The organism is Geodermatophilus sp. SYSU D01045, assembly GCF_054050295.1.
In genome coordinates, this window is record NZ_JBJGZB010000010.1 from 1 (window position 1) to 57,017 (window position 57,017).

The 57,017-nt window shown below is 77.1% G+C and carries 52 protein-coding genes (1 of these 52 running past the window's edge); 15 read left to right on the forward strand and 37 right to left on the reverse strand.

Annotated elements, in window-relative coordinates; all coding sequences use genetic code 11:
- Positions 1-115: 115 nt before the first annotated feature.
- The 11 genes from ACI798_RS09790 to ACI798_RS09840 all read right to left on the reverse strand — a co-directional run bounded on the left by ACI798_RS09790 (position 116) and on the right by ACI798_RS09840 (position 15,645).
- Entirely contained in the window at positions 116-3,535 is a 3,420-nt protein-coding gene (locus tag ACI798_RS09790) for an ATP-dependent helicase (protein WP_457047821.1), read from the reverse strand.
- Between the two features lie 16 nt (positions 3,536-3,551).
- Entirely contained in the window at positions 3,552-6,740 is a 3,189-nt protein-coding gene (locus ACI798_RS09795) for an ATP-dependent helicase (protein ID WP_457047822.1), read from the reverse strand.
- Positions 6,741-6,786: 46 nt separating this feature from the next.
- Positions 6,787-7,323 (reverse strand): dihydrofolate reductase family protein, encoded by a 537-nt coding sequence (locus tag ACI798_RS09800; protein ID WP_457047823.1) that lies wholly within the window; start codon positions 7,321-7,323, stop codon positions 6,787-6,789.
- A gap of 18 nt (positions 7,324-7,341) precedes the next feature.
- Positions 7,342-7,653: an MGMT family protein gene (locus tag ACI798_RS09805; RefSeq protein WP_456940986.1), complete on the reverse strand. Its 312-nt coding sequence runs from the start codon at positions 7,651-7,653 to the stop codon at positions 7,342-7,344.
- Positions 7,650-8,570, reverse strand: coding sequence for a hypothetical protein (locus ACI798_RS09810; protein ID WP_457047824.1), 921 nt, complete (start codon positions 8,568-8,570; stop codon positions 7,650-7,652). Before ACI798_RS09810 ends, ACI798_RS09805 begins: the two co-directional genes overlap by 4 nt.
- A 76-nt stretch (positions 8,571-8,646) precedes the next feature.
- Complete coding sequence (locus ACI798_RS09815; RefSeq protein WP_456940983.1) at positions 8,647-9,237, reverse strand: TIGR03086 family metal-binding protein; 591 nt, start codon at positions 9,235-9,237, stop codon at positions 8,647-8,649.
- A 134-nt stretch (positions 9,238-9,371) separates the two neighbouring features.
- Positions 9,372-10,532: an adenylyltransferase/sulfurtransferase MoeZ gene (gene moeZ / locus ACI798_RS09820; protein ID WP_456940982.1), complete on the reverse strand. Its 1,161-nt coding sequence runs from the start codon at positions 10,530-10,532 to the stop codon at positions 9,372-9,374.
- 158 nt (positions 10,533-10,690) lie between these two features.
- Entirely contained in the window at positions 10,691-12,334 is a 1,644-nt protein-coding gene (locus tag ACI798_RS09825) for a hypothetical protein (protein ID WP_457047825.1), read from the reverse strand.
- Complete coding sequence (locus tag ACI798_RS09830; protein ID WP_456940980.1) at positions 12,331-13,236, reverse strand: ATP-binding cassette domain-containing protein; 906 nt, start codon at positions 13,234-13,236, stop codon at positions 12,331-12,333. Before ACI798_RS09830 ends, ACI798_RS09825 begins: the two co-directional genes overlap by 4 nt.
- Before the next feature lie 110 nt (positions 13,237-13,346).
- The gene (locus tag ACI798_RS09835) at positions 13,347-14,147 is read right to left on the reverse strand and encodes a DUF3152 domain-containing protein (protein ID WP_457047826.1); all 801 of its coding nucleotides are present in this window, start codon (positions 14,145-14,147) and stop codon (positions 13,347-13,349) included.
- 397 nt (positions 14,148-14,544) lie between these two features.
- Entirely contained in the window at positions 14,545-15,645 is a 1,101-nt protein-coding gene (locus ACI798_RS09840; protein ID WP_456940978.1) for an alpha/beta fold hydrolase, read from the reverse strand.
- A gap of 69 nt (positions 15,646-15,714) precedes the next feature.
- Here ACI798_RS09840 and ACI798_RS09845 point away from each other — a divergent pair, with 69 nt between their 5' ends.
- Both ACI798_RS09845 and ACI798_RS09850 read left to right on the forward strand, forming a co-directional pair.
- Positions 15,715-16,356 carry a TetR/AcrR family transcriptional regulator gene (locus ACI798_RS09845; protein ID WP_387991603.1) on the forward strand — a complete coding sequence of 214 codons (642 nt, stop codon included), beginning with the start codon at positions 15,715-15,717 and terminating at the stop codon, positions 16,354-16,356.
- A 111-nt stretch (positions 16,357-16,467) separates the two neighbouring features.
- Complete coding sequence (locus tag ACI798_RS09850) at positions 16,468-16,704, forward strand: DUF3107 domain-containing protein (RefSeq protein ID WP_387991600.1); 237 nt, start codon at positions 16,468-16,470, stop codon at positions 16,702-16,704.
- A 60-nt stretch (positions 16,705-16,764) separates the two neighbouring features.
- On the opposite strand, the gene ACI798_RS09855 is transcribed toward ACI798_RS09850, so the two are convergent.
- Positions 16,765-17,415, reverse strand: a complete 651-nt coding sequence (locus ACI798_RS09855; RefSeq protein WP_387991597.1) for a ferritin-like fold-containing protein — start codon at positions 17,413-17,415, stop codon at positions 16,765-16,767.
- A 556-nt stretch (positions 17,416-17,971) separates the two neighbouring features.
- On the opposite strand from ACI798_RS09855, the gene ACI798_RS09860 reads away from it, so the two are divergent.
- The 4 genes from ACI798_RS09860 to ACI798_RS09875 are packed head-to-tail and all read left to right on the forward strand — an operon-like array spanning position 17,972 to position 22,450.
- On the forward strand, positions 17,972-19,444 hold the full coding sequence (locus ACI798_RS09860) for a DEAD/DEAH box helicase (protein ID WP_457047890.1): 1,473 nt from the start codon (positions 17,972-17,974) through the stop codon (positions 19,442-19,444).
- 8 nt (positions 19,445-19,452) lie between these two features.
- On the forward strand, positions 19,453-20,622 hold the full coding sequence (locus ACI798_RS09865; RefSeq protein ID WP_457047827.1) for an outer membrane protein assembly factor BamB family protein: 1,170 nt from the start codon (positions 19,453-19,455) through the stop codon (positions 20,620-20,622).
- 47 nt (positions 20,623-20,669) lie between these two features.
- Entirely contained in the window at positions 20,670-21,584 is a 915-nt protein-coding gene (locus ACI798_RS09870) for an alpha/beta fold hydrolase (RefSeq protein ID WP_456940976.1), read from the forward strand.
- Entirely contained in the window at positions 21,581-22,450 is an 870-nt protein-coding gene (locus ACI798_RS09875; protein ID WP_456940975.1) for an oxygenase MpaB family protein, read from the forward strand. The genes ACI798_RS09870 and ACI798_RS09875 overlap by 4 nt, the downstream gene beginning before the upstream one ends.
- Here the strand turns inward: ACI798_RS09875 and ACI798_RS09880 are convergent.
- From ACI798_RS09880 to ACI798_RS09900, 5 genes are all read right to left on the reverse strand, one after another.
- Entirely contained in the window at positions 22,447-23,325 is an 879-nt protein-coding gene (locus ACI798_RS09880; protein ID WP_457047828.1) for a RecB family exonuclease, read from the reverse strand. The two genes, ACI798_RS09875 and ACI798_RS09880, sit on opposite strands and share 4 nt — an antisense overlap.
- Before the next feature lie 27 nt (positions 23,326-23,352).
- A complete protein-coding gene (locus ACI798_RS09885) occupies positions 23,353-24,210 on the reverse strand; it encodes a PHP domain-containing protein (RefSeq protein WP_457047829.1) in 858 nt (285 codons plus the stop codon).
- 35 nt (positions 24,211-24,245) lie between these two features.
- Complete coding sequence (locus ACI798_RS09890; RefSeq protein WP_456940972.1) at positions 24,246-24,872, reverse strand: PH domain-containing protein; 627 nt, start codon at positions 24,870-24,872, stop codon at positions 24,246-24,248.
- Between the two features lie 7 nt (positions 24,873-24,879).
- Entirely contained in the window at positions 24,880-25,044 is a 165-nt protein-coding gene (locus tag ACI798_RS09895; protein WP_456929373.1) for a hypothetical protein, read from the reverse strand.
- 123 nt (positions 25,045-25,167) lie between these two features.
- Complete coding sequence (locus ACI798_RS09900; RefSeq protein ID WP_456940971.1) at positions 25,168-25,791, reverse strand: DUF6758 family protein; 624 nt, start codon at positions 25,789-25,791, stop codon at positions 25,168-25,170.
- Between the two features lie 105 nt (positions 25,792-25,896).
- Here ACI798_RS09900 and ACI798_RS09905 point away from each other — a divergent pair, with 105 nt between their 5' ends.
- Positions 25,897-26,325, forward strand: a complete 429-nt coding sequence (locus ACI798_RS09905) for an NUDIX hydrolase (protein ID WP_456940970.1) — start codon at positions 25,897-25,899, stop codon at positions 26,323-26,325.
- Positions 26,326-26,349: 24 nt separating this feature from the next.
- On the opposite strand, the gene ACI798_RS09910 is transcribed toward ACI798_RS09905, so the two are convergent.
- Positions 26,350-26,859, reverse strand: coding sequence for a MaoC family dehydratase (locus tag ACI798_RS09910; RefSeq protein WP_456940969.1), 510 nt, complete (start codon positions 26,857-26,859; stop codon positions 26,350-26,352).
- Between the two features lie 142 nt (positions 26,860-27,001).
- On the opposite strand from ACI798_RS09910, the gene ACI798_RS09915 reads away from it, so the two are divergent.
- Together ACI798_RS09915 and ACI798_RS09920 are read left to right on the forward strand one after the other, a co-directional pair.
- A complete protein-coding gene (locus ACI798_RS09915; RefSeq protein WP_456940968.1) occupies positions 27,002-27,490 on the forward strand; it encodes a hypothetical protein in 489 nt (162 codons plus the stop codon).
- Positions 27,487-28,401 carry an HTTM domain-containing protein gene (locus ACI798_RS09920; protein ID WP_457047830.1) on the forward strand — a complete coding sequence of 305 codons (915 nt, stop codon included), beginning with the start codon at positions 27,487-27,489 and terminating at the stop codon, positions 28,399-28,401. Before ACI798_RS09915 ends, ACI798_RS09920 begins: the two co-directional genes overlap by 4 nt.
- 7 nt (positions 28,402-28,408) lie before the next feature.
- Here the strand turns inward: ACI798_RS09920 and ACI798_RS09925 are convergent, their stop codons facing one another.
- Complete coding sequence (locus tag ACI798_RS09925) at positions 28,409-28,702, reverse strand: WXG100 family type VII secretion target (RefSeq protein WP_456940966.1); 294 nt, start codon at positions 28,700-28,702, stop codon at positions 28,409-28,411.
- Between the two features lie 154 nt (positions 28,703-28,856).
- On the opposite strand from ACI798_RS09925, the gene ACI798_RS09930 reads away from it, so the two are divergent.
- A complete protein-coding gene (locus tag ACI798_RS09930) occupies positions 28,857-32,978 on the forward strand; it encodes an FtsK/SpoIIIE domain-containing protein (RefSeq protein ID WP_457047831.1) in 4,122 nt (1,373 codons plus the stop codon).
- 8 nt (positions 32,979-32,986) lie between these two features.
- Here ACI798_RS09930 and ACI798_RS09935 read toward each other — a convergent pair whose 3' ends face one another.
- From ACI798_RS09935 to ACI798_RS09950, 4 genes are all read right to left on the reverse strand, one after another.
- Positions 32,987-33,499: a DUF6912 family protein gene (locus tag ACI798_RS09935; protein WP_456940964.1), complete on the reverse strand. Its 513-nt coding sequence runs from the start codon at positions 33,497-33,499 to the stop codon at positions 32,987-32,989.
- 69 nt (positions 33,500-33,568) lie between these two features.
- Positions 33,569-34,951, reverse strand: coding sequence for a WS/DGAT/MGAT family O-acyltransferase (locus ACI798_RS09940; protein WP_457047832.1), 1,383 nt, complete (start codon positions 34,949-34,951; stop codon positions 33,569-33,571).
- 91 nt (positions 34,952-35,042) lie between these two features.
- A complete protein-coding gene (locus ACI798_RS09945; protein ID WP_457047833.1) occupies positions 35,043-36,338 on the reverse strand; it encodes an AAA family ATPase in 1,296 nt (431 codons plus the stop codon).
- A complete protein-coding gene (locus ACI798_RS09950) occupies positions 36,338-37,285 on the reverse strand; it encodes an SAF domain-containing protein (protein ID WP_457047834.1) in 948 nt (315 codons plus the stop codon). Before ACI798_RS09950 ends, ACI798_RS09945 begins: the two co-directional genes overlap by 1 nt.
- 213 nt (positions 37,286-37,498) lie before the next feature.
- On the opposite strand from ACI798_RS09950, the gene ACI798_RS09955 reads away from it, so the two are divergent.
- Positions 37,499-37,807 carry a helix-turn-helix domain-containing protein gene (locus ACI798_RS09955; RefSeq protein WP_456940960.1) on the forward strand — a complete coding sequence of 103 codons (309 nt, stop codon included), beginning with the start codon at positions 37,499-37,501 and terminating at the stop codon, positions 37,805-37,807.
- A gap of 2 nt (positions 37,808-37,809) precedes the next feature.
- Here ACI798_RS09955 and ACI798_RS09960 read toward each other — a convergent pair whose 3' ends face one another.
- Positions 37,810-38,379 (reverse strand): hypothetical protein, encoded by a 570-nt coding sequence (locus ACI798_RS09960; RefSeq protein ID WP_457047835.1) that lies wholly within the window; start codon positions 38,377-38,379, stop codon positions 37,810-37,812.
- Positions 38,380-38,464: 85 nt separating this feature from the next.
- On the opposite strand from ACI798_RS09960, the gene ACI798_RS09965 reads away from it, so the two are divergent.
- Together ACI798_RS09965 and ACI798_RS09970 are read left to right on the forward strand one after the other, a co-directional pair.
- Positions 38,465-39,124, forward strand: coding sequence for a hypothetical protein (locus ACI798_RS09965; RefSeq protein ID WP_457047836.1), 660 nt, complete (start codon positions 38,465-38,467; stop codon positions 39,122-39,124).
- 80 nt (positions 39,125-39,204) lie between these two features.
- Positions 39,205-39,753: an Rv3235 family protein gene (locus tag ACI798_RS09970; RefSeq protein ID WP_457047837.1), complete on the forward strand. Its 549-nt coding sequence runs from the start codon at positions 39,205-39,207 to the stop codon at positions 39,751-39,753.
- Positions 39,754-39,756: 3 nt separating this feature from the next.
- On the opposite strand, the gene ACI798_RS09975 is transcribed toward ACI798_RS09970, so the two are convergent.
- On the reverse strand, positions 39,757-40,263 hold the full coding sequence (locus ACI798_RS09975) for a GtrA family protein (RefSeq protein WP_456940956.1): 507 nt from the start codon (positions 40,261-40,263) through the stop codon (positions 39,757-39,759).
- A 127-nt stretch (positions 40,264-40,390) separates the two neighbouring features.
- Entirely contained in the window at positions 40,391-43,507 is a 3,117-nt protein-coding gene (secA, locus tag ACI798_RS09980) for a preprotein translocase subunit SecA (RefSeq protein ID WP_457047838.1), read from the reverse strand.
- A 59-nt stretch (positions 43,508-43,566) separates the two neighbouring features.
- Here secA and ACI798_RS09985 point away from each other — a divergent pair, with 59 nt between their 5' ends.
- Positions 43,567-43,959 (forward strand): pyridoxamine 5'-phosphate oxidase family protein, encoded by a 393-nt coding sequence (locus ACI798_RS09985; protein WP_457047839.1) that lies wholly within the window; start codon positions 43,567-43,569, stop codon positions 43,957-43,959.
- 75 nt (positions 43,960-44,034) lie between these two features.
- Entirely contained in the window at positions 44,035-44,601 is a 567-nt protein-coding gene (locus tag ACI798_RS09990) for a GNAT family N-acetyltransferase (RefSeq protein ID WP_457047840.1), read from the forward strand.
- Between the two features lie 211 nt (positions 44,602-44,812).
- Here ACI798_RS09990 and hpf read toward each other — a convergent pair whose 3' ends face one another.
- The 11 genes from hpf to ACI798_RS10045 form a co-directional block, all read right to left on the reverse strand.
- The gene (gene hpf / locus ACI798_RS09995) at positions 44,813-45,499 is read right to left on the reverse strand and encodes a ribosome hibernation-promoting factor, HPF/YfiA family (RefSeq protein WP_456940951.1); all 687 of its coding nucleotides are present in this window, start codon (positions 45,497-45,499) and stop codon (positions 44,813-44,815) included.
- A gap of 67 nt (positions 45,500-45,566) precedes the next feature.
- Complete coding sequence (locus ACI798_RS10000; RefSeq protein ID WP_457047841.1) at positions 45,567-46,334, reverse strand: ComF family protein; 768 nt, start codon at positions 46,332-46,334, stop codon at positions 45,567-45,569.
- Positions 46,335-46,506: 172 nt separating this feature from the next.
- A complete protein-coding gene (locus tag ACI798_RS10005) occupies positions 46,507-48,216 on the reverse strand; it encodes an LpqB family beta-propeller domain-containing protein (protein WP_457047842.1) in 1,710 nt (569 codons plus the stop codon).
- A complete protein-coding gene (mtrB, locus tag ACI798_RS10010) occupies positions 48,213-49,946 on the reverse strand; it encodes an MtrAB system histidine kinase MtrB (protein WP_456940948.1) in 1,734 nt (577 codons plus the stop codon). The genes ACI798_RS10005 and mtrB overlap by 4 nt, the downstream gene beginning before the upstream one ends.
- Positions 49,947-49,950: 4 nt before the next feature.
- The gene (mtrA, locus tag ACI798_RS10015) at positions 49,951-50,658 is read right to left on the reverse strand and encodes an MtrAB system response regulator MtrA (protein ID WP_456940947.1); all 708 of its coding nucleotides are present in this window, start codon (positions 50,656-50,658) and stop codon (positions 49,951-49,953) included.
- A 177-nt stretch (positions 50,659-50,835) separates the two neighbouring features.
- Positions 50,836-52,323, reverse strand: a complete 1,488-nt coding sequence (ahcY, locus tag ACI798_RS10020) for an adenosylhomocysteinase (protein WP_456940946.1) — start codon at positions 52,321-52,323, stop codon at positions 50,836-50,838.
- A gap of 126 nt (positions 52,324-52,449) precedes the next feature.
- Positions 52,450-53,316, reverse strand: coding sequence for a GmrSD restriction endonuclease domain-containing protein (locus ACI798_RS10025; protein ID WP_456940945.1), 867 nt, complete (start codon positions 53,314-53,316; stop codon positions 52,450-52,452).
- Between the two features lie 52 nt (positions 53,317-53,368).
- A complete protein-coding gene (manA, locus tag ACI798_RS10030; protein WP_456941007.1) occupies positions 53,369-54,544 on the reverse strand; it encodes a mannose-6-phosphate isomerase, class I in 1,176 nt (391 codons plus the stop codon).
- Between the two features lie 79 nt (positions 54,545-54,623).
- Positions 54,624-55,568, reverse strand: a complete 945-nt coding sequence (locus tag ACI798_RS10035; RefSeq protein WP_456940944.1) for a DUF808 domain-containing protein — start codon at positions 55,566-55,568, stop codon at positions 54,624-54,626.
- Positions 55,569-55,664: 96 nt separating this feature from the next.
- Positions 55,665-56,807 carry an SIS domain-containing protein gene (locus tag ACI798_RS10040; RefSeq protein WP_456940943.1) on the reverse strand — a complete coding sequence of 381 codons (1,143 nt, stop codon included), beginning with the start codon at positions 56,805-56,807 and terminating at the stop codon, positions 55,665-55,667.
- Positions 56,804-57,017, reverse strand: the 3' portion of a protein-coding gene (locus ACI798_RS10045; RefSeq protein ID WP_456940942.1) for a Trm112 family protein. Its footprint extends 5 nt past the window's final position; 214 of the gene's 219 nt are visible here — the last part of the coding sequence; the start codon falls outside the window, past its right edge; it ends in the stop codon at positions 56,804-56,806. The genes ACI798_RS10040 and ACI798_RS10045 overlap by 4 nt, the downstream gene beginning before the upstream one ends.

Here is a 57,017-nt window from a genome sequence, read left to right on the forward strand (position 1 = left end):
CCGCCCCCCCTCCCGCACGGCGCGGGCCCCCCCCCCCCGCCGGGGGGTGCGGCCGCCCCCCGCGGGGTGAGGGCGGGCCCCCGGGCGGCCCCGCGACGGCGAGGTCGCGGCGGCGTCAGCCGAGGTCGTCGTCGGGCGGCGGGGGCAGGTCGTCGTCGGGCTCGGGCGGCGGGGGCAGCTCGTCGTCGTCCGGCTCGGGCGGCAGGTCCTCGTGGCCGGCCTCGCCGGTGACGAGGGCGATCAGGCCGGCCTCGTCGAGCAGGTCGACCGGGCGCACGGTGACGCCCGCGGCGACGTGGTGGAAGCCCGCGCTCACCTTCTCCACCGGGACGCCGGTCAGCCGCGACCAGCCCAGCCGGTAGGCGGCCAGCTGCACCGCGGCCGCCGAGAGCTCCGCGCCCGACGGCGGCGGGCCGGTCTTCCAGTCGACGACCTCGAAGCCGCCGTCGCCGTCGGCGAAGACGGCGTCGATCCGGCCGCGCAGGGTGAGCGGGCCCAGCGGCGTCTCGAACGGCACCTCGACCTCGACCGGCTGCCGGTCGGCCCACGGGCTGGCGAGGAACGCCGCCTGCAGCGCGCCCAGCGCGCCGTCCGGTGCCGCCGCCTCGTCGCCCGAGCCGGGCAGCTCGTCGAGGTCGAGCAGCCGGGAGACGCCGAAGCGCTCCTCCAGCCAGGCGTGGAAGGCCGTCCCGCGGCGGGCCAGCGGCGCGGGCGCGGAGGGCATCGGCCGGCGCAGCCGGCGGGCCAGCTCGGCCGGGTCGCGGCGCAGCGCGACCAGCTCCGACACCGACAGGTGGCTGGGCAGCGGCACCTCGACGGTCGGGCGCGCGGTGCGGCGGCGCTCGCGCAGCAGCAGGTCGGCCTCGCGCACCCACTGCTCGACCTGCGGGTCGCCGGTGCCGAGCGCGGCCGCCGGGTCCAGCGGGTGCGGGGCGGCGCCCGCGACCAGCTCCGCGGCGGCGGTCAGTGCGCGGCGGCGCGGCGGGGACAGCGGGTCGGCCGGCCACACCCCGACCGGCCACTCCTCCAGCGCCGGGTTGGTCGCGCCCTCCTCCGGCCGCTCGGCCCAGGCGACGACGATGCCCGCCCCGGCGGTGCACGCCCGGCGGACGGTGTCGAGCAGCACCGACGGCCCGTTCGGCTTCACGCCCTCCCGCCACCAGCTGCCCGAGCACAGCAGCAGGTGCTTGGCGCGGGTGACCGCGACGTAGCCCAGCCGGATCTCCTCGGCCTCGCCGAAGGCCTTCCACTCCTCGACGTAGTCCTCGAGCGCCGCGCGCACCGCCGCCTGGTCGCCGGAGCCGGGCACCGGCAGCCGCAGCTGCGGCAGCTCGGCGCGGTCGGTGGTGCGCAGGTCGACCGGGATCGCGCCGGGGTCCTTGACCCAGGAGTCGCTGGTGTCGGTGCGCGAGGGGAACTGGTCGGCGGTCATGCCGGGCACGGCGACGACGTCCCACTCCAGGCCCTTGGCCGAGTGCACGGTGAGCAGCTGCACCGACTCGGGGTCGACCGCCACCTCGCCGGGCTCCAGGCCGCGCTCGCGCTCCTCGGCGTCGCGCAGGTACCCGAGGAACGCCGGCAGCGAGGGCAGCTCGGCCAGCTCGGTGAACTCGGCGGCGACGGCGTGCAGCGCGTCCAGGTGCGCCCGCGCCGCCCCGGGGCTCACGCCGGGCGTGCTGGCCAGCTCGGTCTCCAGGCTGAGGGTCCGGGCGACCTCGTCGACCAGGTCCGGCAGCGACTCCCCCAGCCGCCCGCGCAGGTGCGCGAGCTCCCCGCCGAGCCGCCGCAGCCGGCGGTAGGCCGCGCGCGAGTACGCGCCGGGGTCGCCGAGGTCGTCGAGCGCCTCGACGATGCTTCCCCGCTCGGAGCGCCGGACCGTCTCGTCGTCGTCCCGGTCCGGCCTGCGCGCGTGCACCAGCGTGCGGGCGCGGGCCTCCAGCGCCGCCAGGTCGCGCGGGCCGATCCGCCACCGGGCGCCGGTGAGCAGCCGGCCCAGGGCGTCGCCCGCGGAGGGGTCGACCAGCACGGTGAGGGTGGCGACGACGTCGGACACCTCGGGCACCTCGAGCAGCCCACCGAGCCCGACGACGGTCACCGGCAGCCCGCGGGCGCGCAGCGCGGCGGCGATGCCGGGCAGCTGCTTGCGGGTGCGGACGAGCACCGCCGTCGTCGGCGGGCGGCCGTCGGGCCGGGGCGGCAGCGCCGGGTCCTCGCCGCGCCAGCAGGCGGCCAGCCGGTCGGCGAGCGCCTCGGTCTCCTCGGCCACCGTCGTGTGCAGCCCGGCCAGCACGGTGCCGGGCCCGGCGCCCGGCCGGGCGGTGAGGTCCGGCAGCGCCACGACCGGCGCCGGCAGCAGCCCGGCGACGGCGTTGGCGACGTCGAGCACCGCGCCGTCGTTGCGCCAGCTCGTGGCCAGCGTGAGCCGCTCCGCCTTCCTGCCGCGGGCGCCCGGGAAGGTGCGGTCGAAGCGCTCGATCGTACCGGACGAGGCGCCGCGCCAGCCGTAGATCGACTGGCGGGGGTCGCCGACGGCGAGCACCGCGTGCCCGGTGGCCCGCCCGAACAGCGCCTCGAGCATCCGCAGCTGGCCGACGCTGGTGTCCTGGTACTCGTCGAGCAGCACGATCCGCCAGCGCGACCGCTCGCGGCGGCCCACCTCGGGCGCGGAGACGGCGATCCGCGCGGCCAGTGCGACCTGGTCGGAGTGGTCGATCGCACCGGCGGCGCGCTTGCGCCCCTCGAACGCCTCGACCAGCGGCAGCAGCGCCACCCGGGCGCGCTGCCGGGCGAGCATCTCGACGACCGGCTTGTAGGGGCCGCGCTTGCCCTTCGCGTCGGGGTAGCCGGCCACCTGCGCCTCCAGGCGCGCGGTCCAGGTCCGCAGCGCCGCGGGGCTGACGTCGTGCTCGCCGAGCTCGGCGGCCAGCGCCAGCACGTCCTCGGTGGTGGTCAGCGGGCTCAGCGGGACGTCGTCCATGTCGCCGGTCCAGCCGGACACGACGGCGGCCGCCTGCCCCCAGCACATGGCCGGGCCGAGCACGCCGGCGCCGGGCTCGACGCCGATGCGCAGCCCGTGCTCGGAGACCAGCGAGGCGGCGTACCCGTGGTAGGTCGAGACCGTCGGCATCGAGACCGCGAGCCGCTCCTTGAGCTGCGGGTCGGTCTGGGGGTGGCGGGCGAGGGCGCCCAGCCGCAGCCGGATCCGCTCGTTGAGCTCGCTGGCCGCCTTGCGGGTGAAGGTGAGCCCGAGGATCTCCTCCGGTGCGACCAGCTCGTTGGCGACCAGCCAGCACACGCGGGCGGCCATCGTCTCGGTCTTGCCCGACCCGGCCCCGGCGACGACGACCAGCGGCCGGTCGGCGGCCGCGGACACCACCCCGGCCTGCTCGGGCGAGGGCGCGTACGACAGCCCGCAGCGGGCGGCCACCTCGGCCGGGTCGAGCAGCCGCTTCGGCGCGACCGGCTCGGCGACCGCCGGGCCCAGGAGGTCGTCGAAGGAGAGCTGCTCGTCGGGCGTGGGCGCGCGCCGGCTCACCGGCGTCCCCGCCGCGTCACGCGGTGACCTGCCGGCCGCGCTCGTGCAGCGGGCAGCTGCGCCGCGCCGGGCACCGCCCGCAGTGGCTGCCGGTGCGCACCTCGAAGGTGGCCGCGCCCATGCCCTCGCCGACCTCGGCGACCAGCTGCCCCGCCCACGTCTCCCCCAGCGGCACGTCCGGCGGCAGCGCGTCCTGCGCCTGCTCCTTCGCCCTCGTGCCGGTACCCACCTGCAGCAGCGAGGCCCCGCCGGGCGCGGTGCCGTGGTCGCCGAACGCGCCGGCGGCCACCGCGACCTGGTAGGCGGCCAGCTGCCCGTGGGTGTCGACCTCCTTGGCGTGCGTGCGGCCGGTCTTGAGGTCGACGACGACCAGCCGGCCCGCCGCGTCGCGCTCCAGCCGGTCCACCTGGCCGCGGATGCGCGCCCGGCCGACGGTGACGTCGAAGTCGGCCTCGGCGGCCAGCAGCTCGCGGCGGTTGGCGGCGTGCCAGCCGAGGAAGCGCTCGAGCATGTCGCGGGCCGCGACCCGCTGCCGCTGGTCGGCCCAGCCGGGGCCGAGGTCGAGGGCGTCGAGCTCCTCGGCCAGCGCGGCCCGCGCCTCGGCGGGCGGCAGGCCCTCGGCCACCTTCTGCGCGACCGCGTGCACCGCCGAGCCGACCGTGCGGTGCGACTCCGGGGCGGCCTCGGCGCCGACCGCGCCCAGCACCCACTTCAGCGGGCAGCGCTGGAAGGTCTCGATCGCCGACGGGCGCACCCGCACCACCTCGTCGCCGGGCACCAGCGGGGCGTCGTCGGACAGCGGCGCCAGGCCCCACCAGTCCTCCGGGGACGCGCCGGGCACGCCCTCGGCGGCCAGCCGGCGCAGCACCGCCGCGGCCGCCGAGCGGCGGGCCGGCTCGGTCTGCGGGTCGCTGACCGCGCGGCGCAGCTCGGCCACCAGCGCGGGCAGGGTGAGCGAGCGGGGCAGCGGCGTGAGCGGCCGGCCGTCGTCCGGCGGCGGGACGACGAGGTCGAGGAACCGGGAGGCGGTGGCCCCGGCGTCGGGGCCGTCCAGCGCGCCCTCGACGGCGGTGACCACCAGCCGCTTCCGGGGCCGGGTGGCGGCGACGTAGAACAGCCGCCGCTCCTCGGCCAGCATCTGCGTGCGCCGGTCCACCGACGTGCCGTCGATGCCGGCGACCCGCTCGACCAGCAGCTCGGTGCCGAGCAGCGTGCCGCGGTCGCGCAGGTCGGGCCAGACGCCCTCCTGCACGCCGGCGACGCACACGACGTCCCACTCCAGGCCCTTGGACGCGTGCGCGGTGAGCAGCCGGACGGCGTCGGTGGCGGCGTCGCGCTCGGCGCCGGTGAGGCCGGGCAGCTCCTGGGCCGACAGGTGCTCGACGAACGCGCCGACGGTGGCCGACGGCAGCCGGTCGACGAACCCGGCCGCGGCGTCGAACAGCGCGACGACGGCGTCGAGGTCGCGGTCGGCGGCGGCGCCGGCGGCTCCCCCGGCGGCGCTGGCCCGCGCCCACCGGCCGGCCAGGCCGCTGCGCTGCCACATCGCCCACAGCACGTCCTCGGCCGACCCGTCGCGGGCGAGCGCGACCCGGCCGGCGGCGAGCACCGCGGCCACCCGGCGGGCCGGCCGGGCCACCGCGTCGGGCAGCTCCTCGAGCAGCGGCTCGTCGGCCAGGGCGGTGGCGAGCGGCGTGCCGCGCTCGTCGGCGTCGACGCCGCGCTGGGCCTGCGCGATCCGCACCGCCCGGCGCAGCCGGCGCAGGTCGAGGACGGTGGCGCCGCCGAGCGGGGAGGCCAGCAGCGCCTCGGCGCCGGGCTCGTCGAGGGCCAGCGCGCCGGGCTCGTCGCCGGGCCGGGGCAGCAGCGCGGTCAGCGCCGCCAGCAGCGGCGCGACGGCCGGCTGCGCGGCCAGCGGCAGGTCGTCGGTGGACACCTCGACCGGCACGCCCGCCGACGTCAGCGCGCGGCGCAGCGGGCCGATCGCCAGCACGGTGCGGACGACGACGGCCATGTCCGACCACGGGACGCCGTCGACGAGGTGGGCGCGGCGCAGGGTGTCGGCGACGTAGGCGGCCTCGACGGCGGCCGAGCCGAACACGTGCACCTCGGCGCGGCCCGCGTCGGCGCCGTCGACCGGCTGCAGGCGGCGGTGCTCCCACGGGCCGGGCAGCGCCTCGGCGACGCGGCGGCTGACGTCGAGCAGTGCCGGGCCCGAGCGGCGGCAGACGCCGAGCGAGAGCCGCTGCGCGGGCCGGCCGTCGACGGTGCGGAACCGGTCGGGGAACTCGACGATCCCGCGCGGCTCGGCACCGCGGAAGGCATAGATGGCCTGGTCGGGGTCGCCGACGACGACGAGGTCGCCACCGCCCCCGGCGAGGAGCTCCAGCAGCTCGACCTGCGCGGGGTCGGTGTCCTGGTACTCGTCGACGAACAGCCAGCGGGCCCGCGCGCGCTCCTGGCGCAGCAGCTCGGGGTCGTCCTCCAGCTCGGCGATCGCGGCCCGGACCAGCTCGGCGGGGTCGTAGCCGGAGGCGTCGCCGCCGCCGGCCGTGGAGAAGGCGGTGACCGCCTCGTACTGCTCCTGGAACGCCGCGGCGTGCAGCCACGCCTCCGTGCCGGTCTCCCGGCCCCACGCGGCCAGCAGCTCGGGGTCCACGCCGCGCTCGGTGGCCCGCAGCAGCAGCTCGCGCAGCTCGCCGCGGAAGCCGGCGGTGGCCAGCGCGGGCAGCAGCGACGCCGGCCAGCGCACCGCGCCCTCCCCGGCGAGGTCACCGCGCAGCAGCTCGGCGACGACGGCGTCCTGCTCGGCGGCGGTGAGCAGCCGGGGCGGGGCGTCGCCGCGCAGCAGCGCCGCCCGCCGCAGCACGCCGTACGCGTAGGAGTGGAAGGTGCGGGCCAGCGGCTCGCGGATGGTCCGGGCGACCCGCGCGGTGATGCGGGTGCGCAGCTCGGCGGCGGCCTTGCGGCTGAAGGTCAGGACCAGGACCTGCTCGGGGTCGACGCCGCGGTCGATGCGGGCGGCGACGGCCTCGACGATCGTCGTCGTCTTGCCGGTACCGGGGCCCGCGAGCACCAGCAGCGGGCCGCCGGCGTGGTCGACGACGGCCTGCTGGGTGGGGTCCAGCCGCGGCGGCGCCACCGGTTCCCGGTGCGGCTGCACGAGCCGGTAGACCGGCGCACCCTCGTCCCCCCGCAGTGCCACCCTCCGATGACACCACGACTCACCGACATCGCCGCGGAGCCCTTCGTCACGCGGGCGGGTACCGCACCCGGTACCAGTGCTCGGTCTCGCCGGGGAGTCGGTCCAGCAGCACCTGTGTCCCGCCGGGGTGCTCGAACACCCGGACGCCGTCGCCGAGCAGGACCGGCGCGAAGAACAGCAGCACCTCGTCGAGCAGCCGCGCCTCGATCAGCTGCCGGGCGACGTCGGCGCCCAGGGCGTTGACGTAGTCGTCCCCCGCCGCCTCGCGGGCGAGGTCGACGGCGCGGTGCAGGTCGCCGGTGAAGGTGACGCCGTCGGGCGCCTCGGCGGGCGGCCGGTGGGTGAGGACGACGACCGGCCCGGACCACTGGCCGCCGAAGGCGCCCTCCTGATCGGTGCCCCGGTTCGGGTCGTCGCCGCCGAACGTGCGGGCGCCGACCAGCATCGCGCCGACGCGGGTGACCAGCCGGTCCGCCGTCGGGTTCGGGTCGCCCAGGTGCGGGGTCAGCCAGGACATGTCGCCGCCCGGGCCGGCGATGAAGCCGTCCAGCGACGCGGTCGCGGAGTACAGCAGCCGAGCCACGGGTCCCCTCTCGTGCGTTCAGGGCCAGGCGACGGCGGCCAGGTCCACCCGGCCGTCGCGCACCGGCACGCCCTCCCCGGCCAGGAGCTCCAGCTGGCGCACCCGCACGGGCTCGGCGCAGGTGCCGTCGGCGCGGACCACCCGGTACCAGGGCACGGCCGCCCCGCCGCCCCCGCCGGACAGCGCGCGGGCCACCCGCCGGGGCCCGACGCCGACCAGCCGGCCAATCGCCCCGTAGGTGCTCACCCGGCCCGGCGGGATCGAGTCGACGGCGTCGTACACCGCCTCGTCGACGTCGGCGGGGTCCGGCTCGGCCGGCCCCGGGCTCACAGGCGGTAGTCGCTGTTGGCCTGCCACCAGGCGTAGAGCGCGGCGAGGTCGGCCTGCGTGCCACCCGGCGCCCCGACGATGCCCTCGACGAGCGCCGCGTCGTCGGTCCAGGTGATGACCACCGCGTTGTTCTCGGTGTCGATGGCGCACGCCACCAGGCCGCTGTTGGTCCCGCCGCCCCACGAGCCGATGCCGGTCGTCGCGCTGCAGTCCTGGCCCTCGGGGAGCTGCGACAGCCCCTGCCCCGAGGCGTCGTTCGTGAACACCGAGTCCATCGTCGCCTGGTCGGGGTACCGGAAGAACTCGGCCTGCGTCGGGCCGGGCTGGGTGGTGCTCGCGCCGCACGACGCGTGGGCGATGTCGCCGTCCCCGGCGAGCGGGGCCTCCGTGCAGTCGGTGAAGTCGGCCGGGAGGATCGCCAGCAGGTCACCGCCGGACCCGGCCCCACCCGTCGGCGACGGCGCGCTGGTGGTCGACGACGGCGCACTCGAGGACGGGCGCGGCGACGTGCTGGTCGGCGCGCCGGCCGACGAGGTCGTGGCGCCGGCCGCGGGGGCCGGGTCGTCGTCCCGGAGGACGACGAACAGGACGACCGCGGCGGCGACCACGAGGACCAGGGCGGCGACGAGGCCGATGACCAGTCCGCGCCGGTTGCGTCCCGGTCCCGGGCCCCCGGGCTGCCCATACGGGCCCGGCTGCCCGTACTGACCGGGCTGCCCCTGGCCGTACTGACCGGGCTGCCCGTACTGACCGGGCTGCCCCTGGCCGTACTGACCGGGCTGGCCGTACTGGCCCGGCTGGCCGTACTGGCCCGGCTGACCCTGGCCCGGCTGCCCGTACTGACCGGGCTGGCCCGGCTGGCCCGGCTGGCCCGGCTGGCCCGGCTGGCCGGGGGGACCGTAGGGCGGCTGACTCATGGGGACCTCCTGCAGACGTGCTCCGGAGGATAGGGAGACGTCGCGTCCGGCAGGCCCTCCTGACGCGTCGCGGGGGCTACGCCCGGCGGCCGAAGCGGGCCAGCAGCCGCTGCTGCGGGGCGGCGCCGTCGGGCAGCTCGACCGCCGGGGCGAACAGGCCGGGCACGCCGTCGTCGGGCAGCCGCCCGGCCAGTGCCTCCGCGGCGCGGACCAGCGCCGGGTCCAGGGCCTCGTCGCCGCCGGTGGCGCGGGCGAGGTCCCAGGCGTGCACGGTGAGGTCGGCGGTGAGCTCCTCGACGTACTCGCGCGCCGGCGTCGGGCCGCGGCTGAGGTGGACGGTGCCGGCGGTCAGGTCAGCGGTGGCGACCGCGGCCAGCGCCTCGTCCGCGACGGTCTCCCACGCGGTGAGCGGGTCGTCCCCGAGCAGGGCGTCGGTCCCGGACGGCACGCGCGCGGCGACGTCGTCGAGGGGCTCGCCGGCCAGCAGGCCGGGCACCCAGTACGCCTCACCGACCAGGTGCGCGACGAGGTCGGCCACGGTCCAGCCGGGCAGCGCCTCGAGGTCCCACTGCCCCGGCTCGACCGCGTCGACGCGGTCGGTGAACGTGGCCTGGGCGCGCTGGAAGAGCTCCAGCAGCTCGGTCGGTGACGTCGTCGGCTCGGGCACCGGACCAGTCAACACGGACGCCGAGGGCCCGGCACCCGTGACGGGTGCCGGGCCCTGGCCACGTCCTGGAACGGCCCTCCTGCAGGGTCCCGCCCCGAGCGACAGCGAGGGGTGGGGGGCAGGAGGGTCCTTCGTCAGTACGTGGGCAGCGCCTTGTCGATGCGGGTCGCCCACGCCGTCACGCCGCCCTGGACGTGCACGGCGTCCCGGAAGCCGGCGTTCTTGACCGCGGCGAGCACCTCGGCCGAGCGGACGCCGGTCTTGCAGTGCAGCACGATCGGCTTGTCGTTCGGCAGCTGCGACAGGGCGCGGCCGGAGAGGATCTCGTCCTTGGGGATGAGCGTCGCGCCCGGGATCGAGACGATCTCGTACTCGTTGGGCTCGCGGACGTCGATCAGCTCGAAGTCCTTGCCCGCGTCCATCATGTCCTTGAGCTCGTCGACGGTGATCGTCGAGCCCGCGGCCGCCTCCTGGGCCTCGACCGAGACGACGCCGCAGAAGGCCTCGTAGTCGATGAGGCCGGTGATCGGCTCGGCCTCCGGGTCCTTGCGGACCTTGATGGTGCGGAAGGTCATCTCCAGGGCGTCGTAGACCATGAGCCGGCCGAGCAGCGTCTCGCCGATGCCGGTGATCAGCTTGACCGCCTCGGTGGCCTGGATGGCGCCGATGGTCGCGCAGAGGACGCCGAGCACGCCGCCCTCGGCGCAGGAGGGCACCATGCCGGGCGGCGGCGGCACCGGGTACAGGTCGCGGTAGTTGGGCCCGTGCTCGTTCCAGAAGACCGAGACCTGCCCGTCGAACCGGTAGATCGAGCCCCACACGTAGGGCTTGCCCAGCAGCACGCACGCGTCGTTGACCAGGTAGCGCGTGGCGAAGTTGTCGGTGCCGTCGACGATGAGGTCGTACTGGCCGAAGATGTCGAGGACGTTGTCGCTGTCCAGGCGCGTCTCGTGCAGCCGGACGTCGATCAGCGGGTTGATCTCCTTGATGGAGTCGCGCGCGCTCTCGGCCTTCGACCGGCCGACGTCGGACTGCCCGTGGATGATCTGGCGCTGCAGGTTCGACTCGTCGACGACGTCGAACTCGACGATGCCCAGCGTGCCGACGCCCGCGGCGGCCAGGTACATGAGCACCGGCGAGCCCAGGCCGCCGGCGCCGACGGCGAGCACCTTGGCGTTCTTGAGTCGCTTCTGCCCGTCCATCCCGACGTCCGGGATGATCAAGTGGCGGCTGTAGCGGCGGACCTCGTCGATGGACAGGTCGGCGGCGGGCTCCACCAGGGGTGGCAGGGACACGCTTGCTCCTCGGGGGTCGCGGACTCCGGCCCTGGCCGGTGTTTCGTGCGCACAACAGCGTGACAGGACGCGTTGTTCCCCGGCCCGGAGGTCCCCGGCCCCGGAGGTCCCCAGCCCCGGAGGTCCCCAGCCCCGGAGGTCCCCAGCCCCGGAGGTCCCTAGCCCTGGAGGTCCCGGCGGGCGTAGCGGGCCAGCCCGGCGGCCGCCAGCACCGCCGCGACGGCGAGCATCCCGGCCGCGCCCGCGACGTCGAGCGGCTCGGCGGGCACGGCCGCGAGGTGCGCGAACGGCGAGACGTCCCGGATCCACCCCGGCCAGCGGAAGCTGTCGGCCAGGACCAGGAGCAGGTAGCCGCCGGCCGCCGGCAGCACGCCGACGGCGAGCACCGCCGAGGGCAGCCAGCCGAGCGCGAACAGCGCCGCACCCAGGCACAGCAGGGCCACCGGGACGACGGACAGCGCGCCGGCCAGCGCCTCGCCGGGACCGAGGCCTGCGCCGACCCAGGCGGCGCCCGCCCAGGTCGCCGTCCCCGCGGCCGCGGCGACGACGACGGCGCCGGCCGCGACCGCCGCCGTCTCCCACGCCATCCAGCGGACCCGCCCGACCGGCCGGCTGTAGAGCAGGGTGAGCCGGCCCGCGGTCTCGTCGGCGGCGACGGCGGCGACCCGCGCGGCGGCGTACGCCCCGACGGGCACCGCCAGCAGGGTGAACAGCGAGGCCGCGTAGCCCTGCACCGAGGCCAGCCGGTCGAACCCGGCGGCGGCCGCCATGTCCGCGAAGACCGGGTTCTGCCGCAGGAAGTCGACCATCGCGGTGGCCAGCAGGCCGATGAGCAGGAAGTAGGCGGCGACGCCGAGGGACCAGGTCGCCGTCGCCCGCCGGGTGCGGTGCACCGCGAGCCCGGGCAGCGAGCGCAGCAGCCGGCTGGGGGCGTGCGCCCGGTCGGCCGGGCGCCACCGGCCGGCGCCGACGTCGCGCGCCCCGGACACGACGGTGGCCAGGACGGCGGGCACCGCCACGAGGACCGCGAGCACGAGCAGCGGCGCCCACCGGTCGGAGGCGTAGGGCGCCACACGGCCGAGCAGCCCGAACGGGCTCCCCCACTGCAGCCAGGACAGCGAGGGGACGCCGTCGCCCACCATCCGCGCCAGCAGGCCGGCGAGCACGACGGCGACCGCGAGGCCCGTGGCGGAGCGCCGCTCGGCCAGCAGCTGCCCGGCCAGCACGCCGAGCGCGCCGCCGGCCATGGTGGTGCCGCCCACGAGCGCACCGAACAGCGCCGCCCCGGCCGGCGCCGTCCCGGCGAGCAGCATCCCCGCGACGACGGCGGCGCCGACCACCGCGCCCGCCGCGAGCAGGACCCCGAGCGCGGTCCGGACCAGCGCGGCGAGCCGGAGTCGGCCGGCGAGCAGGAGGTCGGCCCGCCCGGCCTCCTCCTCGCCGCGGGTGAGCCGCGTCCCGGCCAGTGCCGCCCAGATGCCGGCCAGCACGAGCGCGACCGTGCCGGTGCGCCAGACGGTGAAGCCGCCGGCGTCGTCGAGGGCCAGCGGGGGCCCGAAGAGGGTGCGGATCGCGGGGTTGTCGGCCAGCGCGGCCAGCGAGTCCAGGCCGACCGCGCCGCTGAGCGTCGACTCGTACTGCTGTGCGACGAAGGCGGCCAGCCCACCGCACAGCACCGCGACGACCACCGTCCCCCGGCGCACGGACCGGACCGCCAGCCGCCGGACGGCCGTCCCGGGCCGCGCCGCGGCCGCGGGCACCCGCCGGCCGGCGTCCGCGCGCGACGCGGTGCGCGTGGTCACGCCGCCCGCCCGTAGTAGTCGAGGAAGATCTCCTCCAGCGACGGCTCGCGGACGTCGAGGCGCACGACGTCGGCGTCACCGAGGACGCGCAGCACCGGGCCGGGCGGGCCGGTGAGCGCGAGGGTGACCTCCAGCGGCGTCGTCCACCGCACGTCGGCCACCCCGGGCAGCTCGGCGAGCCGCGCGAGGCCGGGCGCGGGACCGCCGAGCTGCACGGTCACCTCCGAGCGGCGCAGCCGGCGCAGCTCCGCCAGGCCCGCGACCTCGACCAGCCGGCCGGCCCGCAGGATGCCGACCCGGGTGCACACCGCCTCGACCTCGGCCAGCTGGTGGGAGCTGAGGAAGACCGTCTGCCCGCGGGCGGAGGCCTCGGCGATGCAGGTGCGGAACTCCCGCTCCATCAGCGGGTCCAGGCCGCTGGTCGGCTCGTCGAGGACCAGCAGCGGGGCCCGCGTGGCGAACGCGGCGACGAGGGCGACCTTCTGCCGGTTGCCCGTGGAGTAGGCGCGGGCGCGCTTGCCGACGTCGAGGGCGAACCGCTCGACCAGCTCGTCGCGGTGGGCGGGGTCGGTGCCCGGGCCCACCCCGGCCAGCAGGTCCAGGCACTCGCGGCCGGTCAGCGACGGCCACAGGGCGACGTCGGCCGGCACGTACGCGAGGTGCCGGTGCGCCTCCTCGACGTCGGCCGCCGGGTGCCCGAACACCTCGGCCCGGCCGGTCGTCGGGCGCAGCAGCCCGAGCAGCATCCGGACGGTGGTGGACTTGCCGGCCCCGTTGGGCCCGAGGAAGCCGAAGACCTCACCCGGCGGGACGGTCAGGGAGAGGTCGACGACCGCGTCGGTGGCGCCGAAGCGCTTGCCGAGGGAGTCGAGCAGCACGGCGGGGACGTCCGGAGTCGTCATGGCGCTCCGATCGGGTCGTCGGGATCACGACTGCCGACCAGACTTCCCGGCGCACCGGCTCCGGAGCGTAGCCCCGCCCCGCGCCCGGCGGGAGGGTCCCGCGCCCCTGGTCAGGGGAAGGGCCACGCGTTCTTGACGCACCCCTCGAGGCCGAGGGTCTGCTGCTGCATCACGGGCGCGACCTGGCCGGGGCCGGAGCAGGCCTGGTGGCCGTTGCCCAGCGCGTGCCCGACCTCGTGGTTGACGACGTACTGGCGATAGGTGGCGACGTCGCCCTGGTAGTGGGGGACGGCGGTCTCCCAGCGGGCAAGGTTGATGACCGCCCGCTCGCCGTAGCGGCAGGAGGTGTAGCCGCCGGTGCCCACGCCGGGGCAGTAGCGCTCCATGCTCCCGGGGCTGACCAGGCTGACCCGGAAGTCGTAGGCGCCGGCGTCGGTGGCGTCCACGCGCTGGAAGGACATCCGGCCGCCGTTCCCCCACGAGCGGGGGTCGCCGAGCGTGGCCTCCACCGCGGCCGCGAAGGCCGCGCCGTCCACGCCGATACCGTCCTCGACCTCGACGACGAAGCGCTGCAGCGGGCCGGTGCCGTAGACCCCCGAGCTGCCGGGCACGACCGCCACGGTGCCCGCACCCTGCTCCACGTACGTGCCGGCCGCCGGCGCCGGGAGGCCGGTCGGGTTGGCGTCGCCCTCCGCGGGCGCGGTGGGCGTGGGGGTGTCCGCCGGGGTCGCGCTCGGCGTCGAGGAGGCCGACGGGGGCGAGGTCGCCGGCGAGGAGGCCACCGACCCGGTGCTGCCGGCGGTCGCGCCCACCCGGGCGGGCGTGCCCGGGCCGACGAGGTCGAGCACCGTCAGCACGGTGGCCACGACGAGCAGCGGGATCGCGTAGGCGCGCCAGCCCCACCGGGTCACGAACCGGCGCACCGGGCCGCGCGGGCGCCGCCGGTTCCGGGCGGCGCGGCGGCCGGCGCCGGGGCGCGCCTCGGGCGCCGCGGGCCTCGGGGGCCGGGGCCGCACCGGCGCGTCACGGCGGTCGGCCGCGGGCGACGGCGGGCGGGAGGGCAGCGGCGGCAGCGGAGGGAGGCCGCGAGCCGGTTCCCTCCCGGTCCGGGCCCCGGAGGACCGGCCGGGCGGAGGACCTGCCACGGTGCCGCCTCCTCGCCGTGTCGGGCCTCGCGGCCGCGGGGCCGCCGGTCGTCCTTCCGGTCACGCAGTGTCGCGGGCGGCGTCACCGCGCGTCCAGGTGAGGTTCTCACGCGTCACACGAGACCCGTGCGACCCGCTGGTGGCGCGTCGCGCACGGCCCGGCTCAGCCCGCGCGGGCCTCCGGCTCGTCGTCGTCCCCGGCCTCCACGGTGCCGTCGCGAGCCCCGGCACCGGTCCCGGCGTCGATGTCCTCGAGCAGGCCGAGCACCGCCCGGGCGGTCTCCTCCGGCGCCTCGAGCATCGCCACGTGGCCGACGGTCTCCAGCACCAGCAGCCGCGCGTCGGGGACGGCCGCCGCCAGCCGCGGGGCCAGTCGCGGGTCGACCAGCCGGTCGCGGTCGCCCCAGACCACCAGCGTCGGCATCCGCAGCGCGCGGGCCAGCCGCCAGGCGTTGGCCCGGCCGACCCGCAGGTAGGAGGTGATCAGGCCGCGCATGCTGCGGGTCAGCGCCCGGTTCGCCCACTCCTGCCGCGCCCGCTCCCGGGTCTCCTCGACGGCGGCGTCGATCCGCCCCGGCGGCACCCGCGCGGGCTCGCCGAAACACATCTGCAGCATGCCGCGCACCGACTGCTCCGGCGTCACGCCGGCCAGCCGCCGCTCGGCGATGGTCGGCACGCCCGGCAGCAGGAGCAGCAGCAGCGCCCGGCCGAAGGCCTGCGGCACGCGGTAGACCGGCATCGCCGGGGAGACCAGCGTCAGGGACGCGACGAGGTCCGGCCGGCGGGCGGCCACCAGCAGGCTGACGAGGCCGCCGAGGCTGTTGCCGAGCAGGTGCACCGGCGCGCCCTGCCCGTCGCCGGGCTGGTCCCGGACGTGCTCGAGGACGTCGACCACCGCGCGCACGTGCCCGCGGACGGAGTACGACCCGCCGGTCGGCGGCTGGGAGCGGCCGAACCCCGGCAGGTCCACCGCCCACCCGGCGCAGCGGACGGCGAGCAGCGCCGCCAGGTCGGTCCAGTTGGTGGACGCGCCGCCGAGGCCGTGGACGTACAGCGCCCGCTCGCGCGGCGCCCCGGGCGGTCCGGCCCAGGGGGTGGTGCGGACGTACACGCTGCCGCCGCTGACCGGCAGCTCCTCGCCGGGCCAGGCGTCCGGCGGGGGGCCGGCGAGGGGCAGGGGCGCCGTCGACAGCCGGGCGGTGGACGACGGGGCGATCGACGGGGGCGCCGGCGGGCGGCGGCGCACACGACGGACCTCGGGCACGCGGCGAACGGTATGCCAGCCGGAGGTGCCGCGTGGAGCGGGTGACCCGCCGGTAACATCCCCGGGACCATGCAGTCCTCCCGACCGGCCCCCGTCCGCCGCACGTCGCGGCTCCCCCGCGGCGCCCGGCGGCTGCAGCTGCTGCAGGCCGCGCAGGAGGTCTTCGTCGCGCACGGCTTCCACGCCGCCGCGATGGACGACATCGCCGACCGCGCCGGCGTCAGCAAGCCCGTCCTCTACCAGCACTTCCCGGGCAAGCGGGAGCTGTACCTGGCGCTGCTCGAGCAGCAGGTCACCGAGCTCACCGACCGGGTGCGCGAGGCGATGGCCGGCACCGAGGACAACCGGCAGCGCGTGCACGGCGCCGTCGGCGCGTACTTCGACTTCATCGACGCCGAGGGCGGCGCGTTCCGGCTGGTCTTCGAGTCCGACCTGCGCAACGACGACGACGTGCGGGCCCTGGTCGACCGCGGCAACCGGGCCTGCGTCGAGGCGATCGCCGAGGTGATCGCCGGCGACACCGGCAGCTCGCCGGAGCAGGCGCACCTGCTGGCCTCGGGGCTGACCGGCCTGGCCGAGACCAGCGCCCGCTGGTGGCTGGCGCAGAAGGGCACGGTGTCCCGCGACGAGGCGGTGTCGCTGATGTCCGCGCTGGCGTGGCGGGGCATCTCGCGCTTCCCGCGGGTCGAGGGCGAGCCGGCCGCGGGCTGATCCGGTCCCGTCCCGGGCCTGTTCGCTGAGGGCACAGGCGCACGCCGGGGCCGGGCACCCCGCGCTGGACTAGCGTGGTCGGCAGCCGTGCAACCCGAGGAGGCATCCCCCGTGGAAGTCAAGATCGGTGTCCAGCACTCCCCCCGGGAGCTGGTCGTCGACAGCCCGAAGACCCCTGACGAGATCGCTGCCGACGTGGCCGCCGCCGTGTCCGGCGGCACGAAGGACGGGCTGTTGACCCTGGAGGACGAGCGGGGCCGCCGCGTCCTCGTCCCGGTCGACCGGATCGCCTACGTCGAGATCGCCCAGGCCGACCAGCGCCGGGTGGGCTTCGTCGCCGGCGCCTGAGACCCCGGTACGTCCCGGAAGGGCGTCCCCGCATCCCGCGGGGGCGCCCTTCCGCCGTCCTCAGGGGTTCAGGCCGAGGGTCTTCATGCGCTCGGTGTGCGCGGCGGTGATGCGGTCCACCAGCCGGACGACGCCGGTCAGGTCGCCGGTGCCGCCGATGATCAGCCGGGCCAGGCCGTCCCGCTCGGCGATGACCGCCTGCGACTGGGAGATCGCCTCCCCCACCAGCCGGCGTCCCCACAGCGCGAGCCGGCCGGCCAGCGTCCGCTGCGCGGCGATCGCGGCCCGGACCTCGCGGACGGCGAAGTCGGCGTGGCCGGTGTCGGCGAGCACCTCGAGGATCAGCGACCGGTCCGGCTCGGGCAGGGAGCCCGCGATCTCGCGGTAGAAGTCCGCGGCCAGGCCGTCGCCGACGTAGGCCTTCACCAGGCCCTCGAGCCAGGTGCGCGGCCGGGTGCCCTCGTGGAAGCCGTCGAGCGCGGCGACGAACGGGCGCATCGCCTCGGTCGGCTCCGCACCCAGCTCGGTCAGCCGCTGCGCCAGCCGGTCGTGGTGGCCCATCTCCGCGGCGGCCATCCGCGCCAGGGCGGCGCGCCCCGCCAGGGTCGGCGCCATCCGCGCGTCCTCGGCCAGCCGGTCGAACGCGGTCAGCTCCGCGTAGGCCAGCACGCCGAGCAGGTCGACGACGGCTCGGGTGTCGACCGTGGTCACGTGCCACCTCCGGGTGGTGTCGGGGCGGGCTGGCCGCGCGGCGACCGAGGCTAGCCGCTGTCCGCGCTAGCATGGGAACAGGCGGGCCGCGAGGCTCGCTGGTATCTGTGCGCTGACGAACGTCGGACGACGCCCTGAGGAGCCCCGACCGGGCACCGGGTGCGTCCCGGTCCTCCCCGGTCCGCTGGCCGCGTCGGCGCTGGAACGCATCCCGCGACACCCGACCGCGGAGCGCCCGGGCGACGACGCCGTCGCCCCCGGCAGCTCCCCCAGCCGACCAGAGGCGAGAGCACTGACCTCCACCGAGAACACCCCCACCGAGACCACCACCCCGAGCACCGAGCTCGAGCACGCCGAGACCGGCGCACCGGCCCCCGAGCAGGTCGAGCAGACCGTCGAGGCCCTCGGCGGCGCTCCCGTCGAGGAGACCGCGCCGCTGTTCAGCGACTTCGACGTCCACCCCGACGTCGTCGCGGCGCTGGCCGAGGCCGGCATCACCCGGACCTTCGCCATCCAGGAGCTCACCCTCCCGCTGGCGCTGGCCGGCAACGACCTCATCGGGCAGGCCCGCACCGGCACCGGCAAGACCCTCGGCTTCGGCGTCCCGCTGCTGCAGCGCGTCGTCCCCGCCGCGGAGGGCGGCGACGGCGTCCCGCAGGCGCTGGTCGTCGTCCCCACCCGCGAGCTGTGCGTCCAGGTCGCCCGCGACCTCGGCACCGCCGGCGCCAGGCGCGGCATCCGCGTGCAGGCCATCTACGGCGGCCGCGCGTTCGAGCCGCAGGTGTCCGCGCTGCAGTCCGGCGTCGAGGTGGTCGTCGGCACCCCCGGCCGGCTGCTGGACCTGGCCGAGCAGGGCCACCTGATCCTCGGCAAGGTCCGCGTCCTGGTCCTCGACGAGGCCGACGAGATGCTCGACCTGGGCTTCCTGCCCGACATCGAGCGGATCCTCGGCATGGTCCCGGCCCAGCGGCAGACGATGCTGTTCTCGGCCACCATGCCCGGACCGATCGTCACCCTGTCCCGGTCGTTCATGACCCAGCCGACCCACATCCGGGCGCACGGCAACGACGAGGGCTCGACCGTCCCGCAGACCACGCAGTTCGTGTACCGGGCGCACAACCTCGACAAGCCCGAGCTGCTCGCCCGCGTGCTGCAGGCCCGCGGCCGCGGCCTGGCGATGGTCTTCTGCCGCACCAAGCGCACCGCCCAGAAGGTCGCCGACGAGCTGGTCGACCGCGGGTTCGCGGCCGCCGCCGTCCACGGCGACCTCGGCCAGGGCGCCCGCGAGCAGGCGCTGCGCGCCTTCCGCAGCGGCAAGGTCGACGTCCTGGTCGCCACCGACGTCGCCGCCCGCGGCATCGACGTCACCGGCGTCAGCCACGTCGTCAACTACCAGTGCCCCGAGGACGAGAAGACCTACGTGCACCGGATCGGCCGGACCGGCCGCGCCGGGCGCGAGGGCGTCGCCGTCACGCTGGTCGACTGGGACGACATCCCGCGCTGGCAGCTGATCAACAAGGCGCTGGACCTGCCGTTCGTGGACCCGCCGGAGACCTACTCCACCTCGCCGTGGGTCTACACCGACCTCGACGTCCCCGAGGGCGCCAAGGGCCGGCTGCCGCGATCCCAGCGGACCCGCGAGGGCCTCGACGCCGAGGTGCTCGAGGACCTCGGCGAGACGGGCAAGAAGACCAGGGGCGCCGGCCGCGGTCCCGCGCGGGAGGAGTCCCGCACCGAGGACGAGCGCCCGGCCCGGACCCGTTCGCGCCGCCGCACCCGCGGCGGCGGTGCCACGGCCGAGGCCATCGCCGCCCCGCCGGCCGACGCCGCGCCGGCCGAGGCCGGGTCCGACGAGGCCCCCGCGGCCCCGGCCGGGGACGCCGCCGACGGGTCCGGCGAGGGTGCGGCCCAGCCGCGCCGTCGCCGTCGCCGCCGCGGCGGCCGGGGTCGCTCCGGCGCCTCCGCCGGCTCCGGCGCCGAGGGCCAGGACGGCGACGGCGACGGCGGCGACTCCGAGTCCGCCGCGTAAGACGCCGCGTGGCGCTGCGTCCCCCGCCGCTGCGGGTGTGGGTCTGGACGGCGGCCACCCTCGCGCTGGCCGTCGTCGCCACCCTGCTGTGGCGGGGGTCGAGCGTCGCCGCGACCGACAGCACCACCGCCGCCGAGCCGCCGGTCCCCTCGGCCGCGCCGGCCGGTGACCTCGCGCCCGCCTGGTCGGTCGACGTCGACGTCCCGCTGCCGGACGCCGTCGTCGAGGGCGGCCGGGTGGTCGTGCCCGTCGCCGACGGCGTCACGGCGCTGGACCCGGCCACCGGCGAGGAGGCCTGGCACTACCGGCGCACCGACGCCGCGCTGTGCGGGCTCTCCGCCGGCGACGGGCTCGTCGTCGCCGTCTTCCGCACCGCGGACCGCTGCGACGAGGCGCTGGCGCTCACCGCGGCCACCGGCGTGCGCGCGTGGACCCGCAACCTGAGCCTGCGCGGCGACGCCACCGTCACCGGCGCCGACCAGGTGGTCCTCGCCAGCAGCGACACCGGCGTCGTCGTCCTCGACCCGGTCGGGGACAACGTCCGCTGGCGGTCGGGCGCGGAGTCCGGCTGCACGCTGCTCGACACCGCCGCGGGCAGCGCCGGCGTCGCGGTGCTGCAGCGCTGCGCCGGCTCGGCCGCCGTCCAGCTGCGGCTGTTCGACGCCTTCTCCGGCGAGGCCCGCTGGACCCGCGACCTGGCCGTCGCGGACGGCGCCGAGGTGCGGCTGGCCGGCGCGGACCGGCTGGTCGACGTCGTCTCCGGCGACGCCCTGCTGGTCCACCGCCCCGACGACGGCACCCAGCTGCAGGAGCTCGCGCTCCCGGCCCCGACCGACGGCGGCGCGGAGGGCGATCCGGTGCTGCAGTCCGGGACCGGCGACGTCGCCCTGGTGTGGGCGCGCAGCACCGTGTGGGCGCTGGACCGGACGAGCGGCGCGACGCTGTGGTCGACGCCGGCCCTCGGCCTGCCCACCGCGTCCGCCGCCGGCAAGGGCGAGGTCGGGCAGGCCGGCGTCTGGGTGCCCGAGCCCGACGGCCTCGTGCTGCGCGACCCGGCCACCGGCGCCGAGCTCTCCCGGGTGGCGCTGCAGGACCCGCCGGCGCCGGGCGGGCGGGCCGCCGTCGCCGGGCCGGTGCTCGTCTACGCCCTCCCCGACCGGGTGCTCGGGTACGCCTAGTCCCCCGCACGGCGGCGCGGCCGCCGCGGGCGGGGTTCACTGGGACCATGGTCCTGCCCGGCACCTCGCACAGCCCCGACCTCGCCATCGCCGCCGACGACCTGCGCCAGCTCGCCGACCACGACGCGACGCCGCGCACCCTCCCCGGGCGGGCCGGGCCGCTGGCCGCGCTGGACACCGGCGGCGACGGGACCAGCGGCACGGTGCTGCTGGTCGCCGGCTACACCGGCAGCAAGGAGGACTTCGCCCCGCTGCTCGCGCCGCTGGCCGCCGGCGGCTACCGGGTGGTGGCGATCGACCAGCGCGGGCAGTACGAGTCCCCCGGCCCCGACGACCCGGCCGCCTACTCGGTCGCCGAGCTCGCCGCCGACGTCGTCGCCGTGGCCGCCCTGCTGCGCGAGGAGACCGGCACCCCGCACCTGCTCGGGCACAGCTTCGGCGGGCTGGTCGCCCGCGGCGCCGTCCTCGCCGACCCCGCCGCCTTCCGCTCGCTGACCCTGCTCGGGTCGGGCCCCTCCCGGCTGGGCGGCCTGCGCGCCGAGCTGCTCGAGCACCTCGGCCCCCTGCTGGACTCCGGCGGCGTCCCGGGCGTGCACGCCACGCTCGAGCAGCTGGCCATGACCGACGAGCGCGCCCAGGCGGTGCCCGCCCCCACCCGCGCGTTCTACGCCCGCCGGTTCCTCCGCAACACCGCGGCCGGGCTGCGCGGCATGGCCGACGCGATGACCGCCGAACCCGACCGGGTGGCCGAGCTGGCCGCCACCGGCGTGCCGGTGCTGGTCGCCTACGGCGTGGCCGACGACGCCTGGCCGACGGACGTGCAGGCGGACATGGCCCGGCGGCTGGGCGCCCGGCACGAGGTCATCGACGGCGCGATCCACTCCCCCGCCGTCGAGAACCCGCGCCGCACGCTCGAGGTGCTCGAGGCGTTCTGGTCCTCGGTGCCGGAGGGGACCCGGTGAGCGGCGCCCGGCCCTCGGCGCGCGACTGGACCGTCGAGGAGGACCTGCTCGGCTTCTTCGGGCCCGACAGCGTCACCTGGCGGGTGCACGCCGACCCGGTCTACAGCGTCGGCGGGCTGCGTGCCCTGCTGCTGCAGGCGCTGCACCCGGTCGCGATGGACGGCGTGGCCCGCAACTCGGTCTTCCGCGCGAACCCGTGGCAGCGGCTGGTGCGGACCGCCGAGTACGTCGACACGCTCACCTTCGGCACCCGCCGCGAGGCGGTCCGCGCCGTGCGGCGGGTGCGCGGCCTGCACCGACGCCTGGGCGGCACGGAGGAGACCACCGGCCGCACCTACCGCGTCGACGACCCCGACCTGCTGCTGTGGGTGCACAACTGCGAGGTCGACTCGCTGCTCGACGTCGCCCGCCGCGTCGGCGTCGTCACCCCCGCGGAGGCCGACCGCTACGTCGCCGAGCAGGTGACCGCCGCCGAGCTCATCGGGATCGACCGCGCCGACGTCCCCGGCTCGGCGGCCGCGCTGGCCGGCTACTTCGAGCGGCTGCGCCCCGAACTCACGTTCACCCCGGCCGCGTGGGAGGCGTGGCGTTTCCTCGTCGTCCCGCCGATGCCGCGGTGGGTGCAGTTCCTCACCCCGGCCCGGCCGGCCTGGGGGTCGCTGGCGTCGCTGGCGGTGGCCACCCTGCCGCCGTGGGCGCGCCGGATGGCTTCGCTGCCCGGGCTGACGCTGACCGACGCCGCGGCGACGGCGGCGCTGCGGGCGTTCCGCACCGGGATGCTCGCGCTGCCCGACCGGGCCCGGCACTCCCCGATCCGCCGCGCCGCGTTCGAGCGGACGGCCGGCGCGGTCGAGGTCGGCGCCTAGATCCCCGCCTGGCCCTCCGCCCGGTCCCCGTCGGCGGGCAGGAAGCTCCACGTCTCCCGCGGCGGCGTCGCCGCCTGCCCGACCGGGCAGCTGGGCCGGAAGTCGCACCAGCCGCACTGCCGGCCGGGGACGGCGGGGAACGCCTCGTCCGGCGGCACGCCGTCCTCCATCCGCTGCGTGGCGACGGCGATGTCCTCCGCGACGTCCTCGGCCCGGCGCACGTGGTTGGCCAGCGACCGCTCGGTGTGCTCGAAGGAGGCGACCGTGCCGCTGGGCAGGTGGTGCAGCTCGACCCGGCTGCACGGCCGGCGCAGCGTGCGCCGCACGCCGAGCACGTAGGCCGCCAGCGCGGGTGACCCGCGCGCCTCGTCGTCGGTGCTGGGCACCCGGCCGGTCTTGTAGTCGACGACGACGAGCTCGTCGCCGCGCTGGTCGATGCGGTCGACCCGCCCGGTGAGCGCCAGCCGCTCGGTGGTGCACGAGACCTGCCGCTCCAGCCCGACCGGCTCGTCGGCGGGGTCCAGCGACTCGACGTAGCCGGTGACCCAGCCGGCCGCGGTGGCGCGCCAGCGGGCGGCCTGCTCGTCGTCGCGGAAGCCGTTGGCCGACCAGACGCCGTAGAGCAGCTGCCGGGCGGCGACGGCGGTGCGGCGGGCCCGCGGCAGGTCCCACCACGAGCGCAGCGCGGCGTGCACGGCGGAGCCGACCGTGTTGTGCGCCCACGGTGGGCCCTTGGGCGGCGTCGGCCGGTCGACGTAGGCGAAGCGGTAGCGGCGCGGGCAGTCGGCGAAGGTGGCCAGCTTGCTCGGCGTCGCGGGGAACAGCCGGCGCGGCATGCCGGGCATCTCGAGCTGTGCGCCGTCGGACTGCCTCACCCGGCCACGCTATCCGGCGACAGGGCCTCAGCCGGCCAGGGGCACGCTGCCGGTGGACGCGGCCACCAGCGCCTCGTACTGCTCCGGGTCGGTGGTGCACGCGCCGAGCGGCGTCGCCTTGTTCGTGCCGTGGTGGTCGCTGGAGCCGGTGACCAGCAGCCCGAGGTCACCGGCCAGGCCGCGCAGGTGCGCGCGCTGGGCCGGGTCGTGGTCGGGGTGGTCGACCTCCAGGCCGACGAGCCCGGCGTCGGCCATGGCGGCGATCGCGGCGTCGTCGACCACCCGGCCGCGCCGGGTGGCCAGGCCGTGGGCGAACACCGGCACCCCGCCGGCCGCCCGGACCAGCCGGATGCCCTCCAGCACGTCGGTGTCGGCCTTGGTCACGTGGTACGGGCCGCCCTGGTGCAGCAGCGTGGTGAAGGCCTGGTCGACCGACGCGACGACGCCCGCCTCGACCAGCGCCCGGGCCACGTGCGGGCGGCCCACCACGGCGCCGCCGCTGGCGTCCAGGACCCGCTGCCACTCCACCGGGTAGCCGGCCGCGGCGAGCGCAGCGACCATCCGCTGGCCGCGGGTCAGCCGCTCCTCGCGCAGCCGCCGCAGCTCCTCGGCCAGCTCCGGGTGGTGCGGGTCGAACAGGTACGCCAGCAGGTGCACGCTGACCGGCCGCCCCTCCGCGGGGAACCAGCGCGCGGACAGTTCCAGGCCCGGGACGACGGTCAGCCCCTCCGGCCGCGCCGCGGCGGCCGCCGCCCAGCCGTCGGTGGTGTCGTGGTCGGTGAGCGCGACGACGTCGAGGCCGGCGGCGCGGGCGGCGGCCACGAGCGCGGCCGGGGTGTCGGTGCCGTCGGAGACCGACGAGTGGGTGTGCAGGTCGATGCGCATCGGCGTCCAGCCTCCCCCAGGCGGGCGCGCGCTGCTCAGGCCCCCGGCGGGCGCGGGATCGGCTGGGTGTCGTGCCGCGGCGGCGGCGCGGCGGGGCGCCGGCCGTCGTCCGGGTTGCCCTCGTCGTCGCCGGCCGCGGCGCCGCCCCCGTCGCTGCCGAACAGCAGCTCGCTCACCTCGCGGTAGAGCAGGTCCGCGCGCGGCAGGAAGGTGATCTGCGACAGCGCCTGCTGCGAGCCGGCCGACTCGAACCGGAACGTGCCGTAGCCGAGCAGCTGGCCGGGGACGGTCTCCTTCCAGGTCAGGTCGGTGATCCGGCGCAGCGGCAGCAGGCTGACCGTGCGCGCGACGATCCCCGAGGTCAGCAGCACCCGGCGGCGGGTGACGATGAAGTGCCGCATCCACCACTCCCCGGCCCGCAGCGCGAACCAGCCGAGCGCACCGAGGACGACGAGCAGCCCGGCGCTCGCGCTGACCCGGTTGTCGGGGTCGAGGGTGAGCACCCACAGCCCGACGAGCAGGACGGCGACCGCCTTCGCGCCCGGCCACAGCAGCACCGCCCAGTGCCGGCGGGTCGCCACGACCGCCTGCTCACCGGGGAGCAGGTACTTGGCGGCGTCCTTGGCCCACCGCGGCGGGCGGCCGCCGGCCGGGCCGCTCACGGCGGGGTCAGACGAGCGAGCCGACGAAGGCCGCGATCGACGACGCCGCGCTGCCGAGCGCCTCCCCCGCGCTGCGCACCACGTCGGCCGAGGCCTCGGGACGCTGGATGACGTAGAAGACGACGAAGGCCACCGCCAGCCAGACGAGCACCTTCTTCAGGTTCACCGCCACCCCCGGGGGTCCGCTCGGACCGGCGGGCACGGCGCCCGCACGGCTGGGCCCGGAGGCCGGCCCCATGGGTAACACAGGCCCCAGCGCCCCCCGGCGGGACACGCCGGGCGGCGGACGGACGGGTCAGTCCCCCGGCAGCAGGTGCTCGCTCGGCGGGCCGAGCGGGAGGTCCGGGTACAGCCGTTCCCGCAGGTCGAGCAGGCGCATCTCCTCGGCGAGCAGCCAGCCGGCGGACATCGGCCACATGACCAGCCACAGCCACACGCCGTAGGCCTCGCCGACGAACGCGGCCCGGTCGTCGGAGGTGGGCACCGCCCACAGCGGCGCGTGCTGCCCGGCGGCCTCGACCGCCGCCGACGACGGGCCGGTGATGACGTCGCCGGGGTCCAGGCCCGGGAGGCCGGCGTAGCCGCAGCCCACGCCCATGCCCGGCTCCTCGGCGACCAGCACCAGCTCCGCCGACCCGCCCAGGGGTGCCGGCCCGGCGCAGCCGACGACGATCGCCCGGGCCCCGGGCTCCCCGCCCCAGGCCAGGCCGGTCACCGACCAGCCCGGGGGCACGGGGTCGGGCACCCACGCGGGCACCCGGGCGTCGGCGGTCACCGCGGCGATGGCGTCGTGGGCGATGAGCGTGGTGTGGTGCAGCGGGGTGACCGCGCCGTGCACGTGGCACCAGGCCACGGCCGAGTCCCCGGGGCGCACCACCAGTGGTTCGCCGCAGCGGGGACAGACCGGGGAGGCGCTCATCGCAAGACACCGTCCTGTCACACGGGGCTGACGTCAAGCGCAGGCGGACGGCACCGTCCGGCCCGGCCGGGTCGCCGGCCGCGGGCCCGGCCGTAGCCTGCGGCGGTGGCTCCCGACTCCCCCGGCGACCGGCTGCCGGTGCAGGCCTGCGTCGGGGGCGTGGTCCTCGACGGGGAGGGCCGGCTGCTGCTGGTCCGCCGGCGCAACGCCCCGGGCCGGGGGCTGTGGTCGGTGCCCGGCGGGCGGGTGGAGCCGGGCGAGACGCTGCCCGCGGCGGTCGCCCGCGAGGTCCGCGAGGAGACCGGGCTGGCGGTCCGGGTCGGGGCGGAGGTCGGCCGGGTGACGATCCCCGGCGACGGCGTCGTCTACGACGTGGTGGACTTCGCCTGCACGCCGGAGGACCCGGCCGCGGCGCCGGTCCCGGGCGACGACGCCGACGCGGTCACCTGGGCCGGCGCCGCCGACCTCGACCGGCTGGCCTGCACGCCGGGGTTGGTCGCGACGCTGCGCGGCTGGGGTGCGCTGCCGTCCTGACCGGTCCGGCAGCGCACCCCTCCCTCAGGAGCGCGGCGCCGGCTCCGGGCGGCCGGGCTGCTCGCCGCCGCGGGCCTCGCCGTAGGACCGCTTGGGCACCATGACCTTGCGCCGGAAGACGCAGACGACGGTGCCGTCCTGCTTGTAGCCGATCGTCTCGACGTGCACGACGCCGCGGTCGTCCTTCGACCTCGACTCCGTCTTGTCCAGGACGGTGGTCTCGCCGTAGATCGTGTCGCCGTGGAAGGTCGGCGCCACGTGCCGCAGCGACTCGATCTCCAGGTTGGCGATGGCCTTGCCCGACACGTCGGGCACGCTCATGCCCAGCAGCAGCGAGTAGACGTAGTTGCCGACGACGACGTTCTTGCCGAAGTCCGTGGTCTCCGCCGCGTAGTGGCTGTCCAGGTGCAGCGGGTGGTGGTTCATCGTGATGAGGCAGAACAGGTGGTCGTCGTACTCGGTGACGGTCTTCCCGGGCCAGTGCTTGTAGACCGCACCGACCTCGAACTCCTCGTAGTACCGACCGAACTGCATGTGCGCTCCTCCGACGTCGTCGTGCGGTGGACGGTGCCGACGTCGTGCGCAGGGCAGGGGCCGTCCCGGGCCGGGCAGGCCAGTTGCCCACCACGCGGCGTCGGTGACCCATCTGGACGGGCGCCGATCCTACGATGCCCGGGTGGTCCAGCCGTCCCGCGCCGGCGACCCCGCGGAGGCGGACGTCGTCAGGCTCTCCAGCGGCGGGCGCCGCGTCCGCCTCGCCGCCTCCCTGGCCGTCCTCGCGCTGCTGCTCGCCGGGACGGTCTGGGGCACCGACGCCTCCTTCCCGTTCGGCCCGTTCAAGATGTACTCGACCCGCGCCGAGGTGAACGCGCCGGTGGTCTCCACCCGCGTGGTCGGCCTGACCGGCGAGGGCGAGGAGGTCCGGCTGTCCGGCGGTGAGGTGGGGCTGCGCCGGGCCGAGTTCGAGGGGCAGCTCCCCCGGCTGGTCGATGACCCGGCGCTGCTGGTGACACTGGCCGAGACCTACGCCCGCCGGCACCCGGACGCCCCCGCCCTCGTCGAGGTGCAGGTGGTGCAGCGGCACTTCGAGCTCTCCGACGGGCAGCCGACCGGCGCGTGGACCGACCGCGTCCTCGTCGACCAGGACCTGGGGGGCGGCGCGTGAGCACCTCACCGGTCTCCTCCCTAGCCTCCGCGGTCCGCGGCCTGCGCGGCTTCTGGACCCGCCCGGTCCCGCTGGCCCGCATCGCGGTGTTCCGCACCATCGCCTACCTGTTCGTGCCGGTCGACGTCTTCCTCACCACCGCGTGGGTGCGCGCCCACGCCGAGGTGCCGACCGTCTGGTACCAGCCCCTGGAGATCGCCCGGGTGCTGCACCTGCCCACGCCGACGTCGACCGTCGTCCACGTCGTCCAGTGGGCACTCGTCCTCACCGCGCTCGCCGCCGCCACCGGCCGCGCCCCCCGTCTGCTCGGCACGGCCGTGTTCCTGCTGTACCTCGAGTGGATGGTCATCGCGATGAGCTACGGCAAGGTCGACCACGACCGCATCGCCTACCTCGTCGCGCTCGCCGTGCTGCCCACCATCGGCCGGGTCCGCTGGCGCGACCGCCGCCGGTCCGAGGCCGCCGGCTGGGCGATGGCCGCGGTGATGGTGACGGTGATGCTCACCTATTTCCTCGCGGCCTGGGCGAAGATGCGCTTCGGCGGCTGGGACTGGGCGACGGGCTCGACCATCACCCGGGCGGTGATCCGCCGCGGCACCGCCCTGTCGGACTGGACGCTCGACGTCCCCGGCCTGCTCGTGGCCGTCCAGTGGGCGATGCTCGTCCTCGAGTTCGCCGCCCCGCTGATGCTGCTCGTCCGGTCCGACCGGGCCCGCGCCGCGCTCGTGGTGTTCCTGCTCGGCTTCCACCTGATGGTGTTCGGCGGGCTGCGGATCATCTTCCTGCCGCACTGCGTGGCGATCCTGTCGATCCTGCCGTGGGAGCGGGCGCCCGAGGTGCTCGCCGCGGTGCGCCGGCGGCTGCAGCCCGGGCGCGCCGCCGCGCTGTCCGCCGCGGCGCCACCCGGCTGACCCGGGCTCAGATCAGCGCGCCGATGCGGGCGGCCACGTCCGCCTCGTGCTGCTGGTAGGACGCGGCGACCGCGGTGAGCAGCCCGCCCATGCCGGTGAGCGCGTCGCTCACCCCCTGGGCCGAGACCCGCCACTGCTCGTAGAGCGCGCTGAACTGCACCGCGGCCTGGCTGTCGGTCCAGCCGTCGAGCACCGAGCTCGTGACCGTGCTCGACAGCGTCGCGTGCCGCGCGGCGGTCTCGGCCGCCTCGGCCTGGCACCGCCCGGCCATCGTCTGCAGCGTCCCGATGTCGACCCTCATGGCTCCTCCTGTCCGTCCCGGGTCCCTCCCGGGTGGCTGCGGACGCTAGGCCGGACCGGTCCCTAGGGCGCCGGGACCGTCCACAGCCCCGGGCCCGTCCACAACCCGGGACCGTGGGCCCCGCGGCGGGCCGGTGGCCGGGAGCGTCGCGCCCGTGTCCGCTCCTCTCCCCGCCGGCGCCGAGGCCCGCTGCTGGACGCTGGTCCGTGCCGAGGGCGCCGTCCACGTCGAGGTCCGCGCCCCCGACGACGCCCGGCTCGACACCGTGCTGGGCCCGCTGGCCGCTGCCCTCGGCGTCGCGGCGACGGGCCTGTGGTCCGGCACCACCCGGCTGTCCGGGGAGCTCCTCCTGACCGACGACCGCCTGCTCCACGGCGCGGTCCTGGGCCTGGGCCGCCCGGTCCCCCGGTCCGGCGAGCCGCCCGCCAGCCCCCTGGAGCTGCACGTGGTCGGCGGGCCGGCCGCGGGCACCGCCGTCCCGCTGGCCACCGGCCGGCACGTGCTCGGCCGCGGCGCCGGAGCCACGCTGTCCCTGCCCGATCCCGGGGTCTCCCGCCGGCACGTCGCGCTCGAGGTCGGCGCCGGCGGCATCACCGTGACCGATCTCGGCTCGACCAACGGCAGCCGGCTCGACGACGCCGACCTGGACGGCGCTGCGCGCCCGTGGCGTCCCGGCGCGGTGCTGCGGCTGGGGGCGAGCTCGGTGACCGTCACCGGCCCGCGGGACGGGCGCGCGGGGCTGCGGCCGGGGCCCGGCGGCCGCCGGCTCGTCCGGCCGGGCGTCCTGCCGTCCGCGCACCGCCCGGAGGTGGAGGTGCCGTGGCCGGAGCCGCCCGCGGCCGCACCCCGGCGCCGGCTGGGCTGGGTCGCCGTCGTGCTGCCGGCCGTCGCCGGGGTCGTGCTCGCGCTGGTGCTGTCGGCGCCCACCTTCCTGTTCTTCGCACTGCTGGGCCCGCTGGTGGCGGTGGGCAGCTGGGCGTCGGACCGGTGGAGCGGGTCGCGCACCGGCCGGCGGGCGGCCGCGGCGCACGCCGGAGAGCTGCAGGAGGCCCGCGCCCGGCTGGCCGAGGCGGTCCGGGCCGACGTCCGGGCGGCGCGGGCGGCCGCTCCCGACCTGGCGGCGCTGACCGCCGCGGCGCGCCGGCGGACCACCCTGCTGTGGTCCCGCCGCGCCGGGGACCCGGGAGCGCTGACCGTGCGGCTGGGCACCGGCGCGGGCCCCACGCGGGTGGTCCGCGTCGAGGCGGGCCGGCGGCTGCCGGAGCCGGCGGCCGACCTCCCGGTGACCGTGGACCTGCGCCGCACCGGGGGCCTGGCCGTGACCGGCCCGCGGGAGCCGGCGTTGGGCGTCGTGCGGGGGCTGCTGGCGCAGCTGGTCGCCCTGTCGGCACCCGGCGACGTCGACGTCGCGGTCCTGACCTCCGCCACCCGTGCGGCCGACTGGGCCTGGGCGCGGTGGCTGCCGCACCTGCCGGAAGGCCCGATCTCGGTCCGCCTCTCGGGGTCCGAAGCCGATCCGGCGCTGTCCTCGTGGCTGACGGGCCTGACCGACGGGCGCGGGGACGCCGCGGGCACGCCGGTCCTGGTCGTCGACCGGCCGGTCGACCCCCCGCTCGCCGACGTCCTGCGCCGGTGTCGCGAGCAGGGTGCGGTGCTGCTGGCCCTCGCCCGCCGTGGCGAGGACCTCGGCGGCTGCGTGCCCGCCGTCCTCCAGGTCGGGGGCGAGACCGGCGACACCGGGCGGCTCGGGATCGGCGACGGCGCGCGCCCCGTCGACGTCGTCGTCGACCGCCTGCCCCTCGCCGCCGCGGCACGGCTGGCCCGCGACCTCGCTCCCCTCGCGCCCGCCCGGCAGGCCGCCGGGCTGCCGCGCACCGTGCGCCTGCTCGACCTGCTCGCGGACGGCCGGGACGGTCCCGGCGGGGAGGTGCCGGTCGCCTGGTCGGGCACGCGGTCGTCGCTCACCGCGCGGCTGGGTGTGACCGCGGCCGGCGGAGCCGAGGTCGACCTGGTGCGGGACGGGCCGCACGCCCTCGTGGCGGGGACGACCGGGTCGGGCAAGTCCGAGCTGCTGCAGACGCTGGTCGCCGGGCTCGCGCTGGCGCACCCGCCCGACCGGTGCTCGTTCCTGCTGGTCGACTACAAGGGCGGCGCCGCCTTCGCCGAGGCCGTGGCGCTGCCGCACACCGTCGGCCTGGTCACCGACCTGGACGGCGCGGCCACCGCCCGGGCGCTGCGGTCGCTGACCGCGGAGCTCTCCCGCCGCGAGGCGCTGCTGGCCGCGGCCGGGGTGCCCGACCTCGCGGCCCTCCCGCCGCAGGTGGAGCTGGCGCGGCTGGTCATCGTCGTCGACGAGTTCGCGGGCCTGGCCGAGGAGCTGCCGGAGTTCGTCAGCGGCCTGGTCGGGATCGCCCAGCGCGGCCGCTCCCTCGGCGTGCACCTGGTGCTCGCGACCCAGCGCCCCAGCGGCGTGGTGTCCCCCGAGATCCGGGCCAACTGCTCGCTGCGGCTGTGCCTGCGCACCACCGACGAGGCCGACTCGCGCGACGTGCTCGGCAGCGGGGTCGCCGCGACGGTGCCGACGGACCGTCCCGGCCGCGGGTACCTGCGCACCGGCGGCGGGCACCCGGTGCCGTTCCAGGCGGCCCGGGTGGCGCTCCGTCCCGCCGCCGCCGCCGCGGCCGCCGGCCCGACGGTGACCCGCTGGTCCTGGCCGGCGCCCCCGGCGGGGACCGCGCCCGGGCCTCCCCCGGGCCCGACCGATCTCGCCCGGGTCACCACGGCCACCACCGCCCGCGCCGCGGTGGCGGGTGTGCGGCGGCCGCACCGGCCCTGGCAGCCGGCGCTCCCGGAGGAACTGAGGACGACCGAGCTCCCCGCCGCGGACGGGCCCCCGACGGAGCTGGTGGTCGGGCTCGTCGACCGCCCCGACCGGCAGGCGCGGGAGCCGCTGCGGCTCGACCTCGCCCGCGGCGGCGGCTGGCTGGCCGTGGGCGGTCCCGGCAGCGGCCGCACCACCCTGCTGCGCACCGTGCTCGCCGAGGCCGTGGAGCGGCTGCCGCCGGGCCGGCTGCACGTGCACGTCCTCGACCACGCCGGGGGCGCGCTGGCCGCCGAGGCCGCCGGCCTATCGCACACCGGCACGGTGGTCGGCGCGGACGACGCGCTGCGCACCGTGCGGCTGGTGTCCCGGCTGGCCGGGCAGGTCGCCGGTCGGCGGGCCGGCAGAGGCGCGGACGCCCCGGCCGTCCTGCTCCTGGTCGACGGCGTGGACGCCCTGCTGGCGCAGCTGGACGAGGCGGTCCCCGGGCAGGGCGCGGCCGGGTTCCTCCGGCTGGTCCGCGACGGCGGCGCGGCCGGGCTGACCTGCGTCCTGACCGCCGACCGCGCCGTCCCCGGGGGCCGGCTGGCCGCGGCCGCGGGGACGCGCCTGGTCCTCCCCCTGCCCGACCGCGCCGACTACGCCGTGGCGGGGGTGCCGGTGCGCGCGGTCCCCGGCGCCCGCCCGCCGGGCCGGGCGCTGCTGGGTGAGGAGGCGCTCGAGTGCCAGGTCGCGCTGCCCCGGCCCCTGTGCCGCACCGCGCCGGCCGCCCCGCCGGGCGCCGGGCCGCTGGTCGTCCCGGAGCTGCCGGCGGACCCGCCGCCGGTGCAGCCGCCGGCCGCGGAGGACGCCGACCTGCTCCGCCGCGTGCCGTTGGGTCCCGGCGGCGACGAGGGCAGCGTGCTCACCGTCGACCTGCTGCGCGCCGGCGGGCTGCTCGTCGTCGGCCCGCCCGGCAGCGGCCGGACGACCACCCTGGCCGCGCTGGGCGCGACGCTGACCGCGGCCGGCGTCCCCGTCGTCCGCCTCGCCCGGGGCGCCCGGTCCGCACCGGACGGGCGGCCGGTGCTCCCTGCTGACGACGTCGCCGGCTGGCGGGTGTGGCGCGCGGGCCTGGCCGGGCGCCCGGGCGCGGTGCTGCTGGACGACGCCGGGAGGCTCGCCGACTCGCCGGTCGGCACCGCCCTGGCCGGCGGCGACCGCACCGACGGCGAGGTGCTCGTCCTCGCCGCCGGGACGGCCGGCGAGCTCTCCCCCGCCTTCCGCGGGCCGGTCGCCGAGCTGCGCCGCGGGCGCAGCGGCCTGCTGCTGTGCCCCGGTCCCGGCGACGCCGACCTGCTGGGCACCCGGCTGCCCCGGACGCCGGTGCCCGTCCGACCCGGGTCGGGCTGGCTGGTCACCGCCGGGGTCCCGCAGCGGGTCCAGGTCGCCCGGGCGCGGCGGGCGGGCCCGTGACCGGCCGGTCAGAGCAGGTCGAGCGCCGGCCCGATCTCCTGCGTGGCGTACCAGGCCAGCTCGTGCCCCTCGGCCTGGTCGACGACGAACTGCGCCTCCTCGCTGCCGAGGTCGGCCTCGAGCACCACGGCGACCGCGGCGCGCACGTCCTCCTCCGCCTCGGCGCCGTCGACGTGCGCGCTGGCCACGTCGGCGAGCGCGACGTCGGCGGTGACCCGCACGGCCCCGGGGTCGGTGTCCGGGTCGTCGATCTCGGAGACCGAGCCGTCGGGCACGTCGGCGGCGAGCACGACCCGGCGGCGGGCGGCCGTGGGGTCGACGTCGACCAGCCGCAGGCTGGCCCGGGCGGCCGCGAGCAGCGCCGCGTACTCCAGTTCCTCGACGTCGGCCGCGGCGTCGCTGAGCGCGTAGTGGTCGCGCAGCCGCGGGGTGACCGCGAACCCGGTGTGCGGCCCGCTCAGCCGGCCCTCGTCCACGAGCGTCCGCAGGACGCTCGTCGTCGCCGGCAGGTAGATCCGCACCCGGCCGCTCCTCTCCTGTCGGGGAAGGCGACCGTATCCCGCACGTCCCGGCGCGGATCCGCCGCCGGGTCAGCGCACGGCGTCGGCGAGCGCCCCGACCTCCTGCTCGACCAGGTCGGCCAGGACGTCCACGTCCCCGACGCCGTCCCGGTCGGCGTTGAGCCCGACGTAGACGTGCCCGTCGTAGCTGGTCATGCCGACCGCCAGCCCCTGCCCGCCGACCAGCGGGACCACGGGGAACACCTCGAGCATCCGGCTGCCGGCGGCGTACAGCGGTACCTGCGGTCCCGGGACGTTGGTGACCACGAGGTTGAACATCCGCCGCGACAGCCCCCGGGCCGCGCGCGCACCGAGCGCGTGCAGGGTCGGCGGGGCGAACCCGGTCAGCGCGATGAGCGTGTCGGCGCGCACCGAGCGGCCCGAGCCGGTCACCCCGCGCATGGCGTAGCTGAGGCGGGCCAGCCGCACCCACGGGTTGGGCTCGCCGACCGGCAGGTCGACCAGGTACGCGGCCACGCTGCTGCCGGGCGCGTCCTGTTCCTCGCCCTGCACCGACACCGGCACCAGCGCGCGGACGGCGGTCGAGCCGAGCACCGGCTCGCCGCGGGACAGCAGCCAGTCGCGCAGGGCGCCGCTGAGCACGGTCAGCAGGACGTCGTTGATGGTGCCGCCGTGCGCCTTGCGGATGGCCTTGAGGTCCTCGAGGTCGGTGCGCGCGACGGCGACCCGCCGCTGGTTGCCCAGCGTGCGGGCGAGCGGGCCGTGCGGGGCCGGGACGACCGCCGAGCGGACCGCCCGCACCAGCCCGCCGGCCACACCCCGCGCCCGGGCCGCGGTGGAGCGCAGGTCGCCGACCGCCGACCGCGCGGTCTCGAGCACCGCCGTCGGGCGCTGCACGTAGTCCGCGAGCGCGTCGACGACCAGCTCCACCCGGCCGGGCACCCGCCGCGGCGCCCAGTCGTCGGCCGACGGCACCGGCGCGTCCGGCGAGGGGTCGAGGAGGACCTGCGCGATGTCGACGGCACCCAGGCCGTCGACCAGCGCCGGATGGGTCTTGGTGACCACCGCGACCCGGCCGCCGGACAGGCCCTCGACCAGGTAGACCTCCCACAGCGGCCGGCCGCGGTCCAGCGGGCGCGAGGTCACCCGGGAGACCAGGTCGAGCAGCTGCGCCTCGGTGCCCGGGCGCGGTACCGCCGACCGCCGGACGTGGTAGGCGACGTCGAAGTCGGGGTCGTCGGCCCACACCGGGTCGGCCAGGTGACCCGGCACCGGCACGATCCGCTGCCGGTAGCGCGGCACCAGCGACAGCCGCGCCTCGACCAGCTCGGCGAGGGTGTCGAGACCGCCCTCGACCGGCTCCAGGACCAGCACCCCGGCGACGTGGATCGGCGTCCCGGCGTCCTCCAGGTAGAGGAACGACGCGTCCAGGGTGCTCAGCCGCTCGGCCATCGTCCTCCTCCGGATCGGGAGCCCACCGTACGTCGCGGACGGGAGCCGGCACACCCGCGGGAGCGAGGGTCGCCCGGCCGGGGCGGCGGGGTCACCCGGCCCCCCGGCGCAGGCGGCCGCGCCGGCCGCCGCTGGGCTCGGGCACCCGCGCGAGCCCGGCGGCCAGCGACCGCAGGGCGGCGCGCAGCGGGGACCCGGGCGCCATCTCGGCGAGCGTCCGGCCGGAGGCGAGGGCGGCGTCGGTGGCGCGGCGGTCGGCCGGCAGGAACGCGCGGACCTCGCGGCCGGCGAACCGCTCGAGGGCGCCGGCGATCTCCTCGCGCGGGTCCCCGGGCACCGGCCCGCGGCGCACCTGGTTGACCACGACCGCCGGGTCCACCTCCGGCAGCAGGTCGCGCAGCTGGCCGAGGGCGCGGATGGTGCGCTGCAGCGCCACCGGGTCGGCACCGCTGACGCACAGGACGTCGTCGGCGGACTCGAGCACGGTCACCGTGGCGCCGTTGCGCCGGGGAGCGGCGGTGTCGAAGGACAGCTCCTCGTCCTCCTCCAGGTTGAACGCGCAGTCGACGACGACGAGGTCGGCGGCCCGCCGCGCCTCCGTGAGCACCGCGGCGACGGCGGCGGGCCGCAGCTCGGGCCAGCGGTCGGCACGCGCCAGCCCGGTCAGCACGGCCAGGTGCGGGCGGACCGACCACGCCAGCCGGGTGAGCGCCGCGCCGTCGAGCGTGCCGGCCGCCGCCTGCCGGGCCGCCCCGGCCAGCCCCGGCGACTCGTCGAGCAGCCCGAGCACCTGCGCGACCACGCCCCCGTAGACGTCGGCGTCGACCAGCAGCGTGGGCACGCCGAGGCGGGCGGCCTCGTCGGCGAGACCGACCGCGACCGTGGTCCGGCCGGGCGCGCCGGTCGGACCCCACACCGCCACGACCCGACCGCGCGGCGGCCGCTGCTCCTCCGGCCCCGGCTCGGGGAGCGCCGGCGCGGGCAGCGCCGCGCGCGGGTCGGCGACGTCTCGCCCGGCCGCCGGCCCGCCCGCGACGGCGTCCCGCAGCGCGCGCACGACGTCCTCGGCCGGGGCGTCGGCCGGCAGCACCGTCGCCACGCCGAGGGCGCGCAGCCGGTCGCCGGCGCGCTCGTCGGCGGGGTCGGCCAGCCCGACGACGGCCACCCCGGCGGCGGTCAGCCGGGCGACCGCGTCGCCGTCGAGCCGGTGGAGGTCGGCCGACAGCAGCGCGGCCTGGGCGGTGCCGGTGGCCACGGTGGCCAGCAGGTCCGAGGCGTCGACGCAGCGCCGCACGACGGTGACGCCGTGGTCGGCGCGGTCGAGCGCACCCACCAGCGCCGCCTCCCACGGCGCGCCGGTGACCGCGGTGACGACCTGCAGCGCCATCAGGCGGGAGGCGCGGCGGGGGTACCCGCCGCGGGGTCGACGGTCACCGGCGGCGCCACGGGCTCCACCGGCGCGGGCTCCACGGGCGCGGGCTCCACCGGCACGGGCGCGGGCTGCACCGGCGCGACGGGCACGGGAGCCGGGCCCGGAGCCGGCGTCGAGGTCGACGGCGGCGACGTCGACGGCGGTGACGAGGAGGTCGGGGACGAGGAGGTCGGGGACGACGACCCGCCGGCGGCCGACGCGCGGGACACCGCAGGGGTGCCGATGTCGTCGACGGACCCGTGCACCACGACCACCAGCGGGCGGCCGCCGATCGCGGCCAGCACGTCGGGCGCCTCGTCGGCGGGCACGGCGACGACCACCTGCACGGTCGTAGTCGTCGTCGAGAGGACGCCCTCCGCCCGGCCGCTGACCGCCTGCACCGGCGCCGAGCCGACCACGAGCACGACGCCCTCCCCCGTCGCGGTGCCCGCCGGGTCGGTGACCCCGTAGACGTCGACGACCGAGCCGCGGGCCAGGCCCGGCGGCACGTAGCCGGCCTGCACCGGGAGCGCGACCTGCACCAGGTCCTCCGGCTCCTCCAGCACGGTCCGCGGCAGCAGCTCGCCGGCCCGGACCGCCCGCGCGAGCGTCCGGCCCGCGGGGTCGGTGCCGGTGGACAGGTAGGCGCCGGCGGCGTCGCCGAGCCGGACGTCGACGGCGGCCAGGTCCTCGGGGCCGAGCACGGTGCCCGCGGCGAGGTCGGCGGTCACCGACCACACGGGCACGGTCGCGTCGGCGGCGGTGAGCACGCGGGCGCCCAGCAGCACCGAGCCGAGGACGAGCAGCACGCCGAGCACCAGGCGCAGGTCCAGCCAGCGGGGCGGCCGCACCCGGCGCGGCACCGGCCCGGCCGGCGTCTCCGCGGCGGGACCCGCCGGCACCGTGCGCGTCGCAGCGCTCACCGGGCGCTCCTCCCTCCGCTGGCCGGGGCTCCCCCGGCGGCCCGCCGACCGGCGGGCGTCCGTCCCGACCGGCACGGCGAGGCTCGGTCGGACGCAGATGATGCGGTACGGACGCGGATGCGTGCACCGGTTGTCCACACGTTCGGGTGTGGACGGGAAGCGTGCGGGTGAGCGCGTTCCTGACAGACTGGCGGGGACCGGACGGAGAGCCCCATGCCCACACCGCGCTTCCTGACCCTCGACGACGTCGCCGAGATCCTCAACGTCTCGTGGTCGCAGGCCTACGCCCTCGTGCGGCGGCGGGAGCTGATCGCCATCCAGATCGGCGGCCGCGGGCAGTGGCGGGTCGAGGTGGACGAGCTCGAGCGCTTCATCCAGCAGAAGTACGCCGAGGCCCGCGCCGGCGCGGTGCCCTCCGCCGGCGAGGTGGCACCTGACGGGGGGCCCGCCGGCGACCTGCCCGCCGGGGACGAGGTCCCGGCCGGCGAGGTCCCCGCCCGGGGGCGGCGCCGCACCCGCTGAGCTCAGGCGGCGCCGGGCGCGAGCGTCCGCACCACGGCGACCGCCGGGAGCACCACCGCCCGGACGCCGCGCACCGCGCCGGCCCGGCGGAAGTCGTCGGCCGCGTGCTCGGCGAGCTCGACGAAGTCGGCCCCCACCCGGTCCACCGTCCCGGTCAGCACCCCGCCGTCGTCGAGGACGACGGTCACCGCGCTGCGGTCGCGCGCCAGCCCGCGCAGCGCCCGGCGCAGGTCCAGCGCGACCCGGACGGCCGACGCCGGCCCGGCCGCGGCCGTGGTCCGCACCAGCCCCGACACCGCGACGACGGCCGGCAGCGCGACCAGCGCCTCGCGTCCGGTGCCGTCCTCGAGCAGCGCCCAGTCCGGTCCCAGCTCGGCGAGCCGGCCGGCCACCTCCCCCGCGCCCCGGCAGCGCAGCGACACGTGTCCGCCCACGGCACCACCGAGCCGGTCCGCCAGCCGCAGCGCCCCGACCTCCGCGCGGGACCGCGACGGGAGCTCGGCCCGCTCCTCGGCCGCCGCGGCCGCCTCGAACTCCGCCTGCAGATCGGTGAACAGCTGCTGCCAGCGCATGCCGCCGAGCGTAGATCCACAGGGACTCTTGTATTTGGTTGCGTTTGCTTGCTTCAGTACGCCGACGTCTACGCAAGGAGGGCACGTGTCGGCACGTCGACCCGTGGTCACGGCGGCGGTCATGGCCGCGCTGGCCGTCGGTCTGCGCGCGCTCACCCCGGACCTCGCGGCGGTCCTGCGCAGCGGCGGCGACCTGCAGGCCCTCGTCGACGCCGCCGGTCCCGAGGCGCTGCTGCTCGACGCGGTCGCGGCCGTGGCGTGGGCGGTATGGGCCTGGGGCGCCCTCGGACTGGCGCTCACCGCGCTGTCGGCGCTGCCCGGCCTCGCCGGCGCCGCCGCGGGCGTCCTCCTGCGGCGGGTGGTGCCGGCGTCCGGCCGGCGCGCCGCCGCGCTCGCCCTCGGCGTCGGCCTGGCCACGGCACCGGTGCTGGCCGGTTGCGCGACCGCGGCACCCGTCGTCGTCGCGACCGCCGGCGCGCCGGCCCCGATGGCCGTCCCCGACTGGCCGGCGCCGGCCCCCGCTCCCGCGGTGCCCGACTGGCCCGCGCCCGGCGGGCACGTCGTGCTGCGTGGCGAGTGCCTCTGGGCCATCGCCGCCGCCGACCTCCGCGCCCGCACCGGTGCCGAGCCGACCGACGCCGCGACCGCCGCCGCCGTCGAGCGCTGGTGGACGGCGAACGCCGCCGTCATCGGCCCCGATCCCGACCTGCTGCTGCCCGGTCAGGTGCTGCGCCCGCCGCCGTGAGGGTCGCACCCGCCGAACCCGTCCGGCCGCTCCCCCGGCCCGCGTCGTCCCCGACCCCGACCCGACCCCCGGGAGCCCCCGTGACCGCGTCCACCCAGCCCGCCCCGCCGACCGCCGCGCCGCTGCGCACCCTGCGGCTCGGCCTCGTCCCGCCGCTGCACCCGCCGCTGACCGGACCGGCCGTCGCCCTGGTCGACCCGGCGACGCCGCCACCCCGCCCGCCGCACCGGCCCGGGCCGCGGCCGGTGCCGGAGGGGCCCCGCCGCCGCAGGCCGGACCTGTTCGGCCCGGCCTGGTCGGTGCGGGCCGACCTGCCCGACCCGCGCGCCACCGGGCGGCTGCTGTTCACCACGGTGCTCGAGGCGCTGGCCGGCCGCCGGCCGCTGTCCCAGGTGCAGCGGCTCGCCTCCCCCGGCGTGCACGCCGCGCTCGTCGCCGGCCGGCGGCCGGCCTGGTGCGCCGCCGGCACCGCGCCGCTGCTGCTCGGGCCGGTGCACGTGTGCGAGCCGGTCGACGGCGTGGCCGAGGTCAGCGCCGTGGCGCGGCGGGCCGGGCGCGCGCACGCGGTGGCCGCCCGCCTCGAGGGCATTGACGGCCGCTGGCGGTGCACCGCCCTGTCGATCGGCTGAGGGTCAGGCGTGGGCCCGGGCGCGGCGGGCCGCCGCTCCCGGGTGGACGACGAGGACCCAGCGGAGTCCGGCGAACCGGGCCAGGCCCACGGCACCGCTGACCGCGACGACCGCGAGCACCGACACCAGCGCAGGGGCGGAGACGGTCCAGGCGTCGACCGCGGCCAGCGTGAGGCTGGAGGTCACCAGCCCGACGACGGCGATCCCCCCGCCGGCCCACTGCGCCGTCGCCCAGCCGGCCCGGTCGCCGGCGCGGAAGGTGAGCCGGCGGTGCAGCTCGTTGGCCAGGGCCGTGGAGGCGACCACCGCGACGACGTTGGCCGCCTGGTCCCCGAGCCCGGCCAGTGCCAGGAACAGACCGGCGTACACGACGTTCGCCGAGCCGCCGACCAGCACGAACCGGACGAACTGCGCCGGGACGCGGTCGCCGCGGAGCCGGTCGAGCAGCGTCGGCGCCGCAGCCCGCGCCGCCACCCGGTCGGGTGGAGGGGCGAGGACGGTCGCGGGCATGCGGCCAGGTTCCTCGCCCGGGAGGGTCCGGCACATCCGGGATGACCCTCATTGCGTACCTGATCCGGGGACGACGGCGCCCCGCCGACCACGGGGGTCGACGGGGCGCCGGGGTGGAGCTGCCGGGTCAGCGACCGGCCGCCCCGTGGCAGACCTTGTACTTCTTGCCCGAGCCGCAGGGGCACGGCGCGTTGCGGGCCGGCTCCTTGGTCCCGGTGACCGTGGCGGTCTTGGCCGCCTTGACCGGGCCGCTCTCCTTCGGCGAGGCGTCGAGCGAGGGCGCCGAGTAGCTCAGGTCCTCCTGCCGGCGCGGCTCGTCGAGGCCCTTGACCGCCAGCTGCGGCCCCGTGCCCGACGGCGCCGGGGTCTCCGCCTCGGGCGCGGCCGGGGCCGCGGGCCGGGTGCCGCTCTTGCGTGCGGTCGGCCGCCCGGCCGGGGCGCCGGTCGAGCGCCGGGCCGCCGGCCCGCCGGACGGCTTGGCCATCGAGACCGGCGCGGAGCCGTCCCCGTCGGCGGAGGCAGCGGCGGGCGCAGGGGCGGCGCCGTCGGCGGGCGCAGGGGCGGCGCCGTCGGCGGCCGGTGCGGTGGCGCCGTCGGCGGCCGGAGCGGGCGCGGCGGCCGCGCGGGCCGCGGCCTCCTGCGCCGGCCGCTGCCGGGCGAGCACCCGGGCGGTGCCCTCCTGCGCGGCGGCCAGCGCCTTGGCCTCGGCCTCGGCCTGCTGGGCCTTCGCCTCGGCCTCCTGCTGCTCCTTGGTCTTGACCTCCAGGTTGAACAGGAAGCCGACCGACTCCTCCTTGATGCCGTCGAGCATCGCGGTGAACATGTCGTAGCCCTCGCGCTGGTACTCCACGACCGGGTCGCGGTTGGCCATCGCGCGCAGGTGGATGCCGGCCCGCAGGTAGTCCATCTCGTAGAGGTGCTCGCGCCACTTGCGGTCGAGCACGGACAGCAGCACCCGCCGCTCGAGCTCGCGCATGACCTCCGAGCCCAGCGCCGCCTCGCGCTCCTCGTAGGCGCGGTGCACGTCCTCGAGCAGCTCGGTGCGCAGCACGTCGGCGGTCAGCGCCGCCTGCTCGCCGTCGGCCACCCGGTCGATCAGCTCCTGGCGGTCCAGACCCACCGGGTAGAGCGACTTGAGGCCGGTCCACAGCTGCTCGAGGTCCCAGTCCTCGGAGTAGCCGGTCTCGGTGGCGCCGTCGACGTAGGCGCGGACGACGTCGTCGAGCATGTGCTGCACCTGCTCGTGCAGGTCCTCGCCGTCGAGGACCTTGCGGCGCTCGTCGTAGATGACCGTGCGCTGCCGGTTGAGCACCTCGTCGTACTTGAGGACGTCCTTGCGGACCTCGAAGTTCTGCTGCTCGACCTGCGTCTGCGCCGAGCGGATGGCCCGGGAGACCATCTTCGACTCGATCGGCTGGTCCTCGGGGACCCGCAGCGTGGTCATCATCGACTCGAGCATCGGGCCGTTGAACCGGCGCATGAGGTCGTCGCCGAGGGAGAGGTAGAACCGCGACTCCCCCGGGTCGCCCTGCCGGCCCGACCGGCCGCGCAGCTGGTTGTCGATGCGGCGGCTCTCGTGCCGCTCGGTGCCCAGCACGTAGAGCCCGCCGGCCTCGGCGACCTCCTCGTGCTCGGCCTTGACCTGGTCCTTGGCCGCGGCGAGCGCCTCGTCCCAGGCGGCCTCGTACTCCTCCGGGGTCTCCGACGGCGACAGGCCGCGGGCGCGCAGCTCCTCGTCGGCGATGAACTCGGGGTTGCCGCCGAGCTGGATGTCGGTGCCGCGGCCGGCCATGTTGGTGGCCACGGTGACCGCGCCCAGCCGCCCGGCCTGGGCGACGATCGCCGCCTCCCGCGCGTGGTTCTTCGCGTTGAGGACCTCGTGCGGGATGCCGCGGCGCAGCAGCAGCTTGGACAGGACCTCGGACTTCTCCACGCTCGCGGTGCCGACGAGGACCGGCTGGCCCTTCTCGTGCCGGTCGGCGATGTCGTCGATGACCGCCTCGAACTTGGCCTTCTCGGTCTTGTAGACGACGTCGGAGCGGTCCTCGCGGACCATCGGCCGGTTGGTCGGGATCGGGACGACGCCCAGCTTGTAGGTCTGCGAGAGCTCGGCCGCCTCGGTCTGGGCGGTGCCGGTCATCCCGGAGAGCTTGTCGTAGAGCCGGAAGTAGTTCTGCAGCGTGATCGTGGCGAGGGTCTGGTTCTCGTCCTTGATCTGCACCTTCTCCTTGGCCTCGATGGCCTGGTGCATGCCCTCGTTGTAGCGGCGGCCGGCCAGCACGCGGCCGGTGAACTCGTCGACGATCAGCACCTCGCCGTTGCTGACGATGTACTGCTGGTCGCGGTGGAAGAGCTCCTTGGCCTTCAGCGCGTTGTTGAGGTAGCCGATCAGCGGGGTGTTGACCGCCTCGTAGAGGTTGTCGATGCCGAGCTGGTCCTCGACGAACTCGACGCCCTCCTCGGTGACGGCGACCGTGCGCTTGGCCTCCTCCACCTCGTAGTGCTCGTCCCGCTTCATCAGCGGCACGATGCGCGCGAACTCCACGTACCACTTGCCGGCGGACTCGGCCGGGCCGCTGATGATCAGCGGGGTGCGGGCCTCGTCGATGAGGATCGAGTCGACCTCGTCGACGATCGCGAAGTGGTGGCCGCGCTGCACGAGGTCGGCCTTGGACCAGGCCATGTTGTCGCGCAGGTAGTCGAAGCCGAACTCGTTGTTCGTGCCGTAGGTGATGTCGGCGGCGTACTGCTCGCGGCGGTGCGCGGGCTTCTCGCCGGACAGGATCGTGCCCACCGACAGGCCGAGGAAGCGGTGCACCCGCCCCATCCACTCGGCGTCGCGCTTGGCCAGGTAGTCGTTGACCGTGACCACGTGCACGCCCTCGCCGGTCAGGGCGTTGAGGTAGGCCGGCAGCACGCCGGTCAGGGTCTTGCCCTCACCGGTGCGCATCTCCGCGATGTTGCCCAGGTGCAGCGCGGCGCCGCCCATCAGCTGGACGCGGAAGTGCCGCTGGCCCAGCGTGCGGGTGGCCGCCTCCCGGACGACGGCGAACGCCTCCGGGAGCAGCTGGTCGAGGGTCTCGCCGTCCTCGTACCGCTGCTTGAACTCGTCGGTCTTCGCCCGGAGCTCCGCGTCGGTGAGGTCGGCGACGTCGCCCTCCAGGGACTCGATCGCGTCGGCGATCCGGTCCAGTCGTCGGAGGATCTTGCCCTCACCGGCTCGCAGGATTCTCGAGAACACCACGGCACCAGCGTAGGCGGCCCGGCCAGCACCCCGGGGACGCCGCACGTACCCTCCGCCGGGTGGCCACCGACCCCGCCGCCCTCGGGCCCGGCGCGCTCGCCTTCCTGACCGAGCGCCACCTGGCCACGCTGACCACGCTGCGCGCCGACGGGAGCCCGCACGTGGTGCCCGTCGGCGTCACCTACGACCCGGACACCCGCACCGCCCGCGTCATCACCTCCGGCGGCTCGGCGAAGGCCCGGCACGTCCGCGCCGGGCAGGACCGGGTCGCCGTCTGCCAGGTCGACGGGCGCCGCTGGCTGACCCTCGAGGGGACGGCGGTCGTGCGCGACGACCCGGCCGCGGTGGCCGACGCCGAGGCCCGCTACGCGCGGCGGTACCGGCAGCCGCGGGAGAACCCGGCGCGGGTCGTCGTGGAGATCTCGGTCGACCGGGTGCTGGGCAACGCCTGAGGGAGGACCCCGTCCTCCCCACCCCTCGCCGGCTCGGGGCGGGACCCGGGACGGGGCCGAGACACAGCACCGGACATGCACGACCCTGTCGGGGTGGAGCTCTCCGGCATCGACCTGACCACCGAGGTGGTCCGCACCGCGCGGCTGGTCCTGCGGCCGTTCACCCCCGACGACGTGAGCGCGGTGCACCGCGCCACCCAGGACCCGGAGACGCAGCGCTGGATCAGCGCCGCGCCGGTGCCCTACACGCTCGCCGACGCGCGCGCGTGGGTGGACACGGTGGTCCGCCAGCGCGCCGAGGGCACCGGGCTGCCGGTCGTGGCCGAGGCCGACGGCGAGTTCGTCGGCACCGCGGGCCTGCTGTTCGGCGGGCGGCACCTCGGCCCGGAGATCGGCTACTCGGTGGCGCCGTGGGCCCGGCGGCGCGGCTACGCCACCGAGGTCACCGACGGGCTGGCCGGCTGGGCCTTCACCCGCGGGGCGACGCGGGTGCACCTGGTGGTCGACGTGGACAACCCCGCCTCGCAGGCGGTGGCGCTGCGGGCCCGGTTCACCCGCGAGGGCGTCGTCCGCTCGGCCCTGCCGCGGCGCGACGGCACCCGCGCCGACGCCGTCCTGTTCGGCCGGCTGGCCGCCGACTGAGGGCCAGTCCCCCTCGACGAGCACCACGGCGTTCCCGTCGGGGTCGGCCGTCGCGAGCACCGGCGGGGCGGACCCGGTGTCGAGCACCTCGCCGGGTACCGCGCCGGCCGCGGTGAGCGCGGCGTGCGAGGCGCGGACGTCGGCGGCGGCTCGTCGGTGCCCGGACACGGCGGAGGGGCCGCGCCGGCACGGCACGGCCCCTCCGGAACGGTCAGCGCGGGACGGCGGCGGGCTCGGCCGGTGCCGCGACGTGTGCGGATGCGTTGCCCAGCGGCGGCTCCACCAGCCGGATCAGGCCGTAGTCGAAGGCGTGCCGCCGGTAGACGACGGTCGGCTGGCCGGTGTCGGCGCACTGGAAGAGGAAGAAGTCGTGGCCCACGAGCTCCATCTCGTGCAGGGCCTGGTCGACGGTCATGGGCACGGCCGGGTGGTGCTTCTCCCGCACGATCCGGCCGGGCAGGTGCTCGTCGAGGTCTGTGACGAGGGGCTCCCCGGCGAACTGCTGCTCCACGTCGGGGATGCCGAGCGCCGGGGTCTCCAGCGGCGCGGCGGTGGTGCCGGCGACCCGCACGCTGGGCGGGGTGCGCCGGCCGTGGTGCACGCGGCGGCGGTCGTTCGCCCGCCGCAGCCGGTTGTCGAGCTTGCCGCAGCACAGGTCGAGGGCGGCGTAGAAGTCCGGCGCGGCAGCCTCCGCGCGGACCACGGGTCCCTTGCCGCGCAGGGTGATCTCCACGCGCTGGCAGTTGGAGGACTGGCGGGGGTTCTTCTCGTGGAACAGCTCGACGTCGATGCGCGAGAGCTTGCCGTCGAACCGTTCGAGCTGACCGACCTTGTCCTCCACGTGCTGCCGATAGTGTTCGGGCACTTCGACGTTGCGGCCACGGACCACGATCTCCATCAGACCTCCCGGTCATCGGGTGTGATCGATGCAACGCTAGTCGCTGTCACGTGGCCCGGACAGTCGATCAGCCGGGTCTCCGGCGCCCCCTCTCGGAGCCGTCCGGGAAGGGCCCAGGTGACGCCCCGCGGACCGGCCGGGGACCGGGGCGGGGCGTCGCGGCGACGACGGCGGCCAGCACCGGCGTGTCGCCGTCCGGGCGTGTCGCGGCCAGCGCGGCGGCCGCCTCGGTGAGCGTGGCGCCGCTGGTCACGACGTCGTCGACCACCACGAGGACCGCCCCGGGCGGGACCCGCGCCGGGCGGACGGCGAAGGTGCCGGCGAGGTTGACCCGCCGCTGCGCCACCGACAGCCCCGCCGAGTCCCGCACCCGCCCGGCCCGGGTCAGCACCCGCCCGAAGCCGGCGGGCACCCCCGCCGCGCGCAGGTCGGCGACGGCGGCCGTGGCCAGTTCCCGCACGCAGTCGCGGCCGCGCGCCCGCAGCGCCGCGCGGGTCGGCGGCACCGGGACCAGCAGCACCGGCCGGCCGGGCAGCAGCACCGCGTGCACCCCGACGGCCAGCGCGAGCGCCGCGCCGAGCGGGCCGGCGAGCTCCGCGCGGCCGTGCTCCTTGAACGCGGCGACCGCGGGCCGGACCGGGCCGGTGTAGGCGCCGGCGGCCACGGTGGGCGGCATGCCCGGCGGGAGCCGCCGCGGCGTCGCCTCGCGCGGTGCGCCGAGCAGGGCCGCGCAGCGCCGGCACAGCGCCGGGCCGGGCACCCCGCAGCCGGCACAGGTGCGCGGGAGCACCAGGTCCACGAGGCTGCCGGCGAGCGCCGCGCCGAGACCTCCCACCTCCCCAGCCTGCGGCTCGGCGGTCCCGGTCACCCGGCTCCGGCGGGATCTGTGGAGAGCGGCCCCTCTGTGCGCAGGAGGACCCCGTCCTCACCGCTCGCGAGCTCGCGGCGAGCCTCCGGACGGGGCCTGGCGCGGGCACGCGAGCGGCGGGGGCAGAGGGGTCCTCCGGCTACACCGGGTACAGGGGCTCGATGCCCGGCACCGGCTCCTGGCCGCGCAGCAGCGTCACCCAGGTGCCGCCGACCAGCAGCCACATCGTCCCGCCGGCGCTGAGCAGCGGCAGCTGGCCGGGCGCGGCCGCCAGCGCCGTCGGCGCGCTGGGCAGGCCGGCGGTGGGCACCGTGGCCAGCCCCCAGCCGTCGACGCCGACGAGGTAGGGCACCACGCCCTCCTCGCCGTCGGCGAGCACCATCAGGCTGCCGGCGGTGCGCCAGCCGACGTCGACCACGGCGGTCAGCGACGGGGCCACCTCCCGCAGGTCGCGCAGCGCGACCTGGCCCTCGTCGGAGCGCACGACCGTGCCCACCAGCAGCACGGCGCCGTCCCCGCGGCTGACCACCACGGCGGCGCGGACGCCGTCGGGCGAGAGCTGCAGCGCCGTCACGCGGCCCTGCCCGGGCAGGGTCGGCGCGTTCACCGGCTGCGGCGCCCCGGAGGCCGGCACCCGGACGACGGTGCTCTCGTCGCGGACCACCCAGAACTCCGCCCGGGTGGCCGCGACCGTCGGCACCGACAGCCGGCTCGCGGTGAGCACCGGCGCCAGGGCCTGGCCGTAGGTGCCCGCCAGCAGCGAGGCGGCGCCCCCGCTGACCGAGACCCCGGCCATCGCCGTCAGGGCGCTGGTGCGCGGGTCGGCGGACACCGCCGCGCCGGTCAGCCCGTAGGCGCCCTCGCCGGCCGGCCCGGGTGCGGGCTGTCCCTCGACGGTCATCAGCCGGCCGGCGTCGAGGTAGTGGCCGGCGGCGTCGGCGGGCACCGAGTCGGGGCTGTAGGAGGCCCAGTCGTCGGTGCGCTGGACGGTGGGGACGCCGTCGATGGCGACCGGCTCGCCGTTGCTGCGCACCTCGACCGAGTTGGTGCCCTCGAGCTGGTCCAGCGTCCACACCAGCTGGGCGGACAGCTGCGCGAGCTGGTTGGGGGCGAGGTCGTCGAGGCCGGCGAGGTCGACGCTGACCGTCGACCCGGACACGGTCACCGCCCGGGTGAGCGTCACGCCGTCCAGCGCGTTGGCCACGCCGGCGGCCAGGGCCGGCGAGGGGCCCTCGACCAGCCGCTGCACCAGCGTCGTCGGCTGGGCCTCCCCGGAGATCAGGTACCGCGGGTCGGGCACCACGCGGGCGCCGGTGGGGTCGACGAAGTAGACGGCGAGGTCGTCGTAGAGGCGCTCGAAGTCGGGCACGAGCATGACCAGGCCGTCCGGCGGGTTGGTGATCCGCCACTCGCCGTCCACCTCGGCCAGCGTGAACTCGCGGGTGAACACCGTGTCGTTCGCGGCCGTGAAGACCCCGCGCGGGTCGACGGTGCCGACCAGGTCGCCGGTCATGACGACGGTGCCCGAGCCGGTGGTCACCGTCGCGTAGTCCGGGCCCACCAGGGTGATGCCGGCCTCGTCGCTCCAGGTCGCGCCGGCCTCGGGGGTCAGGTGCTCGACGGCGACGGGGTGGCCGTTGACGGAGCTGGCGGCGGCGTCGATGAAGCCGCGGACGATCTCCTCCGGCGGCGCCTCCGTGCGCGGGCCGAGCGGCTCGATGCCGACGTCGCCGGTGGGCCGGGCCTGGGCGTCGGTGATCGCCTGCGGCGCGGAGCCGGTGGGCACGGTCGAGCACGCGGCGAGCAGCCCCACGAGCAGGGCGGCCAGCGCGGCCGGCAGCCGCCTCACCGCCGCTCCCCCGGCCGGCGGACGATCGTCGGCCGCAGCGGCAGCGGCGAGCTGGTGAGGTCGGTGCCGGCGACCAGCGGGACGGTGAGCCGGAACTGCGCGCCCAGACCCGGCTGGCCCCACACCTGCAGCCAGCCGCCGTGCAGCCGGGCGTCCTCGAGGCTGATCGACAGGCCCAGCCCGCTGCCGCCGACGGTGCGCACCCGCGAGGGGTCGGCCCGCCAGAAGCGGTCGAAGACGTGCGCCGCCTCGGTCGAGGACAGCCCGACGCCGTGGTCGCGGACGGTGACCGCCGCCGCCGTCCGGTTCGCCGCCAGCGTCACCTCGATCGGCTGCCCGCTGCCGTGCTCGACGGCGTTGCCGACCAGGTTGCGCAGGATTCGCTCGACCCGCCGCGCGTCGACCTCGGCGATCACCGGGTCGGCCGGGCCGGTCACGCGCAGCTCGCAGCCGTGCCGCTCGGCCAGCGCGGACATGCCGTCGGCCACCCGCCCGACCAGCGCGCCGAGGTCGGTGGGCGCCCAGTCGAGGACGGCGGCGCCGGCGTCGTAGCGGCTGATCTCCAGCAGGTCCGACAGCAGCCGCTCGAAGCGGTCGAGCTCCTCGTGCAGCAGCTCGGCCGACCGCGCCACGTGTGGCGGGAAGTCCCCGCGCGACTCGTGCAGCACGTCGGCGGCCATCTGCACCGTCGTCAGCGGGGTGCGCAGCTCGTGGCTGACGTCGGAGGTGAACCGCTGCTGCAGCTGGGACAGCCCCTCGAGCTGGGTGATCTGCCGCTGCAGGCTGTCGGCCATGGCGTTGAAGCTGGTGGCCAGCCGGGCGAGGTCGTCCTCGCCGCGGACGGTCATCCGCTCCTCGAGCTGCCCCTCGGCCAGCCGCTGCGCGGTGCCGGCGGCGCGGCGCACCGGGTCCACGACCAGCCGGGTCACGAGCACGCCGATCCCGGCGACGAAGAGGGTGAGCGCGATGCCGCTGATCGCGACGGTGCTGCGGATCAGCGAGAGCGTCTCCTGCTCCTGGTCGAGCGGGAACGCGTAGTACAGCTCGATCGCCTCGGCGGACGAGACGTCGCCGGGGACGGGCACCCCCACCAGCAGCGTGGGTTGCGGCTCGCCGTTGTCGTCGGGGACGAGGGCGTACTGCGTGTACTGGCCGCCGCCCTGCACGCCGGCACGCAGGTCGTCGGGCAGCGCGGGGTAGACGCCGGGCCGGCTCACCGCGGGCGGCCGCTCGGCGTTGCCGGTCCGGTAGACCATGACGACGTCGAAGTCGCCGGCCGAGCCGCCGCGGGTGAGCAGCCCGTTGACGGTGCGGCCCAGGGTCGCGCGGACGCTGGCGGAGTCGCCGGCGGCGATGCCCACCACCTCGGACCGGGCGTAGACGACGCCGGCCTGCGCCTGGTCGATCGCCGCCTGCTCCTTGACCGACAGCAGCTGGGTCCGGATCTGGCTGAACAGCACCAGGCTGACGATCACCACGACCGTGCCGGCCACGACCATCGTGATCGCGCCGATGCGCACGTGCAGCGACCGCCGCCAGGCGGTGACCGCCCGGCCGGCCAGCCGGCGGGCGCGGATCCGCGCCCGGACCGCCCGCCGGCGCAGCCCGCGCCGCAGCGCGGGCAGGTCGGCCGGCCGCCGCCGGGGTGGGCGGAGCACGGCCGGGCGCGCCGGCGCCGGGGCCTCGGCGTCGTCCGCCGGCGCGGCCGGCGCCCGCTCGGTGGTGCTCACGGGATCACGGGGGGCCGGCCTTGTAGCCGACGCCGCGGACGGTCAGGACGATCTCCGGCTTCTCCGGGTCGCGCTCGATCTTGGCGCGCAGCCGCTGCACGTGGACGTTGACCAGCCGGGTGTCGGCGGCGTGTCGGTAGCCCCACACCTGCTCGAGCAGCAGCTCGCGGGTGAACACCTGGCGCGGCTTGCGGGCCAGGGCGACCAGCAGGTCGAACTCCAGCGGGGTCAGCGGGATCGGCGCGCCGTCCCGGGTGACCTGGTGGGCGGGGACGTCGATGTGCACGTCGCCGATGGACAGCGTCTCGGCCTGGCCGGTCTCGCCGCGGCGCAGCTGGGCGCGCACCCGGGCGACGAGCTCGACGGGCTTGAACGGCTTGGTGACGTAGTCGTCGGCGCCGGCCTCGAGCCCCTGGACGACGTCGATGGTGTCGCCCTTGGCGGTGAGCATGACGATCGGGACGGTCGACTGGCTGCGGATGTCCTGGGCGATCTGCAGGCCGTTGCGGCCGGGCAGCATGAGGTCGAGCAGGACGATGTCGGGCCGGGTCTGCTGGAAGACCGACAGCGCCCGGTTGCCGTCGGAGACGAAGGCGGGGTCGTAGCCCTCGCGCCGCAGGACGATGCCGAGCATCTCGGCGAGGGCGGCGTCGTCGTCGACGACCAGGACACGGCCGCGACTGGGCCCGGTGTTCGCTGCGGTCGGAGGCACGTGACCATTCTGCGACGTCACGGCCGGATAACGGTGACGCCGGACCGAATCACCGGTCCGGCGCCACCATCCGTCCCACGGATCCCTGCCCGCAGGGCGAGGCGAGGTGCTGGAACGGCCCCCTCGCAGGGGCCCACCGCGAGCGGAGCGAGCGGTGGGGGGCGAGGGGGTCCTTCCTCAGTAGCGGTAGTGCTCGCTCTTGAACGGGCCCTCGACCGGCACGCCGATGTAGTCGGCCTGCACCTTGGTGAGCTCGGTGAGCTTCACGCCGAGCGCGTCGAGGTGGAGGCGGGCCACGTGCTCGTCGAGCTTCTTGGGCAGCACGGTGACCCCGGGGGTCCGGCCCTCGTAGGCGGCGCGGTTGCCCCACAGCTCGATCTGGGCGAGCACCTGGTTGGAGAACGAGGCGCTCATGACGAAGCTGGGGTGCCCGGTGGCGTTGCCCAGGTTCAGCAGCCGGCCCTCGGAGAGCACGATGATCGTGTGGCCGTCGGCGAACCGCCACTCGTCGACCTGCGGCTTGATCTGCGTCCGCTCGATGCCCGGGGTGCGGGCGAGGCCGGCCATGTCGATCTCGTTGTCGAAGTGGCCGATGTTGCCGACGATCGCCTGGTGCTTGGTCTGCCCGAGCTGCTCGGCGGTGATGATGTCGCGGTTGCCGGTGGCGGTGATGATGATGTCGGCCTTGCCGATGACCTCGTCGAGCGTGGTCACCTCGTAGCCGTGCATCGCCGCCTGCAGGGCGTTGATCGGGTCGATCTCGGTGACGATGACCCGGGCGCCCTGGCCGCGCAGCGACTCCGCGCAGCCCTTGCCGACGTCGCCGTAGCCGCAGACCACGGCCACCTTGCCGCCGATCATGACGTCGGTGGCGCGGTTGATGCCGTCGATGAGGGAGTGCCGGCAGCCGTAGAGGTTGTCGAACTTGCTCTTGGTGACCGAGTCGTTGACGTTGATCGCCGGGAACAGCAGCCGGCCGTCGCGGGCCAGCTCGTACAGCCGCATGACGCCGGTGGTGGTCTCCTCGGTGACCCCCTTGATGCCCTGGCCGATGCGGGTCCAGTAGCCGGCGTCGGTGGCCAGGCTCTCGCGCAGCGCGGCGAGGATGACGCCGTACTCCTCGGAGTCGGCCTCCGTGGTGTCGGGGACGGCGCCCTCGGCCTCGAAGCGGGTGCCGAGGTGCACCAGCAGGGTGGCGTCGCCGCCGTCGTCGAGGAGCATGTTCGGGCCGACGACGGCGCCGCTCTCGTCGCGGAACTCGAACAGCCGCTGGGTGCACCACCAGTAGTCCTCGAGCGTCTCGCCCTTCCAGGCGAAGACCGGGACGCCGGCGGGCTGCTCGGCGGTGCCCTCGGGGCCGACGACGATCGCGGCGGCGGCGTGGTCCTGGGTGGAGAAGATGTTGCAGGAGACCCAGCGGACGTCGGCGCCGAGCGCGACGAGGGTCTCGATGAGGACGGCGGTCTGCACGGTCATGTGCAGGGAGCCGGCGATGCGGGCGCCGGCCAGCGGCTGCTCGTCGCCGTACTCGGCGCGCAGCGCCATGAGGCCGGGCATCTCGTGCTCGGCGAGCTGGATCTCCTTGCGGCCGAACGGCGCCAGGGAGAGGTCGGCGACCTTGAAGTCGCCGTCGGACAGCGTGCGGGTGCCGGTAGAGGCGGTCATGTCGCTCCAGGGTCGAGGCCCCCACCGGGTGCGGCGGGGACTCGGGGTCGCTGAGGTGAGCGAGCATGCCGAGGCTTCGGCGGGGCTCGTGCCGTCGTCCAGCCTAACGCAGCGGACGCGGCGGGCTCAGCCCTCGCAGCCGACGCCGTCGCCGTCGCCGTCCAGGGACGGGTTCCAGCCCGGGTCGCCCTCGCGGATGGGCGCGGCGCCCGCGGCGCGCACCGCGGCGCAGTCGGGATAGGGCGTGGCCGGCGCCGGCGGCGTGCTCTCCGGCTCCCGGCCCGGGAGCGGCCCGCGCCCGGGCAGCGGCTCGTCCGGGCAGGAGTCCAGCACGCCGGCGACGGCGTCCCGCTCGGCGCGGGTCATCCACAGCCCGTAGGCGACCTTCACCGCGACCTGCCGGGCGACGTACGCGCACCGGTAGGACCGGGCCGGCGGCAGCCAGGTGGCGGCGTCGGAGTCGCCCTTGGCCTGGTTGAGCGGGCCGTCGACGGCGAGCAGGTTGAGCGGGTCGTTGGCGAACTCGGTGCGCCGGGCGGCGTCCCACTGCTGGGCGCCCTTCTGCCAGGCGTCGGACAGCGCCACCACGTGGTCGATCTGCACCGCCTCGCTGGTCCCCTCGCCGCGGCGGAACGCGATGGTGCGGCCGGAGTACGGGTCGGCGAGGGTGCCGCTGACGACGACGCAGTCGCGGGTGCCCGGCTCGAAGCGCTCGCCGGTGAGGTCGCGGGCCAGGACGTCGTTGCGGGTGTCGCAGCCGTCGTGGTCGGTGTCGACCCAGCCGTCGCCGAACCGCTCGCGGGAGTAGCCGGTCTGCGGCGCGCGGCCGCGGACCTCGACGGAGTCCAGCGCCTCGAGGGCGCTGCCGGCGGACGGGACGGCGGGCGGGTCGCCGAGCAGGGCGGTGCACCCGGACCCCAGCGCGGCCGCCAGGGCCAGCGCCAGCGCCGCCCGCAGCGGGGCGGGGCGCAGCCGGGCCGGTCGGACGGGCACGACCGACGCTACGTCCGCGGCCGCGCCGCCGGCGGCCGCGACACGCGCCCCGTCAGCGCAGGTTCGTGGTGGCCCGGTAGAGGACCGCGGGGCCGCGGGCGGTGACCGGGGAGCCGGCCGGCACGAACGCCGACCGGCCCCGGGTCAGCCGGACCTCGCCGTCCGCGGACTCGAGGACCGCCTCCCCCTCGGTGCACAGCAGGACCTGGGGGCCGCGGGTGCTCAGGGAGCCGGCCAGCTCGTCGAGCTGGCAGCGGGTGAGGTCGAAGTCGTCGACCGGCACCGGGTAGCGCAGGCCGCCGGGACCGAGCACCGGGTGCAGCACCGGGACCTTGCCGTCGGAGAAGTCGAGCACCTCGATGAGCGCCGCGAGGTCGACGTGCTTGTTCGTCAGGCCGCCGCGCAGCACGTTGTCCGAGCTGGCCATGACCTCGACGCCGGCCCCGGACAGGTAGGCGTGCAGGTTGCCGGCCGGCAGGAAGACCGCCTCACCGGGGGCGAGCTTGAGGTGGTTGCACATCAGCGAGATGACGACGCCGGAGTCGCCGGGGTACTTCTCGGCCAGGGTCGTGGCCCAGCGGTAGGTGTTGATGAACTCCGGGTCGTGGGCGGCGACGAACTCGGCCGCCTTGTGCGAGACGACGTCCACCAGGTGCGTGCGCCGCTTGCAGGACAGCGCCAGCAGCTGCGGGATCGCCGCCTGCAGCCCGCCGCGGGCCAGCGCCGCGATGGTCGGCTTGAGCTCGGGCAGCTGCAGCTTGGCCAGGCAGTGCAGCGACTCCTCGACCGGCCGGAAGCCGCACAGCGCCTCGAAGGTGGTCAGCGCGAGCAGCAGCTCGGGTTTGTGCCAGGGGTCCTTGAAGGTGCGGGTCGGGTCGTCCTTCGGGATCCCGGCGGCCTCCTCCGCGGCGAAGCCGGCCCGGGCCTGCGCCATGGTCGGGTGGGCCTGCAGCGACAGCGGGCTGTCGGCGGCCAGCACCTTCATGAGGAACGGCAGCCGCGGGCCGAAGCGCTCGTGCACCGCGGGCCCGAGCAGGGCGTCGGGGTGCGCGGCGATCGCCGCGTCCAGCGGCGTGCCGTCCGACAGCAGGCTGGGCTGGTCGGGGTGCCCGCCCATCCAGAGCTCCGCGTAGGGCTGCTCGGCCGGGACGGTCTCGCCCAGCAGTTCGGGGATGACGGTGCGGCTCCCCCACGGGTAGTGCCGCACCGCGCTGGTCATCTGCCACATCACCCGGGGAGGCTAGTGCGGCCCGACCCGCCTGTCCGGGCCTCCGGCCCCGCCGTCCTCCCCGGACGGGCGCCGGCGCTCAGTGCCCGGCGGCCGGCTCCTTCTTCCGGTGGAACAGCAGCGTCACGACGGCGACGACCACCGCGCCGACGACCAGGCCGACGAGGGCGCTGGCGAACGTGTTGACCAGCCACCCCACGACCCCGCCCAGGGGGCCGGTGGCCTCGTGCGCCGCCTCCTCCAGGTGGTGCACCGCGCCGTAGACGGCGTGCAGCCCGAGCTCGTCGCTGCCCACCAGCAGGATGTGCCCGCCGACCCACAGCATCGCGGCGGTCCCGACGACGGTGAGCCCGGCGAGCAGCCGCGGCATGCCCTTGACCAGCCCGCGGCCGAACCCGGCCACGCCCTTCTTCTCCGACCGGGACAGCCGCAGACCGGCGTCGTCCATCTTCACGATGAGCGCGACGACGCCGTAGACGAGGACGGTGATCGCCACGCCGACGACGGCGAGGATGGCGAGCCGCGACCAGAAGCCCTCGCTCGCCACCTCGTTCAGCGAGATGACCATGATCTCGGCCGAGAGGATGAGGTCGGTGCGGACGGCGCCGCGCACGAGGGTGTTCTCGTCCGGCGGCTGCCCCTCGGCGTCGCCGTGCGCGGCGGAGTGGCCGCGCAGCCGGTGCCAGATCTTCTCGGTGCCCTCGTAGCAGAGATAGGCGCCGCCGAGCATGAGGATCGGCGTGAGCAGCCACGGCAGGAACTCGCTGAGCAGCAGGATCGCGGGCAGGATGATCAGCAGCTTGTTGCGCAGCGACCCGATCGCGATGCGCTTGACGATCGGGATCTCGCGCTCGGCGGCGATGCCCTGCACGTACTGCGGTGTCACCGCGGTGTCGTCGACGACGACGCCCGCGGCCTTGACGCCGGCCTTGGCGGCGGCGGCCCCGACGTCGTCCACGGAGGCGGCCGCGGCGCGTGCCAGCAGTGCCACGTCGTCGAACAGGGCTACGAGTCCACCGGCCACGGGAGGTCCTTCCAGTCGGTCAGCAGTCGGGTGCGCTCACGGTCGATCGCGATCCGGTACCCCGGACCGGCCGCCCGGACACCGGACGATCCGGTCTCAGCGCTGCAGCGCCCGCTCCTGGTCCAGGGCCAGCGCGAGGTAGACGGCGGTGAAGTCGGCCACCGCCATCTGCCGCGCCAGGCGGGGCAGCCGGCCGTGGCGCTCGGGCTCGCCGTGCTCGGCCAGCCCGCTGACCGGCACGTTGTTGGCCGCCGCGGTGCGCAGCACCTCGCTCATCGCCTCGTGCGCCGAGCGGGGCTCGCGCTCGCCGGCGCCGTCGTGGTCGGCGGCGTCGGTGTCGCGGATGGTGAGCAGCCGCAGCCGGCGGCCGGTGTCCTCGGCGCGGTCGCGGAAGAAGTCGTCGACGTCGCGCGGCGCCAGCGGCCCGCCGAGCACCGCGCAGGCGGCGACGCGCTGGTCGGGTAGCCGGAACCCGCTGGTCGGCAGGCCGGCGAGGGTGGCCAGCTGGTCGGCGAAGCGGGCGGCCGCGGTGCCGGCCAGGGGCCCCTCGGCGGCGATGACCGGGAACGCGTCGAGCAGCTCGAGGGCGAGGGTCTTGGCCGGGTTGGTGAACGACTCGCGCGCGGGGCCGCACTCGGCGGCGACCTCGTCGAGGGCGGCGGCGATCGCCTCGGGGTCGGCGGCCTCGGGCCGCAGCAGGCCGAGGTCGGTGGCCAGGCGCAGCAGCGGGGTGAGCAGCGACCACAGGGTGGTGTGCCGGACCCGTGAGCGCGGCAGCGGCACGTAGGGCATCCGCGCGGTCGAGCAGGCCGCCCGCAGCGGGGCGTCGTCGGCGCCGATGCCCAGCAGGGTCACCCCGCGCCGGGCCGCCTCGTAGGCCGGGGTCACCGCGTAGCGGCCGGCGCCGGTGCGGGTGGCGACGACGGCGATGTCGGTCGGGCCGGTCCACACGGGCAGGTCCGGGCCGGGGACGACGTCGACGGTGACCGGGCTGGCCGGGCCGAGCAGCGCCCGCAGCACCGACGCCGCCACCGCCCCCTCGCGCCGGGCGACGATCACCAGCCCGCGGGGGCGGCCGCCCTCGGTGACCCGGCCCAGCCCGGCCTCCTCGGTCAGCCGGGCGGTCTCCCGCACCTGCGCCCCGGCGCCGGCCACGGCCGGCAGCAGGCCGCGCGGGTCGCGGGCGCGCAGCACGTCGAGGTCGTCGAGGACCTCCTCGGCCAGCTCGGGCGAGGTCATCGGCCCGCCGTCCCCCCGCCGCGGATCCGTGCCTCGTCGAGCAGCAGCACCGGGATGCCGTCCCGGACGGGGAAGGCCCGGTCGCACGTCGGGCACACCAGCTCGCCGGCCGCCTCGTCGACGGTCAGCGGGCTGTGGTGGGTGTCCGGGCAGGCGAGGACCTCCAGCAGCAGCGGGTCCAGTCCCAGCGGTCCCTGTGTCGTCCCCTGC

Excerpts from the sequence above, each read along its gene's own strand:
- manA (WP_456941007.1), bottom strand. The coding sequence starts at position 54,544 with ATGTGGCAGATGACCAGCGCGGTGCGGCACTACCCGTGGGGGAGCCGC.
- ACI798_RS09900 (WP_456940971.1), bottom strand. The coding sequence starts at position 25,791 with ATGAGCGCCTCCCCGGTCTGTCCCCGCTGCGGCGAACCACTGGTGGTG.
- ACI798_RS09955 (WP_456940960.1), top strand. The coding sequence starts at position 37,499 with ATGCCCACACCGCGCTTCCTGACCCTCGACGACGTCGCCGAGATCCTC.
- ACI798_RS10040 (WP_456940943.1), bottom strand. The coding sequence starts at position 56,807 with ATGACCTCGCCCGAGCTGGCCGAGGAGGTCCTCGACGACCTCGACGTG.
- ACI798_RS09940 (WP_457047832.1), bottom strand. The coding sequence starts at position 34,951 with ATGGCCGAGCGGCTGAGCACCCTGGACGCGTCGTTCCTCTACCTGGAG.
- ACI798_RS09810 (WP_457047824.1), bottom strand. The coding sequence starts at position 8,570 with ATGAGTCAGCCGCCCTACGGTCCCCCCGGCCAGCCGGGCCAGCCGGGC.
- ACI798_RS09885 (WP_457047829.1), bottom strand. The coding sequence starts at position 24,210 with ATGCGCATCGACCTGCACACCCACTCGTCGGTCTCCGACGGCACCGAC.
- ACI798_RS09945 (WP_457047833.1), bottom strand. The coding sequence starts at position 36,338 with ATGGCGCTGCAGGTCGTCACCGCGGTCACCGGCGCGCCGTGGGAGGCG.
- ACI798_RS09830 (WP_456940980.1), bottom strand. The coding sequence starts at position 13,236 with ATGACGACTCCGGACGTCCCCGCCGTGCTGCTCGACTCCCTCGGCAAG.
- hpf (WP_456940951.1), bottom strand. The coding sequence starts at position 45,499 with ATGGAGATCGTGGTCCGTGGCCGCAACGTCGAAGTGCCCGAACACTAT.
- ahcY (WP_456940946.1), bottom strand. The coding sequence starts at position 52,323 with ATGACCGCCTCTACCGGCACCCGCACGCTGTCCGACGGCGACTTCAAG.
- ACI798_RS09910 (WP_456940969.1), bottom strand. The coding sequence starts at position 26,859 with ATGCAGTTCGGTCGGTACTACGAGGAGTTCGAGGTCGGTGCGGTCTAC.
- ACI798_RS09960 (WP_457047835.1), bottom strand. The coding sequence starts at position 38,379 with ATGCGCTGGCAGCAGCTGTTCACCGATCTGCAGGCGGAGTTCGAGGCG.
- ACI798_RS09845 (WP_387991603.1), top strand. The coding sequence starts at position 15,715 with ATGCAGTCCTCCCGACCGGCCCCCGTCCGCCGCACGTCGCGGCTCCCC.
- ACI798_RS09925 (WP_456940966.1), bottom strand. The coding sequence starts at position 28,702 with ATGAGGGTCGACATCGGGACGCTGCAGACGATGGCCGGGCGGTGCCAG.
- ACI798_RS09870 (WP_456940976.1), top strand. The coding sequence starts at position 20,670 with ATGGTCCTGCCCGGCACCTCGCACAGCCCCGACCTCGCCATCGCCGCC.
- ACI798_RS09975 (WP_456940956.1), bottom strand. The coding sequence starts at position 40,263 with ATGCCCGCGACCGTCCTCGCCCCTCCACCCGACCGGGTGGCGGCGCGG.
- ACI798_RS09990 (WP_457047840.1), top strand. The coding sequence starts at position 44,035 with ATGCACGACCCTGTCGGGGTGGAGCTCTCCGGCATCGACCTGACCACC.